67 protein-coding genes (2 of these 67 only partly in view) are annotated in these 56897 nt (G+C 30.8%); 28 read left to right on the top strand and 39 right to left on the bottom strand.

The window, feature by feature from the left end:
* A protein-coding gene (locus JL193_RS10400; protein ID WP_207973450.1) for an NAD(P)/FAD-dependent oxidoreductase crosses the window boundary here: on the top strand, window positions 1-500 show its 3' portion. It extends 106 nt beyond the left edge of the window; the window shows 500 of its 606 coding nt (coding positions 107-606); its start codon lies off the left edge, out of view; its stop codon occupies window positions 498-500.
* Window positions 501-639: 139 nt separating this feature from the next.
* Window positions 640-1371, top strand: a complete 732-nt coding sequence (locus JL193_RS10395) for an energy transducer TonB (RefSeq protein WP_207970739.1) — start codon at window positions 640-642, stop codon at window positions 1369-1371.
* Window positions 1372-1578: 207 nt separating this feature from the next.
* On the opposite strand, the gene glmS is transcribed toward JL193_RS10395, so the two are convergent.
* The 3 genes from glmS to JL193_RS10380 are packed head-to-tail and all read right to left on the bottom strand — an operon-like array spanning window position 1579 to window position 5969.
* Window positions 1579-3435 (bottom strand): glutamine--fructose-6-phosphate transaminase (isomerizing), encoded by a 1857-nt coding sequence (glmS, locus tag JL193_RS10390; protein WP_207970738.1) that lies wholly within the window; start codon window positions 3433-3435, stop codon window positions 1579-1581.
* A gap of 36 nt (window positions 3436-3471) precedes the next feature.
* On the bottom strand, window positions 3472-5151 hold the full coding sequence (locus JL193_RS10385; RefSeq protein WP_243456728.1) for a DUF4270 family protein: 1680 nt from the start codon (window positions 5149-5151) through the stop codon (window positions 3472-3474).
* An 8-nt stretch (window positions 5152-5159) separates the two neighbouring features.
* The gene (locus JL193_RS10380) at window positions 5160-5969 is read right to left on the bottom strand and encodes a glycogen/starch synthase (protein WP_207970737.1); all 810 of its coding nucleotides are present in this window, start codon (window positions 5967-5969) and stop codon (window positions 5160-5162) included.
* 98 nt (window positions 5970-6067) lie between these two features.
* Between JL193_RS10380 and panC the strand changes: the two genes are divergently transcribed.
* The 6 genes from panC to radA all read left to right on the top strand — a co-directional run bounded on the left by panC (window position 6068) and on the right by radA (window position 10955).
* On the top strand, window positions 6068-6916 hold the full coding sequence (gene panC / locus JL193_RS10375; protein ID WP_207970736.1) for a pantoate--beta-alanine ligase: 849 nt from the start codon (window positions 6068-6070) through the stop codon (window positions 6914-6916).
* 27 nt (window positions 6917-6943) lie between these two features.
* Window positions 6944-7294: an aspartate 1-decarboxylase gene (panD, locus tag JL193_RS10370; protein ID WP_207970735.1), complete on the top strand. Its 351-nt coding sequence runs from the start codon at window positions 6944-6946 to the stop codon at window positions 7292-7294.
* A 2-nt stretch (window positions 7295-7296) separates the two neighbouring features.
* Window positions 7297-8241 carry a lysylphosphatidylglycerol synthase transmembrane domain-containing protein gene (locus tag JL193_RS10365; RefSeq protein ID WP_207970734.1) on the top strand — a complete coding sequence of 315 codons (945 nt, stop codon included), beginning with the start codon at window positions 7297-7299 and terminating at the stop codon, window positions 8239-8241.
* A 560-nt stretch (window positions 8242-8801) separates the two neighbouring features.
* Window positions 8802-9074: a hypothetical protein gene (locus JL193_RS10360; protein WP_207970733.1), complete on the top strand. Its 273-nt coding sequence runs from the start codon at window positions 8802-8804 to the stop codon at window positions 9072-9074.
* 3 nt (window positions 9075-9077) lie between these two features.
* Window positions 9078-9371: a type II toxin-antitoxin system RelE/ParE family toxin gene (locus JL193_RS10355; protein WP_302849911.1), complete on the top strand. Its 294-nt coding sequence runs from the start codon at window positions 9078-9080 to the stop codon at window positions 9369-9371.
* A 222-nt stretch (window positions 9372-9593) separates the two neighbouring features.
* Window positions 9594-10955: a DNA repair protein RadA gene (gene radA / locus JL193_RS10350; protein WP_207970731.1), complete on the top strand. Its 1362-nt coding sequence runs from the start codon at window positions 9594-9596 to the stop codon at window positions 10953-10955.
* 258 nt (window positions 10956-11213) lie between these two features.
* On the opposite strand, the gene JL193_RS10345 is transcribed toward radA, so the two are convergent.
* Window positions 11214-11960, bottom strand: a complete 747-nt coding sequence (locus JL193_RS10345; protein ID WP_207970730.1) for a uroporphyrinogen-III synthase — start codon at window positions 11958-11960, stop codon at window positions 11214-11216.
* A 17-nt stretch (window positions 11961-11977) separates the two neighbouring features.
* Window positions 11978-12619: a DUF4271 domain-containing protein gene (locus tag JL193_RS10340; protein WP_207970729.1), complete on the bottom strand. Its 642-nt coding sequence runs from the start codon at window positions 12617-12619 to the stop codon at window positions 11978-11980.
* Between the two features lie 81 nt (window positions 12620-12700).
* Between JL193_RS10340 and JL193_RS10335 the strand changes: the two genes are divergently transcribed.
* Genes JL193_RS10335 through JL193_RS10320 form a run of 4 tightly spaced genes read left to right on the top strand, consistent with a single transcriptional unit; the run spans window position 12701 to window position 15737 of the window.
* Window positions 12701-13423 carry a polyprenol monophosphomannose synthase gene (locus JL193_RS10335; protein ID WP_207970728.1) on the top strand — a complete coding sequence of 241 codons (723 nt, stop codon included), beginning with the start codon at window positions 12701-12703 and terminating at the stop codon, window positions 13421-13423.
* 1 nt (window position 13424) lies between these two features.
* Window positions 13425-13889, top strand: coding sequence for a GNAT family N-acetyltransferase (locus tag JL193_RS10330; RefSeq protein ID WP_207970727.1), 465 nt, complete (start codon window positions 13425-13427; stop codon window positions 13887-13889).
* A gap of 8 nt (window positions 13890-13897) precedes the next feature.
* On the top strand, window positions 13898-15238 hold the full coding sequence (locus tag JL193_RS10325) for a dihydroorotase (RefSeq protein ID WP_207970726.1): 1341 nt from the start codon (window positions 13898-13900) through the stop codon (window positions 15236-15238).
* 1 nt (window position 15239) lies between these two features.
* The gene (locus JL193_RS10320; RefSeq protein WP_207970725.1) at window positions 15240-15737 is read left to right on the top strand and encodes a DUF4296 domain-containing protein; all 498 of its coding nucleotides are present in this window, start codon (window positions 15240-15242) and stop codon (window positions 15735-15737) included.
* Window positions 15738-15739: 2 nt separating this feature from the next.
* Here the strand turns inward: JL193_RS10320 and JL193_RS10315 are convergent, their stop codons facing one another.
* A complete protein-coding gene (locus JL193_RS10315; RefSeq protein WP_207970724.1) occupies window positions 15740-16735 on the bottom strand; it encodes an SDR family oxidoreductase in 996 nt (331 codons plus the stop codon).
* A 102-nt stretch (window positions 16736-16837) separates the two neighbouring features.
* Between JL193_RS10315 and tyrS the strand changes: the two genes are divergently transcribed.
* Window positions 16838-18130: a tyrosine--tRNA ligase gene (gene tyrS / locus JL193_RS10310; protein WP_207970723.1), complete on the top strand. Its 1293-nt coding sequence runs from the start codon at window positions 16838-16840 to the stop codon at window positions 18128-18130.
* 10 nt (window positions 18131-18140) lie between these two features.
* The gene (locus JL193_RS10305) at window positions 18141-18908 is read left to right on the top strand and encodes a sterol desaturase family protein (protein ID WP_243456727.1); all 768 of its coding nucleotides are present in this window, start codon (window positions 18141-18143) and stop codon (window positions 18906-18908) included.
* Window positions 18909-18912: 4 nt separating this feature from the next.
* Here JL193_RS10305 and JL193_RS10300 read toward each other — a convergent pair whose 3' ends face one another.
* The 5 genes from JL193_RS10300 to JL193_RS10280 all read right to left on the bottom strand — a co-directional run bounded on the left by JL193_RS10300 (window position 18913) and on the right by JL193_RS10280 (window position 21998).
* Complete coding sequence (locus tag JL193_RS10300; RefSeq protein ID WP_207970722.1) at window positions 18913-19353, bottom strand: YHS domain-containing (seleno)protein; 441 nt, start codon at window positions 19351-19353, stop codon at window positions 18913-18915.
* A gap of 56 nt (window positions 19354-19409) precedes the next feature.
* Window positions 19410-20102, bottom strand: a complete 693-nt coding sequence (locus tag JL193_RS10295) for a hypothetical protein (RefSeq protein WP_207970721.1) — start codon at window positions 20100-20102, stop codon at window positions 19410-19412.
* A 91-nt stretch (window positions 20103-20193) separates the two neighbouring features.
* Entirely contained in the window at window positions 20194-20505 is a 312-nt protein-coding gene (locus JL193_RS10290; RefSeq protein WP_207970720.1) for a hypothetical protein, read from the bottom strand.
* Window positions 20506-20531: 26 nt separating this feature from the next.
* Window positions 20532-20990 carry a large conductance mechanosensitive channel protein MscL gene (gene mscL, locus JL193_RS10285; RefSeq protein WP_207970719.1) on the bottom strand — a complete coding sequence of 153 codons (459 nt, stop codon included), beginning with the start codon at window positions 20988-20990 and terminating at the stop codon, window positions 20532-20534.
* A gap of 33 nt (window positions 20991-21023) precedes the next feature.
* Complete coding sequence (locus JL193_RS10280; protein ID WP_207970718.1) at window positions 21024-21998, bottom strand: LuxE/PaaK family acyltransferase; 975 nt, start codon at window positions 21996-21998, stop codon at window positions 21024-21026.
* Between the two features lie 77 nt (window positions 21999-22075).
* Here JL193_RS10280 and JL193_RS10275 point away from each other — a divergent pair, with 77 nt between their 5' ends.
* From JL193_RS10275 to JL193_RS10255, 5 genes are all read left to right on the top strand, one after another.
* Window positions 22076-22777 (top strand): hypothetical protein, encoded by a 702-nt coding sequence (locus JL193_RS10275; protein ID WP_207970717.1) that lies wholly within the window; start codon window positions 22076-22078, stop codon window positions 22775-22777.
* 20 nt (window positions 22778-22797) lie between these two features.
* The gene (locus tag JL193_RS10270) at window positions 22798-23199 is read left to right on the top strand and encodes a hypothetical protein (protein WP_207970716.1); all 402 of its coding nucleotides are present in this window, start codon (window positions 22798-22800) and stop codon (window positions 23197-23199) included.
* A gap of 4 nt (window positions 23200-23203) precedes the next feature.
* Window positions 23204-23746 (top strand): RNA polymerase sigma factor, encoded by a 543-nt coding sequence (locus JL193_RS10265; RefSeq protein ID WP_207973445.1) that lies wholly within the window; start codon window positions 23204-23206, stop codon window positions 23744-23746.
* Between the two features lie 3 nt (window positions 23747-23749).
* Window positions 23750-25084, top strand: coding sequence for a hypothetical protein (locus tag JL193_RS10260; RefSeq protein ID WP_207970715.1), 1335 nt, complete (start codon window positions 23750-23752; stop codon window positions 25082-25084).
* Window positions 25085-25167: 83 nt separating this feature from the next.
* A complete protein-coding gene (locus tag JL193_RS10255; protein ID WP_207970714.1) occupies window positions 25168-25512 on the top strand; it encodes a hypothetical protein in 345 nt (114 codons plus the stop codon).
* On the opposite strand, the gene JL193_RS10250 is transcribed toward JL193_RS10255, so the two are convergent.
* Complete coding sequence (locus tag JL193_RS10250) at window positions 25500-26552, bottom strand: isoaspartyl peptidase/L-asparaginase family protein (RefSeq protein WP_207970713.1); 1053 nt, start codon at window positions 26550-26552, stop codon at window positions 25500-25502. The genes JL193_RS10255 and JL193_RS10250 overlap by 13 nt on opposite strands.
* Window positions 26553-26665: 113 nt before the next feature.
* Between JL193_RS10250 and amaB the strand changes: the two genes are divergently transcribed.
* Together amaB and JL193_RS10240 are read left to right on the top strand one after the other, a co-directional pair.
* Window positions 26666-28207 carry an L-piperidine-6-carboxylate dehydrogenase gene (gene amaB / locus JL193_RS10245; RefSeq protein ID WP_207970712.1) on the top strand — a complete coding sequence of 514 codons (1542 nt, stop codon included), beginning with the start codon at window positions 26666-26668 and terminating at the stop codon, window positions 28205-28207.
* Between the two features lie 186 nt (window positions 28208-28393).
* Window positions 28394-29590 (top strand): IS256 family transposase, encoded by a 1197-nt coding sequence (locus JL193_RS10240; RefSeq protein ID WP_207970593.1) that lies wholly within the window; start codon window positions 28394-28396, stop codon window positions 29588-29590.
* A gap of 161 nt (window positions 29591-29751) precedes the next feature.
* On the opposite strand, the gene atpG is transcribed toward JL193_RS10240, so the two are convergent.
* The 20 genes from atpG to trxA all read right to left on the bottom strand — a co-directional run bounded on the left by atpG (window position 29752) and on the right by trxA (window position 45468).
* Entirely contained in the window at window positions 29752-30615 is an 864-nt protein-coding gene (gene atpG, locus JL193_RS10235; protein ID WP_207970711.1) for an ATP synthase F1 subunit gamma, read from the bottom strand.
* Window positions 30616-30715: 100 nt separating this feature from the next.
* Window positions 30716-31054, bottom strand: coding sequence for a four helix bundle protein (locus tag JL193_RS10230; RefSeq protein WP_207970710.1), 339 nt, complete (start codon window positions 31052-31054; stop codon window positions 30716-30718).
* A gap of 25 nt (window positions 31055-31079) precedes the next feature.
* The gene (atpA, locus tag JL193_RS10225; RefSeq protein ID WP_207970709.1) at window positions 31080-32660 is read right to left on the bottom strand and encodes a F0F1 ATP synthase subunit alpha; all 1581 of its coding nucleotides are present in this window, start codon (window positions 32658-32660) and stop codon (window positions 31080-31082) included.
* A gap of 21 nt (window positions 32661-32681) precedes the next feature.
* Window positions 32682-33239: an ATP synthase F1 subunit delta gene (gene atpH / locus JL193_RS10220; RefSeq protein ID WP_207970708.1), complete on the bottom strand. Its 558-nt coding sequence runs from the start codon at window positions 33237-33239 to the stop codon at window positions 32682-32684.
* A 6-nt stretch (window positions 33240-33245) separates the two neighbouring features.
* Window positions 33246-33746, bottom strand: coding sequence for a F0F1 ATP synthase subunit B (locus JL193_RS10215; RefSeq protein WP_207970707.1), 501 nt, complete (start codon window positions 33744-33746; stop codon window positions 33246-33248).
* A gap of 108 nt (window positions 33747-33854) precedes the next feature.
* Window positions 33855-34046, bottom strand: coding sequence for an ATP synthase F0 subunit C (gene atpE / locus JL193_RS10210; RefSeq protein WP_089258428.1), 192 nt, complete (start codon window positions 34044-34046; stop codon window positions 33855-33857).
* Between the two features lie 37 nt (window positions 34047-34083).
* Window positions 34084-35220, bottom strand: a complete 1137-nt coding sequence (atpB, locus tag JL193_RS10205) for a F0F1 ATP synthase subunit A (RefSeq protein ID WP_207970706.1) — start codon at window positions 35218-35220, stop codon at window positions 34084-34086.
* 65 nt (window positions 35221-35285) lie between these two features.
* A complete protein-coding gene (locus JL193_RS17225; protein WP_243456726.1) occupies window positions 35286-35690 on the bottom strand; it encodes a DUF6168 family protein in 405 nt (134 codons plus the stop codon).
* The gene (locus JL193_RS10200; RefSeq protein ID WP_207970705.1) at window positions 35683-35901 is read right to left on the bottom strand and encodes an AtpZ/AtpI family protein; all 219 of its coding nucleotides are present in this window, start codon (window positions 35899-35901) and stop codon (window positions 35683-35685) included. The genes JL193_RS17225 and JL193_RS10200 overlap by 8 nt, the downstream gene beginning before the upstream one ends.
* On the bottom strand, window positions 35867-36280 hold the full coding sequence (locus JL193_RS10195) for a bactofilin family protein (protein ID WP_207970704.1): 414 nt from the start codon (window positions 36278-36280) through the stop codon (window positions 35867-35869). The genes JL193_RS10200 and JL193_RS10195 overlap by 35 nt, the downstream gene beginning before the upstream one ends.
* A 2-nt stretch (window positions 36281-36282) precedes the next feature.
* Window positions 36283-38514 (bottom strand): type IX secretion system periplasmic lipoprotein PorW/SprE, encoded by a 2232-nt coding sequence (gene porW / locus JL193_RS10190; protein ID WP_207970703.1) that lies wholly within the window; start codon window positions 38512-38514, stop codon window positions 36283-36285.
* Between the two features lie 295 nt (window positions 38515-38809).
* Complete coding sequence (locus tag JL193_RS10185) at window positions 38810-39505, bottom strand: ABC transporter ATP-binding protein (RefSeq protein WP_207970702.1); 696 nt, start codon at window positions 39503-39505, stop codon at window positions 38810-38812.
* 23 nt (window positions 39506-39528) lie between these two features.
* Entirely contained in the window at window positions 39529-40995 is a 1467-nt protein-coding gene (locus JL193_RS10180; RefSeq protein ID WP_207970701.1) for a DUF5687 family protein, read from the bottom strand.
* 59 nt (window positions 40996-41054) lie between these two features.
* Window positions 41055-41753, bottom strand: coding sequence for a hypothetical protein (locus tag JL193_RS10175; RefSeq protein WP_207970700.1), 699 nt, complete (start codon window positions 41751-41753; stop codon window positions 41055-41057).
* Window positions 41754-41757: 4 nt separating this feature from the next.
* Window positions 41758-42432, bottom strand: a complete 675-nt coding sequence (locus JL193_RS10170) for a hypothetical protein (protein WP_207970699.1) — start codon at window positions 42430-42432, stop codon at window positions 41758-41760.
* 2 nt (window positions 42433-42434) lie between these two features.
* Window positions 42435-43109, bottom strand: a complete 675-nt coding sequence (locus JL193_RS10165) for a hypothetical protein (protein WP_207970698.1) — start codon at window positions 43107-43109, stop codon at window positions 42435-42437.
* Window positions 43110-43111: 2 nt separating this feature from the next.
* Window positions 43112-43759 (bottom strand): hypothetical protein, encoded by a 648-nt coding sequence (locus JL193_RS10160; protein ID WP_207970697.1) that lies wholly within the window; start codon window positions 43757-43759, stop codon window positions 43112-43114.
* Window positions 43760-43763: 4 nt separating this feature from the next.
* Window positions 43764-44414 (bottom strand): hypothetical protein, encoded by a 651-nt coding sequence (locus JL193_RS10155; RefSeq protein ID WP_207970696.1) that lies wholly within the window; start codon window positions 44412-44414, stop codon window positions 43764-43766.
* A gap of 1 nt (window position 44415) precedes the next feature.
* Entirely contained in the window at window positions 44416-44754 is a 339-nt protein-coding gene (locus JL193_RS10150) for a PadR family transcriptional regulator (RefSeq protein WP_207970695.1), read from the bottom strand.
* 351 nt (window positions 44755-45105) lie between these two features.
* Complete coding sequence (gene trxA, locus JL193_RS10145; RefSeq protein ID WP_437440078.1) at window positions 45106-45468, bottom strand: thioredoxin; 363 nt, start codon at window positions 45466-45468, stop codon at window positions 45106-45108.
* 201 nt (window positions 45469-45669) lie between these two features.
* Between trxA and JL193_RS10140 the strand changes: the two genes are divergently transcribed.
* Together JL193_RS10140 and JL193_RS10135 are read left to right on the top strand one after the other, a co-directional pair.
* Window positions 45670-47826 carry a prolyl oligopeptidase family serine peptidase gene (locus tag JL193_RS10140; protein ID WP_207970694.1) on the top strand — a complete coding sequence of 719 codons (2157 nt, stop codon included), beginning with the start codon at window positions 45670-45672 and terminating at the stop codon, window positions 47824-47826.
* 78 nt (window positions 47827-47904) lie between these two features.
* A complete protein-coding gene (locus tag JL193_RS10135) occupies window positions 47905-48456 on the top strand; it encodes a hypothetical protein (protein ID WP_207970693.1) in 552 nt (183 codons plus the stop codon).
* A 217-nt stretch (window positions 48457-48673) separates the two neighbouring features.
* Here JL193_RS10135 and pyk read toward each other — a convergent pair whose 3' ends face one another.
* The 5 genes from pyk to JL193_RS10110 all read right to left on the bottom strand — a co-directional run bounded on the left by pyk (window position 48674) and on the right by JL193_RS10110 (window position 52909).
* Entirely contained in the window at window positions 48674-50101 is a 1428-nt protein-coding gene (gene pyk / locus JL193_RS10130; protein ID WP_207970692.1) for a pyruvate kinase, read from the bottom strand.
* Window positions 50102-50103: 2 nt separating this feature from the next.
* On the bottom strand, window positions 50104-50574 hold the full coding sequence (locus JL193_RS10125; RefSeq protein ID WP_207970691.1) for an IPExxxVDY family protein: 471 nt from the start codon (window positions 50572-50574) through the stop codon (window positions 50104-50106).
* A gap of 91 nt (window positions 50575-50665) precedes the next feature.
* Window positions 50666-51403, bottom strand: a complete 738-nt coding sequence (rnc, locus tag JL193_RS10120; protein WP_207970690.1) for a ribonuclease III — start codon at window positions 51401-51403, stop codon at window positions 50666-50668.
* Between the two features lie 3 nt (window positions 51404-51406).
* Entirely contained in the window at window positions 51407-52660 is a 1254-nt protein-coding gene (gene fabF / locus JL193_RS10115; protein WP_207970689.1) for a beta-ketoacyl-ACP synthase II, read from the bottom strand.
* Between the two features lie 12 nt (window positions 52661-52672).
* Window positions 52673-52909, bottom strand: a complete 237-nt coding sequence (locus JL193_RS10110; protein ID WP_004569249.1) for an acyl carrier protein — start codon at window positions 52907-52909, stop codon at window positions 52673-52675.
* A gap of 170 nt (window positions 52910-53079) precedes the next feature.
* Between JL193_RS10110 and purN the strand changes: the two genes are divergently transcribed.
* Window positions 53080-53652 (top strand): phosphoribosylglycinamide formyltransferase, encoded by a 573-nt coding sequence (gene purN / locus JL193_RS10105; protein ID WP_207970688.1) that lies wholly within the window; start codon window positions 53080-53082, stop codon window positions 53650-53652.
* On the top strand, window positions 53645-54280 hold the full coding sequence (locus tag JL193_RS10100; RefSeq protein ID WP_207970687.1) for a ribonuclease H1 domain-containing protein: 636 nt from the start codon (window positions 53645-53647) through the stop codon (window positions 54278-54280). Before purN ends, JL193_RS10100 begins: the two co-directional genes overlap by 8 nt.
* Window positions 54281-54685: 405 nt before the next feature.
* On the opposite strand, the gene JL193_RS10095 is transcribed toward JL193_RS10100, so the two are convergent.
* Window positions 54686-55156, bottom strand: coding sequence for an HAD domain-containing protein (locus tag JL193_RS10095; protein ID WP_207970686.1), 471 nt, complete (start codon window positions 55154-55156; stop codon window positions 54686-54688).
* A gap of 17 nt (window positions 55157-55173) precedes the next feature.
* Entirely contained in the window at window positions 55174-55557 is a 384-nt protein-coding gene (locus JL193_RS10090) for a hypothetical protein (RefSeq protein WP_207970685.1), read from the bottom strand.
* A 298-nt stretch (window positions 55558-55855) separates the two neighbouring features.
* Between JL193_RS10090 and JL193_RS10085 the strand changes: the two genes are divergently transcribed.
* The 3 genes in view from JL193_RS10085 to JL193_RS10075 are tightly spaced (at most 11 nt apart) and all read left to right on the top strand, a layout consistent with a single transcriptional unit that may run on beyond the window.
* Window positions 55856-56413, top strand: coding sequence for a helix-turn-helix domain-containing protein (locus JL193_RS10085; RefSeq protein WP_207970684.1), 558 nt, complete (start codon window positions 55856-55858; stop codon window positions 56411-56413).
* Between the two features lie 11 nt (window positions 56414-56424).
* Window positions 56425-56871 carry a response regulator gene (locus JL193_RS10080; RefSeq protein ID WP_207970683.1) on the top strand — a complete coding sequence of 149 codons (447 nt, stop codon included), beginning with the start codon at window positions 56425-56427 and terminating at the stop codon, window positions 56869-56871.
* Between the two features lies 1 nt (window position 56872).
* Window positions 56873-56897, top strand: the 5' portion of a protein-coding gene (locus tag JL193_RS10075) for a CHASE3 domain-containing protein (protein ID WP_243456725.1). It continues 1760 nt past the right edge of the window; the window shows 25 of its 1785 coding nt (coding positions 1-25); its start codon is at window positions 56873-56875; its stop codon lies beyond the right edge, outside the window.

The raw sequence follows: 56897 nt of genomic DNA, 5'->3' as shown, positions 1-56897 counted from the left end.
GTATTGTAATGCATCAAAAAGCCTCTCACTTACAAAATGCTTTGTTTAACAATGTTTTAGGGCTAACGCCTAGCAAACTAGGAAGCGATGTTTTAATTGAAGGCAAAGCTCAACTATCTACACTATATTCTCATATTTCTCAAATTGAAAACGAAAAGGTAGGGGCTGTTGAAGAAATTAACGATGGTTTTAAAATTACAACAAATAAAAAAATTTACCATTCTAAAATTGTTGTTGTTGCTTTAAATTACTCGAAACCTTTTACTATAAAGGGTTTGGAGGCATTTTTAATTCCTCATAAAAAATCGAATCCAGAAAAAGATAGAATTCAGCTAAAAAACAATAACCATTTTATAAAAAACGGATTGTATTGTTGTGGCACCATTGCTGGTTGGCGCAGCCAGTTTGCAATTGCTGCTGGAAGTGGCGCTTCTGTTGCTACAGATATTCTAACACTTTGGAACCATAATAACCACACAAAAGTGCACGACAAAATATGATTTAAATCATATTTTAACACCTTTTAACATCGTAAATTTATAGTGACTTATTTACCTTGATAGTACGTTTTTACTATCATTATATAATTGACGACTATTTTACATAGCCTATTATTTTTTTTAACGTAAACTAAATGTTATGCAAATTAAAAAATACCCAAGGGCACAATTAGAAAAATTTAGCAAAATATTTTTCGAATTAGGATTGGTACTTACACTTTTTATTGTTTATAGTTTAATGGAACATAAATCGTTCGACAATAACAATGTTAAAAGTTTAGCTACAATTCATATGACTGACGAAATAAAGGAAGATATTCCTATCGTTCAAATTAAAGTTATAACTGCGCCTCCAAAAAATATTCCTACTGTGATAGAGAAAATAAATATTGTACAAGACGATTTAAAAATTGAAGAGTCTATAATGGAATCTACAGAAACAGACGAAAGCGACGCTGTTACTGTTGAAGTAAGAGATATTGTAGAAGTAGAAGAAGCCGAAGAAATTGTAGAAGATATTCCTTTTATTTTAATTGAAAAAGTGCCTATTTACCCAGGATGCAAAGGAAATAACAAAGAACTTAAAGATTGTTTCACAAAAAAAATAACTGAATATTTTGGGTCTAAATTTAATGTAAATTTAGCTACAGAACTTGGTTTAAGCGAAGGTAAAAAGAAAATATTTGTTGTTTTTAGAGTAGATCAAAATGGTAAAGTTTCTGATGTAAAGGCAAGAGCACCTCACAAAGTATTAGAAACAGAAGTTGTTTCTATTATTAGCTCTTTGCCCAAAATGACTCCAGGCAAACAAAGAGGAAGAGCTGTAGGTGTTAGTTATAGTATTCCAATAACTTTTGAGGTAAGACAGTAAAAAAAGAAGCGGTCTCGAAAGTATTAAAATTTGTTATTTCGACGGTAATGGAGAAATCTTATTTATTGAATTTCAATACTTTAGATTTTTCGATAACTTCGTTAGCTACTTTCAATTAAAATATATTTTGATTTTAGTAATGCTAAAAATGAACAGTTAAATTTACTTTCGAGACCGATTCTTTAAGTGTATCGTAGTTACAAAAAATTACTCTACAGTAACCGATTTTGCTAAGTTTCTTGGCTGATCTACATTTTTACCTAACATTACTGCAATGTGGTAAGAAAGTAGTTGTAGAGGAATTGTGGTTAAAAGAGGTGTAAATGCTTCTTCTGTTTCTGGAATTTCAATTACATGGTCTGCAATTTCCTTTACTTGTGTGTCTCCTTCTGTAACAATTGCAATAATTTTTCCTGCTCTCGATTTAATTTCTTGAATGTTACTCACTACTTTTTCGTAATGCCCTTTGTTTGTGGCAATTACAAAAATTGGCATATTTTCGTCTATTAATGCAATTGGACCGTGTTTCATTTCTGCGGCAGGATAACCTTCTGCATGAATATAAGAGATTTCTTTTAACTTTAACGCTCCTTCTAAAGCTACTGGAAAATTAAAACCTCTACCTAAATATAAACAATTTGGAGCATCTTTATAAACTGCCGCAATTTTTTTAACTTTAGTATCTATTTTTAATAATTCTTCTACTTTATTAGGTATTAACTGCATTTGTTGAAGGTAACTTCTAAGTTCTGGTTTAGAAAGTTGTCCTTTTTTTGAAGCCAATTTTAAAGCTAATAATGTTAAAACTGTAATTTGTGTTGTAAAAGCTTTGGTAGATGCCACTCCAATTTCTGGGCCTGCGTGTGTGTATGCGCCTGCATCTGTTTCTCTTGCAATAGAAGAACCAACAACATTACATACACCAAAAACAAACGCACCTTTCGATTTTGCTAGTTTTATAGCGGCTAAAGTATCTGCAGTTTCTCCAGATTGAGAAATGGCAATTACAATATCTTTAGAGGTTACAATAGGGTTTCTATATCTAAATTCAGAGGCATATTCGACCTCAACAGGAATTCTTGCAAATTCTTCAATTAAATATTCGCCCACCAAACCTGCGTGCCAAGAAGTACCACAGGCTACAATTATAATTCTTTCTGCATTTAAGAATTTGTTCATATGGTCGTCTATACCTGCCATTCTTATAATGCCTTCGTTTGCCAACAGTCTTCCACGATAGGTATCTGTAATTGCTTTTGGTTGCTCGTGAATTTCTTTTAACATAAAATGGTCGTAACCACCTTTTTCTATCTGCTCTAAACTTAATTGCAATTCTTGAATGTTTGCGTCCACTAAAGAATCGTCATTAATTTTACGAACTTTAATTCCTTTATCTAATTTGATAATCGCCATTTCTTCATCTTCTAAATAAATGGCATCTTTGGTATATTCTATAAATGGGGAGGCATCTGAGGCTACAAAAAACTCTGAATTATCTTTACCAACTCCAATAGCAATAGGGCTTCCTAAACGTGCAACAATAATTTCGTTGGGTTTGGTTTTATCGAAAACAGCAATTGCATAAGCTCCAATTACGTTGTTTAAAGCTAATTGAACGGCTTTGCCTAATTTACAGCCTTCTTGTTTTTTTACTTCTTCAATTAAATTTACAAGAACTTCTGTATCTGTATCACTTTTAAAAGTGTAACCTCTTGTAATTAATTCTTTTCGTAAAGTATCGTAATTTTCGATAATTCCGTTATGAACAATTACCAAATCTCCAGTTTGAGAGAAATGAGGGTGCGAATTTACATCATTTGGTACACCATGTGTTGCCCAACGTGTATGGCCCATTCCAATGTTTCCCTTTTTTCTTTCTTGTTCTTTTTCTGTGATAAGTTCTAAGTCAGAAACTTTACCTTTTGTTTTAGATAGATGGATTTTATCTCCATCGTACATCATTATTCCTGCACTATCATACCCTCTATACTCTAGTCTTTTTAAACCGTTAATAACGATTGGATAGGCGTCTCTAAAGCCTATGTAACCTGTGATTCCACACATATTTTTTTATTAAGTAAGTTATTAGCAGGAGGAAAGTTACTCTTTTTTCTTGGTATATGAAATTTTTAATTTTGCTTTTTTATCTGAATTTTCGTCAAATAAAACAACAGATCTCGGATTCCAATTGTATTCGAGTACATTTTCATTTAAAAATCCAGTAATTAAAGGATTGTCTGTAGTATTAAAAACTTTTAAAACCAGTGGAGTAAACTCAGTAGATGAACCATCTAATAAATCTGATACGTAATCTGTTATTTTAAAGGTGTATTTTTCGGGAACATCATCATCTGTTTTAGATAAAACACCACTAAAACTCGCAGTTTCTCTATAAGAATCTGATATGTGTGTAGATCTTACAACATTATTTCCTTTATCTTCACTCTTATACAAATAAAGTCTTTGAGGTAAAATATCTGCATCTGAACTTAATGTATTATTTACCATAAAAGTTATATCTGCATCGTTTATTAAAAAACCTAATTCGTTATTTGCAACATCTTTAATAGATGCCAGTTCTTTTAAATCGAGGTAATTATTATTATCTACATCTTTATCTGCATAGACAAGAAACGGATCGTCTTCTTTTAATGTTAATAAATTAACACCTAAAATTTCAATTTTTGCTTTAATTCCTGCAGTACCTTGTACTATAAAACTATTTGCGGGTGTTGGAACCACATTGTCCACTTCGTAGATACTGTTTTGAATGCCAAGGAAAGAAAAAGAGTAACTTTCTTTAACAACATTATCTACTTTATTATCTTTTATAATTGTTTTTGAATATAAAAAATCTACAGAAGCTTGTGATGTTGGAGACAAATTAAAGGGCACTAACGTTCCGTCTTCTCCTTTTGCTTTTAAAATAATACCTCTAAAATAATTTTGAAATTCTTGAGAAGAAGAAAATTCAGGATCGTTAAATTTATCCCAAAAAGATGTTTTCATTTTATCTAAATCTAAAGGAATTGCTAAAAAGGGAACAGGAACATTTGTATTATTTAATACTTTAAGAGTATCTTTTACAAAATCTGTGCTATTTACATCTATACTTCTATCGATTCTATCAAATTTAAAAATAGTATCTTTATTTGCCATAGGTATATAAGAAAAACCTTTAGCTTCAGATAACAACTCTGTTTCTTTGTAATCGAAATTAGATGCATAAGAATTCCGTTTTGCAGGATTTGCAGGGTTTAAAGTATTTAAAAATGTTGGATTTCGATATACTTCAATAGTTGTTTCCGCTAAAGAGTTTCCTAAAATAGAATCTAATCGATAAGTAACTACTCCACTAGAATTTGCACCTAAAGAAGTTGCTGTATAAGGTAGTTTTAACACCACTTTATCTAAATTATAAATGGTGTCTCCATCTTTAATAACCTCACTTGTTTTTAAACCAGAAGGCAACCTTAATTGAGAAACAAAACCAGCTTTTATTGTTTTTGCATGTTTGTTTTTATAAACTCCTAACCAATAATCTACATTAAGTCTAGCATTGTTCTGCAAAATAGGTAGTCCTATATTGTCTGCAACAATACTTTCTATATTTATGGTGCTTATTTTTAAGTCGAGTTCAATTTGTCCTGTAGAAAATTTGGTATTGCTTATAACTCCTGTTTCAATATCTGTAAAATTATTTTCACAAGAAATTACACCTGCGAATACCAAAAACAACGCACCTACCTGTGCTGTTTTTCTAATACTATTTTTAATCATATAACAATTTAGTTTGCTGAAATTAAATCAGCATAAAAATTTAAATAACTTTCTTTAAAATTTTCCGATTGAAATTCTAATACAGGAATGTCTGTTCCATTAATAAAAGAAGATAAATCTTCGGAAATCGTTTCACTACCATGAATAACTGCGTCAGAGTTTTCAATGGCACTTTTTAATATATTGGTATGGTTAGGCGTTTTAATCGTTGCTGTTTTTGAAGCATCTTTTAAATCGAACTTTATTTTATCTGCCAATTCTTCATTTAAAGTATTCTCGAAAGTATCGTTGTAAATAGAAGTTACTATTTTACTTTCTGTAAATAATGGTTCTTCATTATAATATTCCTTTAAATACAAAGGTAATAAAGAGGCTAACCATCCATGAACGTGAATAATATCTGGAGCCCAATTTAATTTTTTTACAGTTTCTATAACTCCTTTTGCAAAAAAGATGGCTCTTTCGTCGTTATCTGGAAAAAGTTGGTCGTCTTCATCTGTAAAAACGGCTTTTCTTTTAAAATATTCTTCGTTATCGATAAAATAAACTTGCATTCTTTCTTTGGGTATGGAAGCTACTTTAATAATTAGTGGCATGTCCATATCGTTTACAACCAAATTCATTCCAGAAAGACGAATTACTTCGTGCAGTTGATGCCTACGTTCGTTAATAACACCAAACCTTGGCATAAAAATTCTAGTTTGTACTCCTTTAGAATGTGCGTTTTTAGCAGCATTAAAAGCGGTTGACGATAATTCTGTTTCTGGCAAGTAGGGTACTACTTCCGAGGAAACAAATAAAATTCTCTTGTCCTTCATTAAATCAAACTCTTTTTGTAAGATGCGCAAAAGTACAAATTAATATGCAAATATCGTGTTAAAATGCTAATTTTGCAGAGATTATCAAGATTTTTAAAATGAAAAAATTCAACGACAAGAAAGCGTTAAAACACTGTCTTTTAGAATATAAAAACAAAAACAAATCCATTGGTTTTGTACCAACAATGGGGGCTTTACATAAGGGGCATTTGTCTTTAATTAAGAAAGCAAAAGAAAAAAACGATGTTGTTGTAGTAAGCATTTTTGTAAATCCTACCCAATTTGATAATGTAGAAGATCTTAAAAAATACCCAAAAACTTTAAAAAACGACATTAAATTATTAGAATCTGTTTCTTGTGATGTGTTATTTTCGCCTTCTGTTGAAGAGATTTATGCCGATAAAATTGTCTCTAAAAAGTTTATTTTCGATGGTTTAGAACACCAAATGGAAGGAAAATTTAGAGAAGGCCATTTCGATGGTGTAGGAACCATTGTAAACGCGTTGTTTGAAATTATTGAACCCAACAAAGCTTATTTCGGACAAAAAGATTTTCAGCAATTGCAAATCATTAAAAAAATGGTAAAAAAAAAGAACCTTGCCATTAAAATTAAAGGCTGCCCAATTTTTAGAGAAAAAGATGGTTTGGCAATGAGTTCTAGAAATGTTCGATTATCAAAAGAGCAAAGAGAAATTGCCCCTTTTATTTTTAAAACACTAAAAAAAGTTCGAAAGAAATTTGGCACGAAAAGTGTTTCTGAAATTAACGAATGGGTAGAAAATCAATTTAAAAAACAACCCCTATTAGAATTAGAATATTTTACAATTGCCGAAGAAAAAACATTAGAAACCGCACAAATAAAAGAATCTAATAAAAAATACCGTGCTTTTATTGCAGTATTCGCAGGAAAAATAAGATTGATTGATAACATTCGTTTAAAAAATTAATAACTAAAAAATACCTATTTTTGCCCAATGTTAGTACAAGTAGTAAAATCTAAAATCCACCGAGTAAAAGTTACAGGTGCCGATTTAAATTATATAGGAAGCATTACCATAGATGAAGATTTAATGGATGCTGCAGGAATTATCGAAGGCGAACGTGTACAAATTGTAAATAACAATAACGGAAATCGTCTTGAAACTTACGCAATTCCAGGCCCAAGAGGCAGTGGAGAAATTACCCTAAATGGTGCTGCTTCGCGTTTGGTAGCCGTTGGCGACGTTTTAATTTTAATCGTGTATGCTTTTATGGATTTAGAACAAGCAAAAACATTTAAACCTCAACTGGTTTTTCCAAACGAAAAAGACAATACACTTACCTAGTTTTGAACATTAAAAAAACCTTAAAAACAATATTACCTCTCGCTTTGGGAGGTTTTTTAGTTTGGTATTCTTTGTCGGAAATTTCTTTAGAAACTTTAGGGAAATATTTTAAAGAAGCCCATTATGGTTGGATTTTTCTTGGCTTATTCTTCGGAATTTTAAGTCATCTTTCAAGAGCCTACAGGTGGAAGTTTATGTTAGAACCTTTGGGCTTTAAACCCAAATTTACCAACAGTGTTTTAGCCGTTTTAATTGGTTATTTGGTAAATTTAGCATTGCCAAGAGCAGGAGAAATTTCCAGAGCAACTGTAATGGCAAATTACGAGGAAATTCCGTTCGAAAAAGGTTTTGGAACCATTGTTGCAGAAAGAATTGCCGATTTAATAATGATGCTTTCCATCGTTGCAATCACACTTTTTGTTCAATTCGATTTTATTTATGAATTGCTTACCAAAAACTTCGACCCAACAAAAATAATTATGGGTTTCGTTCTATTAATTGCTGTTTTTTTTATTTTTCGATTCTATGTACAAAAGGCAACTTCGGGCATTTTATTAAAAATTAAAACCTTTATTGCTGGTTTAATCGAAGGTGTTACCAGCATTTTTAAAATGAAAAATAAGTGGGCATTTATTTTTCATACCGTTTTTATTTGGGCAATGTATGTTGCCATGTTTTGGGCAACAGTACCTGCAATTGAAGGTTTAAAAGTTCCTGTTGGTGGCATTTTAATTGCTTTTATTGCTGGTGGCTTTTCAATTGCTGCAACAAATGGTGGCGTAGGTTTATACCCAGTTGCTGTCGCTGGCGCTTTGGCATTATTTAAAATAGAAACAGAACCTGCAACCGCTTTCGGCTGGATTATGTGGACCGCACAAACAGCCATGATTGTTGTTTTTGGAGGTTTGGCTTTTCTAATGTTGCCTATTTACAATAAAGTAAAATAGTATTTGGGCGTTCCCTAAAGGTTGCGCTTAGAATTTCAGTTCGATCTAAAAACACTGTTTATCAAATAGTTATGTTTTTTCTTTTTTAAAACAACTGTCATTTCGACCTTGTGGAGAAATCTTAGGCTAAATATAAGATTTCTCAACTACACTGCGTTTCGTTCGAAATGGCAATATACTGGTTTTTAAATAGATATTTATGAATATTATATCGAACTCACGATGATAAATGGTATTACTTCTGTTCTCGATACAATTTTTCTTTCTGCATTAGTAAAATCACTCGAATTTACAGTAAAAAAAGAGGTCGTTTCAATCGCTAACGCAATCATTTGCCAACTTTTAGAAAATTTTCAATAAAAGACATTGTTTAAAAACAAAAATTCACACCCTAATTTGTCTCGCTAGAAGTGTCTTTTTCTCAAAAGTGAGCATTATTACATGGAATCCTTTCAATAAGACAAATTGTATGCAGAAAACTGAGTGGAGAAAAATTGGTCGTAAAAATTAACTTAAAAACAATCTGCATAAAAATTATTATCTTTGATAAAAACAATTTTATGGGCTCAAAAGAAAAAAGAATCGCATTGTCTCAATGGATTTTAGAAACAGACGAAAATGTTCTAAATGAAATAGAAGCTATTTACAATTTACATTCAAAAAAAGAAGAAAATTCTTCTAAAATTGTTGGTTATACAGTTAATGGAAAAGCTTTAACCAAAGAAACTTACGTGAAACATATTAATAAAATTAGGGCAGATATTGATAATGGAGCAAAAACTTTCACAACATCAGAAGTTAGAGAATATGTTTTAAGCAATAGAAACTCTTAAATTTTGAAAGTTGTTTGGTCATCAAAATCTATGGATTCTCTTTTAGGAATTTATAACTACATTTTTGAAAAAAGTCCACAAAATGCCTTAATGGTTTTCAATGAATTAACAAAATTAGGTGATTCTCTATCTAATAATAAAATCGAATACTCAAAAGACTTAATAATAAATGATAAAGCTGTAAGATTTGTTTCTAAATGGGATTATAAAATTATTTATGAAAGGAAAGAAAATCGCGTTTTAATTATTGATGTTTTTAGTAGCAAACAAAATCCAAACAAATTAATTTTAGATTGATTCTTTTTTTTATGAAGTAACACAACCCTGTCAGTTATTTTTGCAAATAGAATAAAGAATTTCTTGAAACCAAAATGCTGTATTTAGATTCCTGTTTTCACGGGAATGACAATTTTAACGGAAATCTCGAGCCAGAGCCTCAAAGAATTCTTTTCGATGAAACCAATTATCACAAATAAATATCGATAAGTTTAGCGTAAATTTGTGTCTTAAAAAATATAAATGGCCAAAATCAAAACAACTTTTTTCTGTCAGAATTGTGGTACACAACATGCAAAATGGGTAGGACAATGTGCTGCCTGTAAAGAATGGAACACCATTGTAGAAGAAATTATTCAAAAAGAAGAAAAACGAGTTTGGAAACAAGCTACAACTGCTAAAAATATTATAAATAAACCTTTAAAAATTGCTGATATTGAGCTAAATCCAGAAGAACGCGTTGTGACCAATAACAACGAATTAGACACTGTTTTGGGTGGTGGTTTGGTAAAAGGTTCTGTAACACTTTTGGGTGGTGAACCAGGAATTGGAAAATCGACTTTGTTACTGCAGGTTGCTTTAAACATTCGCCAAAAAGTCTTGTATGTTTCTGGTGAAGAAAGTCAATCTCAAATAAAAATGAGAGCAGAACGTTTAGATGCCAAAAACTCTAATTGTTTAATTCTTACAGAAACCAATACCCAGCAAATCTTTAAAAATATAGAAGAAACAGTACCCGACGTTTTGGTAATCGATTCTATACAAACTTTACACACCAATACTATTGAAGCTTCGCCTGGAAGCATTTCTCAAATTAGAGAAACCAGTGCAGAATTGATAAAATTTGCCAAGGAAACTGCAACTCCGGTTTTGTTAATTGGTCATATAAACAAAGAAGGAAACATTGCTGGCCCTAAAATTTTAGAACATATGGTAGATGTGGTTTTACAATTTGAAGGCGACAGAAATCACACCTACAGAATTTTACGAAGTCAAAAAAACCGATTTGGTTCTACTGCCGAATTAGGAATTTACGAAATGCTTTCGAATGGTTTAAGAGAAATTTCGAATCCGTCTGAAATTTTAATTTCTAAAAAAGATGCCGATTTAAGTGGAACAGCCATCGCAAGTACTTTAGAAGGCATTAGACCGTTAATGATTGAGATCCAGGCATTGGTTTCTACAGCAGTTTATGGAACTCCACAACGTTCTACAACAGGTTATAATTTAAAGCGGTTGCATATGATTTTGGCGGTTTTAGAAAAAAGAGCCGGTTTTAAATTGGGTGCAAAAGATGTGTTTTTAAATATTACTGGAGGCATAAATGTAGATGATCCTGCAATAGATTTGGCGGTTGTTGCTGCCATTTTATCATCTAACCAAGACATTGCGATTCACCCAAATGTGTGTTTTGCAGCAGAAGTGGGTTTGGCTGGAGAAATAAGACCGGTTTCTAAAATAGACCAACGAATTTTAGAGGCAGAAAAACTAGGTTATAAAACCTTTGTGGCTTCTAAATACAATAAAATTTCTTCTAAAAACCACGGAATACGATTGGTTTTGGTGGGTAAAATCGAGGAGGCTTTTGCGACTTTGTTTGCTTAGTATCGCTTCTATTTGTTACGAATTTACTAATTATTTTTCTTTAATAACCCCAAATTTTTATATACTGAAAAAACTATATGAAACGAAAAATACTTTATACATACGTTCGCGTTAGCGATTGTAGCAATTGTTTGAGCTCTTTTATGAGAAACGAATAAAAAGCGAGTGCGAAAAGCGCGACCCTTGTGGTAACGCCCAAACAAAAAAAACCAAGCATTGCTGCTCGGTTTCTAAAATTTTATAAGATAAAAAAGTAAATTATTTCTTATTTACAGATTTAATATATTTATCTAAAGCCATAGTCATAGAAGGTGTTTCTGGTGTTGGTGCTTGTATATCGCACTTTAAACCAGCATCTGTAACTGCTTTTACTGTAGAATTTCCGAAAGCGGCTATTCTTGTGTTATTTTGTTTAAAATTCGGAAAATTATGTAATAAAGATTCTATTCCAGATGGGCTAAAAAATACTAAAACATCGTAAAAAACATCTTCTAAATCCGATAAATCGCTAATTACGGTTCTGTACAAGTTTAAACGTGTCCATTTTACCTCTAATTTATCTAATTCTTCTGGAATTAAAGGTTTTAATTTATCTGAAGAAGGTAGTAAAAATTTTTCTGTTTTGTGTTTTTTTATAAGTTTTGTTAGTTCTGGAAAGGTTCTATTACCAACATAAATCTTACGTTTTCTATACACAACGTATTTTTGTAAATAATAAGCAACAGCTTCAGACTGACAGAAATATTTCATATCATCTGGCACTTTAAAACGCATTTCTTCGGCGGTTTTAAAAAAGTAATCTACGGCATTTCTACTTGTTAAAATAATCGCAGTAAAATTTTTAAAATCTACTTTTTGAGACCTTACTTCCTTCACAGGAATGCCTTCTACATGAATAAAAGATCTAAAATCTATCTTTACTTTCTGTTTATCAGACAAATCAAAATAAGGAGAAGTTTCTGTCTTTGGTGCGGGTTGCGATACTAAAATCGTTTTCACTTTCATACGCTTTGGTTTTAGTTTTAAAGCATCAATTTAAACAGTATAAATAGCGGTGCTATTTCGAAGGCGCAAATGTACAAAATAAAATAAAACAACTGACTAAAAATCAGCTTTTTGTTATTTGTAATATGAAAAACAAGTCTTATTAGAAATAAAATTGCAGTAGCATAAAATAAAATAGACGAATTTAGCGAGCTATATGTAGTAATTACAAATAAAATAAAGAGTAAAAAACTAATGGAATACAAATAGCTAAATTTAGAAACAAAATAAAACCGAACCGTATTTTTTATTAAAAATAGTCGAGAAAGTAATATTTCTAAAATCCATTTTACCAAAAAGTAGCTAACAACAGTTACAAAAATGTAAAAAAAGGACGAAAAACCATTTTTAAAACCGAAACTGCGTTCACTTAAAAATGCATGTACAATTAAAGACAAGGTAGTTGTAGAAAATAAAAATAATGTGTTGTAAAAAGCATCTAAGAAAGAAGTATCTTCTTCTATTTCCGATTCTATAAACCCTTTATTAAACAATGCAAAAACATAGCCTTTTAAACGTTCTGAATCTATTATTTTTAAAACGGCAATAAGCGCTAAAAGAACTACCAAAATTATGGTTACCCAAGAAGAATCTATTAAATTTTTTTCTAATGCTTGCACTTGTATGTCTTTGGTAAGATTAACACAAAATTAGTAATTAAAAAATGTATATTTGCTTTCTTACTACATGAAATTGAATTTATGTCAGACGCGCTAGTTATAATTCCTACTTACAACGAAAAAGAAAACATCGAAGCGATAATTAAAGCTGTTTTTAATCAAAAAAAAGCGTTTCATATTTTAGTGGTTGACGATAATTCTCCTGATGGAACTGGAACTCTTGTAGAAAACTTAATTACCGAATTTCCAAACCAACTTTTTATTGAAAAAAGAAAAGGTAAAAATGGGCTAGGAACTGCCTATATTCATGGTTTTAAATGGGCATTGCAAAAAAATTACGAATATATTATAGAAATGGATGCAGATTTTTCTCACAACCCAAAAGATTTGGTTCGTTTGTATAAGGCTTGCCACAAAAATGGTGGTGATGTTTCTATAGGCTCTCGATATTCGCAAGGTGTAAATGTGGTAAACTGGCCAATGAAAAGAGTATTATTATCTTACTTTGCATCAAAATATGTGCGTTTTATTACCAGAATTCCTGTTTTTGATACCACTGCAGGCTTTGTTTGTTGGAAACGTAAAGTTTTAGAAACCATTAACTTAGATAAAATTAAATTTATTGGTTACGCTTTTCAAATAGAAATGAAGTTTAAAGCATGGAAACATGGTTTTAATATTAAAGAAGTTTCTGTTGTTTTTACAGACAGAACTTTGGGAAAATCTAAAATGAGTGGAAATATTGTTTCTGAAGCACTTTTTGGAGTAATAAAAATGAGAATAAACGGATTACCAAAAGATTAAAATGAATAATTCTATTTCAATTAGAACTGCAAAATTAGCAGATTTAGAAACCTTGTTAGAATTTGAGCAAGGTGTTGTTGAAGCAGAAAAACCTTTAGACCCTTTTTTAGGTGAAGGTAAATTGTATTATTACAATATTCCAGAATTAATTACTGCAAAAAACATACATTTTGTAGTTGCTGTTTATAATGAAGAATTAGTAGGTTCTGGTTATGTAAAAATAGAAAACTCTAGAAATTATCATAAAAACCCAACACATGGTTATGTGGGTTTTATGTATGTAAAACCAGCATTTAGAGGAAAAAGAATTAGTAATTTTATTTTAGAGTCTTTAAAATCTTGGGCAAAAAGTAAAGGCTTAAAAGAATTATGGTTAGATGTGTATCACAACAATCCACCAGCTATAAAATCTTACGAACGCTTTGGTTTTAATAAGAGTATGATTAACATGAGAATGAATATTTAATAAGAAAAATGAAAAAATCAATTCTAATAAAAAACGCAACAATAATTAACGAAAATAAAACTTTTACAGGTGATGTTCTCATAGAAAACGAAATCATAAAAGAAGTTTCTGCTAAAATTTCTGCACCTGAAAATGTAGAAATAATAGATGCTAAAGGAAGTTATTTAATCCCTGGATTTATAGACGATCAAGTGCATTTTAGAGAACCTGGTTTAACGCACAAAGCAAACATTGCCACAGAAAGTAAAGCCGCAGTTGCTGGCGGCATTACCACGTTTATAGAAATGCCCAACACAGTGCCCCAAGCAACTACACAAGATTTATTGGAAGATAAATTTAAAATTGCTGCCCAAAATTCGTATGCAAACTATTCTTTTATGTTTGGTGGTACCAACGATAATTTAGAAGAATTGCTAAAAACAGATCCTAAAAAAGTAGCCGGAATTAAATTATTCTTAGGTTCTTCTACCGGAAATATGTTGGTAGATAATGAAGAAATTTTAGAGAAAATTTTCTCTTCTACCAAAATGATTATCTCTGTACATTGCGAAGATGAAGCAACTATCAGAAAAAATACAGCCGAATTTATCGGGAAATATGGCGAAGATATTCCAATTAAGTACCATCCAATAATTAGAAGTGAAGAAGCGTGCTATTTATCGTCTTCTAAAGCGATTGAATTGGCGAAGAAAACCGGTGCAAGATTGCATATTTTTCATTTATCTACCGCAAAAGAAACCGAGCTTTTTAGAAACGATATTCCTCTAGAAGAAAAGCAAATTACGGCTGAAGTTTGTATTCATCATTTATGGTTTAACGATAACGATTATGATAAAAAAGGGACGCATATTAAATGGAATCCTGCAGTAAAAACCGAAAAAGACAGACTAGGTTTGTGGCAAGCTTTGTTAGATGATAGAATTGATGTTTTAGCAACAGACCATGCACCACATACTTTAGAAGAAAAATCGAACGTTTACACAAAAGCACCAAGTGGAGGTCCATTAGTGCAACATGCAGTATTGGCAATTTTAGAGAAAGTAAAAGAAGGTGTAATTTCTATTGAAAAAGCAGTGGAGAAAATGAGCCATAATCCTGCTAAATTATTTCAAATTAAAAAAAGAGGCTTTGTAAAAGAAGGGTTTTATGCAGATTTGGTTTTAATAGATCCAAACAAACCTCAAACGGTTTCTAAAGAAAATATTTTATACAAATGTGGTTGGTCTCCTTTCGAAGGAACTACATTTTCATCTACAATTACACACACTTTTGTAAATGGAAATTTAATGTATAATAATGGGGTTTTTAATGATGAAGTTAAAGGAAAACGAATTACTTTTAATAGATAAAATGAAGAAAATAAGCGCACTTTTTATTCTAATCTTCTTGGTTTCTTGTACAAGTAATACCATTTTCGAAAAACCTAAAGACTTAATTCCACAAGATACCATGAGCCTTTTATTGCAAGAAATGATGATTGCAAGTAGTGCCAAATTCATAAAAAATACGAATAACGAAAAAAACATCAATTACATGTCTCTTGTGTACGATAAATTTAAAATTGATAGTTCGCGTTTTATGGAAAGCAATTTTTACTACATGTCTAAAATAGATTTGTATCAAAAAATGTTAGAAAATGCAAAAAAAAATTTAGAAACAAAAACGGCTTTTTTTAAGAAACAAAAAGCGGCTTTAGATTCTATTCGAAAAGATTCTTTAGGTACTGCAATAAAAAAACAAATGGCAATAGATAGTTTAAAAGTTTCTAAAGATTCGTTACTAAAAATTGAATCGCAAATTTTAGAACATATCCAAGAAATCGACGAGCAAAGAAGAAATATCCAATAACATTAATTATAATTTTTGCTCACATTAATTATAACATTTTCTATTTTTTCGAATTGAAAATTAAATGTTTTTTTAAATTTTTCTGAAGAATATTTAGAAACTGAATGTGCACTTCTCGCAGAATATTTACTTAACAAAGGAGCCACTCCTGTAATTTTAGAAACAAAGGCAGAAAATCGCCAAAAAATAACTGTTTGCCAAGGTTTTACTTTTTTAGAAGGTCGTTTTTTACCAAAAGCATCTGCAATTAAAAAAAAGATTTCTTTAAACGATTTATTTTCTGAAACCAATATAAAACGTTCGTTTTTTACATTAGAATTCATGTATAAAATCATCGCTTTTACCACATCTTGTACTCCTACAAAACCAGTAACGCCTTCTGTATAATATTTAAAGCCATTGTAAATTTGGGTAAATAGCTTGCCAGAACCTGTATCCCAAAATCCGCTTCCTAAAATTACTCCAGGGTTTACAATTGCAACCTTTACATTTTCTTGACTTGCACGCCAAACTTCCATTTCTGCACCAAATTTGGTAATCGAATACCCACTATTGTCTGCTTCTTTATTCCATTCGTTTTCTTCGGTGATTAAACCTCCATTTACAGCATCTCCTACAGAAGCAATCGAACCCACAAAACAAAGCTTATCGACTTTTGCATCAATAGAAAGATTTACAATAATTGCTGTTCCATGAATATTTACCTTTCGCATTTCTCTATAATCTTTGGGGTTAAAAGAAATAAAAGCTGCACAATGATACACTTTTTTAACCCCCACAAAAGCAGGAATCATGGTAGGAACCTCTGTAATATCCGCTTTAAACCACTCTATTTTAGCAATTAAAGTTGCATCATTAGAATAATAAGAAAACACCTTTTTTACAGCATCGATCTTCTCTTTAGAACGATAAATGGCACGAATTTTTTCATCACTTTTTACCAAATGATACAACAAATGTGCACCTACCAAACCTGTTCCTCCTGTTACTAAAATCATACTGCTAATTTATGGTTTTTTGATTGATAAGTTTATCTTTGTAGTCACAAAAAGACCTGACAGGTTTTTAAAACCTATCAGGTCTAAAAATACACATTTACGATGACAAATTTTGTAGAAGAATTACGCTGGAGAGGTTTATTGCACGATATTATGCCAGATACAGAAGCTTATTTATTGGAAAATAAAACTGTGGGTTATATTGGTTTTGACCCCACTGCAGATTCGCTTCATATTGGTAGTTTGGTTCAGATTTTTATTTTGAAACATTTCCAAAATGCTGGGCACAACCCAATTGCTTTAATTGGTGGTGCAACTGGTATGGTTGGGGATCCTTCTGGAAAATCTGCTGAAAGAAATTTGTTAGACGAAGCCACTTTGGCGAAAAATATTGCTGGAGTTCGTGAAAATTTAGAGCGTTTTTTAGATTTTGATGCTTCCGCAGAAAATAAAGCAGAATTGGTAAACAATTACGATTGGATGAAAGATATTTCTTTGATTGATTTTGTAAGAGATACTGGCAAACACATTACTGTAAATTACATGATGGCAAAAGATTCTGTAAAAAAACGTTTAAGTTCGGAGTCTTCTGAAGGAATGAGTTTTACAGAATTTACGTACCAATTATTTCAAGGTTACGATTTTTATCATCTTTACAAAGAAAAAAATTGCATGCTGCAAATGGGTGGCTCTGACCAATGGGGAAATATTACCACTGGAACTGAATTAATTCGAAGAAAAGCAAAAGGAAAAGCATATGCCATTACAGTGCCTTTGGTTACAAAAGCAGATGGTACAAAGTTTGGAAAAACCGAAGGTGGCAACGTTTGGTTGAATGCAAATAGAACTTCGCCTTATAAATTTTACCAATATTGGTTAAATTCTTCGGATGAAGATGCAGAAAACTTTATTAAGAAATTTACGTTTTTAGACAAAGAAACTATTGAAAGTTTAATTGCAGAACATACAGAGAATCCGCATTTGCGTTTGCTTCAAAAGAAATTAGGAGAAGAGGTAACTACCATGACACATGGAAAAGAAGCCTATGAAAACGCCTTAAAAGCGTCGAATATTTTATTCGGAAAATCGACAGCGTACGACTTAAAATCGTTAGATGAACAAACTTTTTTAGATGTTTTTGATGGTGTTCCTCAAGCAACTGTTTCGACTACAGATATTGAAGAAGGTTTAGATATGATTGGTGCTTTGGCTGCCAAAACCAACTTTTTAAATTCGAATGGCGAAGCTAGAAGAGCTTTAAAAGAGAACGCAATTTCTGTAAATAAAGAAAAGGTAAAAGAAGATTTTACGATTACGAAAGAAGATTTAATTGCGAATAAATATGTATTGTTACAACGTGGTAAAAAGACCTATTATTTATTAGTTGTAGCCTAATTATAAGTTTATGAAAGACAAAATTACAGAAATCGATTTTAGTAATATTTTTGTAATTATGTCTTTAATATTCGTATTTACGGCAATTATTTTTGTAAGATATTTGGCATTTTCTGGGGTTTATCATTGGTTTTTTTTAAATAAGTTTAGAGAACAACTAAAACATAGAATTTTAAACAAAAAACCCCTAAAAAAGAAACAGGTTCGTAAAGAAATTTACTGGTCTTTAATTAGTGGTTTTATTTTTGGCGCAATTGCAGTTTTCATTTACTATTTATGGTCCATTAATTACACCGCCATTTATTTAGATTTTAAAACCTATCCTTTGTGGTATATTCCAATTAGTATTTTCGCTTTTTTATTTATTCAGGATACGTATTATTATTGGATTCACAGGTGGATGCACCTTCCTAAAATTTATAAGTTTTTTCATAAAATTCATCATAAAAGTGTGCATACGACTGTTTTTACGGCGTTTTCTTTTCATCCTTATGAGACTGTTTTGCAAGCGATTTTTTTACCTGTAATTGTAATTTTCTTACCCATGCATTTGTATGCGCTATTTACTGTTTTGTTAATTATGACGCTTTCTGCGACCATCAATCATGCAGGGATTGAGGTATATCCTTCAGGAAAATTAGGAAATTGGTTTAAAAAATGGATTATTGGTGCTACGCATCACGATTCGCATCACACCAAATTTAACTATAATTTTGGTTTGTATTTTACCTTTTGGGACAGATTAATGAAAACGGAATTGGAAGAGAAAAAAAGTTAAGAAACTATTCTTTTATAATTTTCAACCAATTTTCATCTGCTTTTTCTTTCAACTTTTCTGCTCCTTCTTTTTTCCAAAGCTTTAAAGTATTTGTTCCCCAAGAATTGTAGAATAAATATAATTTTCCGTCTCTAATTTCGAATGTTTTTGGATTAATAGAAACTTTTTTACCTTTTAAACCAATTGCATACGCGCAATAGCCTCCATACTGAGGTACATATTTTTTTGGAGATTTTTTAAATTTCTCTAAATTTTCTTGAGATATAAATTTAAATTTTACACCATCGTATTCTGTCGTAAAATCTTTTTTGCCTTCTTTTGGAGCATTATCGAAATAAGAAACAACATCATAACCTTCAGCAATATAGCCTTTGTCTAAATTATAATTTTGGGCAAAAAAAGTAGTTGTTGTAGAAAGTAATAGAATAAGAATTGTATTTTTCATCTTTTTATTTTTACTATTGTGGTCGATAAAAAAGCCGAAAATTTACAAAAAAACTACTAATGATGTATTTTTTTTGTGAGTAAACGATTTTCTGGTTCATACGAAGCAAATGGGTTTGCATTTGTTTCTTCTATAATTCTTTTATCTTCGAAAGTAAGTGCTCTTTTGTCGCCTGTAAACCTGGCTTCTATTTTAGTGATAAAAGAACTTCCAGAAAATTTCTCGTCTATAAAATAATTTTGTGTTTTTGTGTCTTTTATTTTAACGTTTAATACACCATTTATATCTTTTGTTTTTTCGATATAATTTACGATTGCATTTACAGTTTTCTCTTTTCCATCTTCTTTTATGTCGGCTTTTCTTTCAACAGAATACTTTCTGTCTGGTCTTGGAGATATATTTACAGAAACCCATTTAAGCTCTACAACCCAATTAGATTTTGTAAAATTATTTACAAAGCGGCTACCCACTTTATTAACGGAAAGGTCTTCTATTAAACTTTGGATGATATAATTGCTTGTTGTACTTGAATTGTTACTTGTAAACTCTAAATAGTTTCCAGAATTACCATTTGTAACAGGAGAAAAATAAATGTCTTTAGTTCCTTTTAAAATTGCTAAATCCATCAATTCTTTGGTGTTTTTATAATTTGAATTTATTTGTAAAACCCTCATCAAATAATTGTAGCCTACTTCTAAAGAATAAATATTTTCTTTTTTTTCTATAGTTTCTTTTCCTTTTTTGTACAAATTTTCTTCTGCTAAAGTAGCAATGCTATCTATTTTAAATTGATATTCTTTGGTTTTAATAAAAGACGTTTTGTTAGACGATTTTACGAAATCACTTAAAAACTGTAACGACTGTAAAGTGTTTAAAATTCCTTCCCAATTTTTTTTCTACATATTCGTTTGGTTGATACAAATCGTTTAAACGAGCGTTGTATTTTTTAATCGATGCCTCGTATTTTAACACAAATTTTCTTTTTAATCTTTTTCTTTTCGGTTTTCTGTTAAATTTTTCAAAAGACTTAATTAACTCATTTTCGTTTTGTTGAATCTCTGTAGCCGTTAATAATTGTTCTTGTGCACTAGCAATTGTACAAAAACCAAGGAAAAAGAGTAGTATTATTATTATTTTTTTGATTGAATGCATTTTTCTTTAATTATTTTATTTGTGTGTTACATTTTTTGACTTAAAACTTTTTGTAAATATTCGTTTTGCTTCTCTAAAAGCTCATTGGTTTTGTTCATTAACTCGATATTTTTAGGAGTAACTGTTGTTTTGTCTTTTGGGTCGTCTGCTTTTTTCTTTAAAGAATTCATTAATTTTACTACAATAAAAACGGTAAAGGCAATTACTAAAAAATCGACTCCAGCTTCCAACAATTTTCCATAACCAATTGCTATTTCCTCTATATTTGTTTTTCCGTTCGCGACAATAGCTTCTCGTAAAACTATTTTTCTGTTTTCCCAATTTGCACCATCTGTCATAAAAGATAAAGGTGGCATTAAAACCTCTTTTACCAACACATTTACCACTTTGTTAAATGCTGTACCAATAATTACGCCAATCGCAATGTCGATCATGTTTCCTTTTACAGCAAACTCTTTAAATTCTTTAAATAACTTAAGTTTCATCTTTTTTTATTTTTCTTTTCTCTATTATAAACCCTACAAAACCATTAAATTACAACCACGAATGTCCGAGTTATCGAAACGTCCAATAATTTCGAATGTTCCGTTTTCGTAAACTTTTCCTAAATCTTGCGTCGCAATAAAAGAGCAAGAATTGTAATTTGCCAAATCGATTACGTTAATTCCGCCATTTTTTCCAACAGAATTTATAGTCAATGCATCTTCTGTTTCTCTGGTTAGAATTTTCATCCAAGGTGGTGTTTCGAAAATGCCATTTCCTTTAGAATATGCTTGACTTAGTAATTCTGTCATTCCATATTCTGAATGAATTTTTGCAACTCCAAAACCATTTTTTAAGAGTTGATGCAGCTCTTCTCGAATTAATTCTTTTCTTCTTCCTTTCATACCACCAGTTTCCATAATTATGGTATTTTTTAAATTAAATTGTTGTTGTTCGATTAAATCTAACAATGCAAAAGAAACACCAATAAGTAGTGTTTTTTGTCCTTTTTTGTCTAATTCTTTTAGTTTTTCGGCTAATTCTTCAATATTATTTAAATAAAAACCACTTTCTACGTTTTTAGATTTTCGAATTAAATCGTCTATCATAAAAATTAAAGAAGAACCTTTTCTTTCTAAATAATTAGGCAATAGCGCCAAAACTGCATAATCTTCTATATTTCCATAAAAATGATGAAACCCTTTTAAATAACTGTTTTTATACAAATTAATGTCTGTTACAAAATGTTTGCTGGTAATGCTTCCTGTGGTTCCAGAACTTGTAAAAATTGCTTCTACTTTCTCTAAAGAAGCGATTACTTTTCGACTTTTAAAAAATTGAATGGGTAAAAACGGAATTTCTTCAACCTTAGAAACACTAGAAGGATGCACGTATAACAAATCACAAAAAGACCTATATACCTTGTTGTTATTAAATTGATGTTTAAAAACCTCTAAGGTTATTTTGTTAAAATCTTCGAGATTCTGTATGTTAAAAATATCTTTTTCCATAATTTTTACAAAAATAAGACTATTACACGCAACCTCTTAAAGATTTTTACATCTTGTAAGAAAGAACCCAAATAATTATGAAACCAAATTTTCGATTTTTAACAGTTTTCATTTTTGCAATCACACTTTTTTCTTGTGAAAACAACCAAGAAATTACCATCGATTCTAATAATTTATTATTAGGAAGTTGGATTGAACCCGATTTCGATGGAGAAAACACTACTTTTAAAAGAGGAAATGCTTTGCCAAAAGAAAGTTATGGAATTTCTTTTCAAAAAAACAACGAGTTTATAGAACGAACTTCTGGATGGTGTGGCACACCACCTTTAACATTTTTCAATAATAAAGGAACCTGGAGATTAAATAAAAATCTTATTGAGGTTAATATACAATCTTATCCGTCGAATTTTGGCTGGAAAATTATAGAACTTACCGAAACAAAATTGGTTGTAAAACGAGAAGTAACCGAACAAGAAAAAGATTATCGACAATTAATGGATTTGTTTAACGAAATCGAAACACTTTCTAGAAACGAATCTTGTGCAAATTCCAACGACTGGAAATATGTTGCTTATGGAGCTAAAGCATGTGGTGGACCACAGGGTTTTATGCCTTATTCCACAAAAATAAATACCGTTGATTTTCTGCAAAAAGTAGCAAATTATACCAATGCAGAAAAAGAATACAACACTAAGTGGAACATTGTTTCTGATTGTTCTCTACCCAATGAACCAAAATCAATCGAATGTAAAAATGGAACTCCCATTCTTAAATATTAATTATTAAACCCTATTTTATTATGAAAAAATTAGCCCTATTATTAATTGGTATTGTTGTGTTTAGCTCTTGTTTAAACGACGACAAACCAAATTACACCTACGAATTTGTTGCCATAGACGAAGCAAAAACGCCAGAAAGTTTTACATTTGGTAAAAGAGACACCATTACTTTAAAGTACACTTTTAAAAATTCTTGTTACAATTTCGACAATGTGTATTACGAATACCAAGACACTACAAGAATTGTAGCCATAAGAGCTTTGGTAAATTTAGATGATGCTTGTACAGAAGCTATTGTTGAGAAAGAACATAAATTTATAGTTACTGCAACACAAAGAGAAGATTATCTTTTTAAATTTTTTAAAGGAAAAGATAATGATGGAGAAAATATTTTCGAAGAAGTAGTAGTTCCCGTAAATTAGAGGCATTAAACTAAAAGAACTCATACAAGGTTGCTGCCAGCAAAAGTTGGCAGCACAATCTGAAGTTTATCAATTATATGCTGATAAGCTTTTTCCTCTTTGTTTAAAATATTCTAGAAATTACCAAGATGCAGAAGACACTTTACAAGATAGTTTTTTAACCATTTTCGATAAAATTAAACAATACAATGGCAAAGGTTCTTTTGAAGGTTGGTTAAAAAGAATTACCATAAATACAGCACTACTAAAATATAGAAAAAAATCTCCTTTACAAATTGTAAAAGAGCTTCCAGAAACACAGGAAGAAACAGAAATAGACCTAGAAAACAACTGTTTTAATGTAGATGTATTGCTGGGTTTTATTCAAAAATTACCAGATCGATATCGTTTGGTTTTTAATTTGTATGTATTAGATAATTATTCGCACAAAGAAATTGCAAAACTTTTAGCCATTTCTGAAGGCACTTCTAAATCGAATTTATCTAGAGCTCGAAAAATTTTAAAAGAACAGTTAAAAATTCATCAACAACAAGAACAAAAAGCATAACTGATGGAAAATAAAAATATAGATAGATTGTTCCAAGAACGACTTAAAAGTTTGGAAGCAACTCCCAACAAAAAAGTCTGGAATAATATAGAATCTAAACTCACTAAAAAGAAACGTAGCGTTTTACCTTTTTGGTGGTTTTCTGGCGCAATTGCAGCGTTGTTTATTCTTGGGTTGTTCTTGTTTCCTTTTTCTAATCGTAATTCCACAGAAGATAAAAACATAATTATTACAAATACTACTACCGAGAAAATTAAAGAAAACACCAAAAATACAGATTCAGTTATTTTAAATAAAAAAATAAAAAACAACGTTTTAATTGCCAATGAAAAACCAACTAAAAATAGCAACATAGTCAAGAAAAAACAAACCAAAAAATCGAACTCTAATAAAGTATTAATTACCAATAACAATGCAAAGTCAAAAGGTAAAAAGAAGTTAGTTAGCCCCCAAAGTGCTATGGAAAAGATTTTTTTAGCCGATAATTCTGCCGAGGAAAATCTTGTAAAAAAACAACCCAAAAAGAAGGTTTCAAACACGAAAGACTCAACTTTTGTCGATAAGAAAAATAAAAAATTAAAACCTAAGAAAGATTTTTTAGCAACTATTAAAAAAAATGAAAAAGAAACTATAAAAACTGCAAAAAAATGGAGTGTTTCTCCTGTTTTTGCAGTTTTAAATTCTAATTCTTTTACAAATTCTTCTTCTTTAGATGCAAATTTATCTTCTTCTACGAAAGGAGAAAATTCGTATGCTTACGGACTAAAAGTAGCTTATGAAATAAATAACAAATGGACTTTACAAACTGGAGTTCAATTGCAGGAAATGCAATATGCCAATAACCAAATTGCCGTAATTTCTTCGCGAAGTAAAATGTCTAATATTTTATTCGATAATGGAAATTCTGTTGCGCTTGAAAATACATCTAACACTCGTTTTAATGCAAGTGCTACCAGCATTTCTAGCCTAGTTACTTTTAACGGAAACCTAACGCAAAATTTTGGTTATGTAGAAATTCCTTTAGAAATTAAATACAATCTATTAGAAAGTAAAAAGTTCGAAACCCAAATTGTAGCAGGTTTTAGTTCTTTATTTTTAAGAAAAAACGAAATTGTTTTAGAGAATAATAATTTTATTAATACTGGGCAAGCGACCAATTTAAACAACTTTAATTTTAGTGGAAATTTTGGTTTCGATTTTAATTACAATTTTACTAAAAACTGGTCGTTTTATGTAAATCCTATGTTTAAAGCACAATTAAACACATTTAGTAAAAATGCAAACGGGTTTTCGCCATTTAATATCGGAATTTATACAGGCCTAAATTATCAATTTTAGTTAAATAAATTGTAAGTTTTTTAGTTTGGTCTTATTTTTGTAGTGTTAAACTTGTATATGAAAAATTAAATACACCCCTAAGTATGGAGGTAAAAGCAACCACATATCGTACACTAAGTGGTACAAAACAAATTATAGAAATCCCTAAAAAGCAAAGTGCACAATGGGTTATTTATGAAGATAATAAACCTAAATACTTTGTAGATTGTTTTAAATTAGAGATCGAATCTAATGCAATAATGAACAATTTAGTCTTGTGTAACAAAGAATCTATTGAAGAAGTTTTACAAAAAATTAATAAAAGAAATAACATTAATTTATCGATTCCTAAAATTTCTAGAATTGGTTTTAAAAAGAAATTAAAATCTGTATCTACAAATTTAGATTTACAACCAATTCCAGAAAAATGGCTAGATTATTCTTTGTAAATCTTTACAACCAATTCGTCTTTATCGTTCATAGAAGCTCTGTACATTCCTGCAGTATTAAATTCGAAAGACATATTTCCGTTTTTATCTAAAGCCACAACACCACCTGTTCCACCCAATTGGGTTAGTTTGTTTTGAATTACATCTTTCGTGGCTTCTTTTAAGCTTTTCTGTAAATATTCCATTTGTGCAGAAATATCGTAAGCCACTTGACTTCTTATAAAATATTCGCCCCAACCTGTTGAAGAAACTCCACAAGTTTGGTTATTTGCATACGTTCCAGAACCAATAATGGGGGCATCTCCAATTCTTCCCCAGCGTTTGTTAGTCATTCCACCAGTAGAAGTTCCTGCAGCAATATTCCCTTCTTTATCTAAAGCCACACAACCTACAGTCCCGAACTTTGCATTTTTTATATCTGCATCGTAAAAAGCCGCTTTTTTATCATCGTGATCTAACTGTGTTTTTGCTCTATTTTTAATTCTTTGTAAAGATTGAAAACGATTTTCTGTATAAAAATAACTTGGATCTACAATTTCCAACCCTTTTTCTTTGGCAAAAGTAGAAGCTCCTTTTCCAGATAACATTACGTGGTCAGAATCTGTCATTACTTTTATTGCCAATTCAATAGGACTTTTTACATTGGTAACACCAGCAACTGCCCCTGCATTTAAGGTTTTTCCATCCATAAAAGAAGCATCTAATTCGTTGGTTTCTTCGTGAGTAAAAACGGCTCCTTTTCCTGCATTAAACAATGGCGATTCTTCCATTATTTGTATGGTTTTTAGTACTGCTTCTGTACTTGTTCCTCCATTTTTTAAAATGGTATGCCCAACTTTTATCGCTTCTTCTAATTTTGCTTTGTATTCGACTTCTTTTTCATCAGACATGTTTTTCTTTAAAATCGTTCCTGCTCCACCATGAATAATAATGGCAAAGTCGTTTACTTTTTTTGAATTTTCTTGTTTCGTTGATGTTTTTTCTGAAGAACAACCAAATGAAATTATTAAAAATGACGCGATAAAAAGTAATTTTTTCATATCTTTTTTGTTTAAAATTAAACAAATTATAATGTTTTTGTTTAATTTATTTATTTGTGAAATAATTCGTAAATTCGAGCCTCTAAGTTAAACAACAAAAATAGAACTGCAAAATGACAGATTTCGGAATTGCAAAAGCCTTACAAGAGTTAGGGGTAAAAGATATAAATAACGGAACTTCTACAGGTTCAAACAATTTTTCTAATGGAGAAATTATAGAAAGTTATTCTCCTGTGGATGGTAAATTGATTGGAAAAGTAAAAACCACCACAAAAGAAGATTACGAAAAGGTGATGGATGCTGCTACTAAAGCATTTAAAATTTGGCGAGATAAACCAGCGCCACAAAGAGGGGAAATTGTACGTCTATTTGGTAATAAATTAAGAGAAAAGAAAGAAGCACTTGGTAAATTGGTTTCTTACGAAATGGGAAAATCGTACCAAGAAGGTTTGGGCGAAGTACAAGAAATGATAGATATCTGTGATTTTGCAGTCGGTTTATCACGTCAATTAAATGGGCAAACCATTCCTTCTGAAAGACCAGGACACGTAATGAGAGAACAATGGCACCCAATAGGTGTTGTGGGCATTATTTCTGCATTTAATTTTCCAGTGGCAGTTTGGGCCTGGAACACAGCTTTGGCATGGATTTGTGGTAATGTTTGTGTATGGAAAGGTTCCGAAAAAGTACCTTTGTGTGCTGTTGCTTGTCAGAATATTATTGCCGAAATTTTAAAAGACAATAATTTGCCAGAAGGTATTTCTTGTATTATTAATGGCGATTATAAAGTAGGAGAAATGATGACTGCTGACACAAGAATTCCGTTAGTTTCTGCCACAGGTTCTACCAGAATGGGTAGAATTGTGGGTGCAAAAGTTGCCCAACGTTTTGGAAAATCGTTATTAGAATTGGGTGGAAACAACGCCATTATTATTACACCAACTGCCGATTTAAAAGTAGTTGTTCCTGGTGCTGTTTTTGGTGCTGTTGGAACGTGTGGACAACGTTGTACATCCACAAGAAGATTAATTATTCACGAATCTGTCTATGATAAAGTAAGAGATGCCATTGTGGGTGCTTACCAACAAATTAAAATAGGGAACCCTTTAGATGAAAATAATCATGTTGGGCCATTAATTGATAGAGATGCTGTAAATACCTATTTAAAAGCGATTGAAAAAGCAAAAGCGGAAGGTGGAAACGTATTGGTTGAAGGAGGAGTTCTAGAAGGCGAAGGATATGAATCTGGTTGTTACGTAAAGCCTGCTATTATTGAAGCTGAAAATCATTATAAAATTGTACAACACGAAACTTTTGCTCCCATTTTATATTTGATGAAATATGCTGGAGATGTAGAAAATGCGATTGAAAAACAAAATGGCGTTGCACAAGGTTTATCATCCGCAATTATGACCAATGAACTAAAAGAAGCCGAAAAATTCTTGTCTTATGCAGGATCTGATTGTGGAATTGCCAATGTAAATATTGGAACTTCTGGTGCAGAAATTGGTGGTGCTTTTGGTGGCGAAAAAGAAACTGGTGGTGGACGCGAATCTGGCTCTGATGCCTGGAAAGTGTATATGAGAAGACAAACAAATACCATAAATTATTCTGATGAATTGCCTTTGGCACAAGGAATTAAGTTTGATTTGTAAAAAAATAGACTCTGTATCAAAGAATTATTTGCTTGTAAAACAAAAAAAGGGTACTAAACCAAAAAGTGTGTAAGTAAAGTTATTCTGAAATTTTTCTAGAGCAATCATTAAATTGCTCCATGAGGAAAAATTTCGGAAATAACTTTACGATTAAATAATCACTAAATTTATAAACACACTTTTATTATGAAACCAGAAGATTTATTAAACGAAGAATTTTTAAAACAATTTAAAACAGGTTCAGAACTAACCAGTTTTATAGAACAACTGCACAAACGTGGTGTAGAAAAGATTTTAGAAGGCGAATTAGATGCACATTTAGATTACGATAAGCATCAAAAAAGCAACAATCCTAATTCACGAAATGGCTATGGAACCAAAACAATAAAGACGCATTTAGGAGAAACTAAAATAAAAGTTCCAAGAGATCGCGATGCTACTTTCAATCCAATGCTTATTAAAAAGCGAGAAAGTACTGCAGATGGAGTTGAAAACCTGATTATTTCTTTATATGCCAAAGGAATGAGTACTACAGATATTGAAGAACAAATACGGGAATTGTATAATTTTAACATCTCTAGTTCAGCCATTTCTAGAATCACAGATAAAATTACAGCTGACATTATTGCTTGGAAAAATAGACCTTTAGAAGCTACTTATCTGATTGTATGGATGGATGGCATCGTTTTTAAGGTTCGTGAAAACTCCAAAGTCATCAATAAAACAATTTACATTGCTGTTGGTCTTAGAGTAGATGGTAAAAAAGAAGTTTTAGGACTTTGGTTAGGAAAAAACGAATCTTCCTCTTTTTGGATGAGCGTTTTAACCGACATAAAAGCCAGAGGAACACAAGACATTTTAATTACAGCAACTGATAATTTAAACGGATTTACAGACACCATTAAAACTATTTTTTCCAATTCAGTAACACAAATATGTGTGGTTCATCAAATCAGAAACTCTTGTAAATATGTAGTCTGGAAAGATAAAAAAGCCTTTACAAGAGATATGAAGCAAATCTATACAGCTCCTACAAAAGAAGCAGCAAAAGCAGCCTTAGAAGACTTTAAAGAAAAATGGGAATCCAAATATTCTTATGCCATTAAATCATGGGAAAACAATTGGGATGAACTCACTGTTTTCTTCGATTTCCCATTAGAAATCAGAACCATTATTTATACCACAAATTTGATAGAAAACTTAAATGGGAAAATTAGAAAATACACTAAAAACAAACTCTCATATCCAACAGATGATGCTGTAATTAAATCCGTATTTTTAGCTTTGAGAGAATCAACAAAAAAATGGACATTGCCTATTAGAAATTGGGGTATCATTCTTAACCAATTTTTGGCTATATTTGAAAACAGGATTAAACTATGAAAAATTTAATCCTGTAATTTTTAACTTACACACTTTGTGGGAAAGTGTCAAAAAAAGAGACTGGAAAACCAGTCTCTTTTTTAATATAAAATATTATTGAATTTTTGCTTAATTATTTAAAGCCTCAGCTCTTTTGAGTATTTAACTTAGCTACGCTACGTTTAATTATTCAAAGCTTCTGCTCCACCAACAATCTCCAAAATTTCATTTGTAATTGCTGCTTGACGTGCTTTGTTATACGTTAACAATAATTCGTCTCTTAAATCTTTTGCGTTGTCTGTTGCCTTGTGCATTGCAGTCATACGTGCACCATGTTCTGAAGCAAAACTATCTCTAATTGCTTTGTATAATTGAGTTTTTAAAGATTTAGGAATTAAAGCTTCCACAATTTCTTCTTTAGATGGCTCAAAAATATAATCAGAATTTACGGTATTTGCATTTCCTCCTTCAATTGGTTTGATAGGTAAAAATTGCTCTACTTGTGGTAATTGAGTGGCTGCATTTTTAAATTGATTGTAAACAAGTTCTATTTTATCGTAAGTTCCATTTGCATATAAATCCATTAACTTCTGTGCAATTTCAGCAACATTATCGAAAGTTAAATCGTCGAAAATATCGTTTCGAGTATCTACAATTTTGCACTTTCTTGATAAAATGTCTCCTTTTTTACCAATTGTAAATAAATCTACAGTAGCATTCGCATATTTTGTGTCGATTGTTTTTGCAACTTCTTTTATAATCGAAGAGTTAAAACCACCACACAAACCTCTGTTAGATGTTATTACAACTATTAAAACTTTAGAAACTTCTCTTTGTGTTGAATACACACCTCCAACATCACTATCTAGAGTTGCACTTAAATTTTGCAACAATTCCGTTAGTTTAGATGAATAAGGCCTCATTGCAGTAATTGCATCTTGCGCCTTTTTCAACTTGGCAGCAGATACCATTTTCATGGCAGATGTAATCTGCATTGTGGAACCAATGGAGGTAATTCTATTACGTATTTCTTTTAAGTTTGCCATAAAACTAGTTATGAGTTATGAGTGCAGAATTATAGGTTTACTAATACTTAAATTTTAAACTGACAATTCAACATTCATATGAATTCGTGTTTTCTATAAGTTATGAGTTTTTAATAATTGCTACTAAAATTCTTATCAACTCCTCACACTTATTTTTTAATTCAGAAGGAACATTTCTACCTGTTGCTTCTAATATTTCAATCCAATATTTGGTTTCATCTGCTTCTTTTAAAGCAATACCAAATTTATTTTTAAAATCTTTTTTACTAACTCCTCTTTGCGCTTCCCTTGTATTGGCACCAATACTAGTTCCACTTCTTAATAATTGAGAAGCTAGTTCAAAATCTTTATTATCTTTAAGAACGTCGCAAAAGTTAACAATTTCGCATGCAAAAAGAAAGCTTTTAATTCTAATTGGGCTTTCGTTTAGCTTACTCATAAGTTAGAACTCTGTACTTATAACTTTATGAAGCAAAATGTTTAGATACTGTTGCTGCTGCAGACGTTAAAGTAGCAATTACTTCGTCTGTTAACTTACCAGATTTTAAGGTATCTAAAGTATCTCTATGTTTTGCGTTTAAATAATCGATATACTCTCTTTCGAATTTTTTTACTTTTTCTACAGGTACATCTTTTAACAAGTTTTTAGAACCTGCATAAATAATTGCAATTTGGTCTTCTACTGGATAAGGATCGTTTTGCGCTTGTTTTAAAATTTCAACATTACGTTTTCCTTTAGAAATTACACTCATTGTAGCTGCATCTAAATCGGAACCAAATTTTGCAAAGGCTTCTAATTCGCGGTATGCTGCTTGATCTAATTTTAATGTACCAGATACTTTTTTCATAGATTTAATCTGTGCGTTACCTCCAACACGAGATACAGAAATACCTACGTTAATTGCTGGTCTTACACCGGAGTTAAATAAATCTCCATCTAAGAAGATTTGGCCATCTGTAATCGAAATTACGTTTGTTGGAATGTATGCAGATACGTCTCCTGCTTGTGTTTCGATAATTGGTAATGCCGTTAAAGAACCTCCACCTTTTACGATTCCTTTGATAGAATCTGGTAAGTCGTTCATTTCACTTGCAATTTTATCGTCATTAATAACTTTTGCAGCTCTTTCTAATAATCTTGAGTGTAAGTAAAATACATCTCCTGGATATGCCTCACGTCCTGGAGGTCTTCTTAATAATAAAGAAATTTCACGGTAGGCAACTGCTTGTTTAGATAAATCATCAAAAATAATTAAAGCAGGTCTTCCAGAATCTCTAAAATATTCTCCAATTGCAGCTCCAGCAAATGGTGCATACACTTGCATTGCTGCAGGGTCTGATGCGTTTGCAGCAACAATGGTTGTATAAGCTAAAGCACCTCTTTCTTCTAACATATTTGCAATCGCAGCCACAGTAGATGCTTTTTGACCAATAGCAACATAGATACAATATACTGGTTTACCAGCATCGTAAAATTCTTTTTGATTTAGAATGGTATCAATAGCTACTGTAGATTTACCTGTTTGACGGTCTCCAATAATTAACTCACGCTGACCTCTACCTACAGGAATCATTGCATCAATAGATTTAATACCTGTTTGTAATGGCTCTGTTACAGGTTCTCTATAAATAACCCCTGGAGCTCTACGTTCTAAAGGCATTTCGTAAGTAGTTCCTTCAATAGGACCTTTACCATCTATAGGACTTCCTAAAGTATCTACAACTCTTCCTACAATTCCTTCACCTGCTCTTAAAGAAGCGATACGTTCTGTACGTTTTACAGTAGAACCTTCTCTAATTGAAGTAGAGGCTCCTAATAATACAACTCCTGCATTGTCTTCTTCTAAGTTTAATACAATACCTTCTAATCCGTTTTCGAATTCTACCAATTCACCATATTGAACATTAGAAAGACCATACACACGTGCAATACCATCTCCTACTTGTAAAACAGTTCCTACTTCGTTTAAAGTTGCTTTTGCTTCGAAACTTGTTAACTGTTGCTTTAAAATTGCTGATACTTCAGCTGGTTTAATACTTGCCATCTTTTATGATTTGATGTATAATTAAATTTTTGGAATGTAATGACTATTGTCGAATTCCTTTTTCAATTCGTTTAAATAATTAGAGATACTCGCATCGTACTGTACATCTCCAACACGTAAAATAAATCCTCCTAAAATATCTGGATTTATTACGTTTTCTAAATTTGCTTTTTCGCCTGTTAAAGCTACAATTTTATCTAAAACTTGCTTTTCTACTTCTTTTGTTAAAGCAACAGCTGTAGTAACTTTTGCTACTTGTGTGCTTTTTAAATGATCGAAAACAATTGCATATTTTTTAGCAATAGGCTCTAACATTCCAATTCTTTTGTTGTCTTGTAACAAATGGAATAAGCCTAAAGTAATGTTGTTTACCTTACCTTCGAACAATGCTTTTAAAACCTTCATTTTGTCTGAAGATTTAACGATAGGACTTCTTAACATTACCTCTAATTCTTTGTTCTCGGCAATTGTATTTGCAACAAACAACATATCGTTATTTACTGCAGACTCCGACTTAGAATCTGTTGCAAGATTTAAGATTGCTTTGGCGTAACGTAATGCTGCTCTTGCGTCTTTCATTTATGCTTAATTTAAAGTAACGTCTTTTAAGATTTCTTCAACTAATTTAAGTTGGTCTTCTTTATTAGATAACTCTTTCTTAATAACAGATTCTGCAATACCAATAGATAAATCTGCAACGTTCTTTTTTATTTCTGCTAATGCTGCTTGTTTTTCTTGAACGATAGAAGCTTGTGCTTTTTGGACTAATGCTGCAGTTACTTCTTTGGCATCTTCTTTTGCCTCTGCAATGATATTTTCTCTAATTTCTCTTGCTTCTTTCATCATGGCATCTCTTTCTGCTCTTGCTTCTTTTACCAATCTTTCGTTATCTGCTTGTAAATTTTGCATTTCTTTACGCGCATTTTCTGCTGCTTCTAATGCATTTTCGATTCCTTCTTCTCTTTCTGTTAAAGAGTTCATAATTGGTTTCCAAGCAAACTTTACCATTATAGCAATTAAAACTATTAATAATATTGTCTGAACAATAAATAAACCTGGTGAAAAATCGTTTAGTAATGCTTCCATTCTATAAACTTAATTAATTTTATATTTTCTTTTAATTTGTTTAATTTTAAAAATAGGTTCTGTAACCAACCGTTACAGAACGCTATTTTTGTTTTGTTTGGATTTCTATTAACCTTTTCCTAAGATTAATGCACCAAATGCTAACCCTTCTAAAAGTGCTGCAACGATAATCATCGCTGTTTGAATTTTTCCTGTCGCTTCTGGCTGACGAGCAATACCTTCCATTGCTTTTCCACCAATTTGACCTAATCCAATTCCTGCTCCGATTACTACTAATCCTGCTCCAATTAAATTGTACATAATAAATGTGATTTATATTAAATTAAACAAATTTGTATTAATGAGCTTCTGAATGATCTTCAACAGCCATACCAATAAATAATGCCGAAAGCATTGTAAAGATATATGCTTGTAAAAAAGCCACTAAAACCTCAATTAATATTATTAAAAATGATAACACTGCAGATAAAAACGTTGCTCCTGCAACACCCATTGTCTCTTTTAGTGTAAACATAATTGCTATCAAACTCATAACCACAATGTGGCCTGCTGTAATGTTCGCAAACAAACGAACTAATAATGAAAATGGTTTAATTAATAAAGCTCCAGCCAATTCTATAATTGCCAAAACTGGGCGAATTAAAACAGGAACTCCTGGCATCCACAACATGTGCATCCAATAGTCTTTATTTCCACTAAAGGTATAAATTACCAATGTAAAAATTGCCAAACAAGCTGTAACCGCTATTTGACCTGTAACATTAAACCCAAAAGGAGTTAAACCTAAAACATTTAGTAACCAAATAAAGAAAAACACCGTTAATAAGTATCCTGTAAATTTTCTGTAATGTTTGTCTCCTATATTTGGTCTTGCAATTTCATCTCGAACATATAAAACCAAAGGTTCTAACACGCGACCAAAACCAGTAGGAATTTTTCTTGTTTGATATTGTTTTGCCAATCTAGAAAACCAAAAAATCATTAAAAGACCTATTAATAGAATACCAAAAACACTTTTTGTAATTGAAAAATCTAACACTTTATGTGCATTTGTTGGATGATGATCTTCATCAAAACTTATTGAAGAAGCGCCTTTATCTAACTCATAAATCTTAGAATGCACTTTTGCGAATTTTAAGCCTTTCTTTTCGACAATTACGTGACCATCGTCGTTATGATGAAATTCTGAAGACATAAAAGCAACCAAACCTTCGCTTGTCCATAAAATTACGGGCAATGGAAAACCAACATGTTTTCTCTTACCTGCATCGTTCGTGTATGAGAACAGAGAAAAATCGTGAGAATCTTTAACGTGGTGTTTAATATAATCGTTAACCTCTGCTTTCGTATTTACGCGACCACCATCTTTGTCGTGATCTTGTTTTTTATCAGATTCTGATGCAAAACTAACCGCTGTAAAAAGGGTTATTGCTGCTATTGTAAGAAACTTGATTGTTTTTTGTGCAACCTTCATTATAAAAATACGCTTTCTAAATTCGGCGCAAAGGTACGTAATAATTCAAAACTACAAACCTTTTTTTATTGAATAATTTTTGAATCTTTGGGGTTGAGTATTTTTACAACAAAAATAGCTTCTGTTAATAAAAAAATAAAAAGAGGAATAAACAGCGAAATTTTTTCAGCAAAATAAAACGAATCTACTGTAAATAAAGGGTTGTAGAAAAAAATGGCGAAAAGAATTAACTTGATTACTAGAGTACCTAAATAGATAAAACCAAGCTGTGGAAAAAGTTTATTAACAGTAGAAACAAACCTTAAATTTACACATATTAGTGCCGAAAAAAAGGCGTGAAACAGGTACACTTTTTCTAAAGAAAACCGCAATTCTACTTCTTGAGATGCTATAATTTTTAGGTGTGTGTAATTACCAATTAAAAAAAGAGCCACAAACACTAAAATATATCGAAAGATATCTTTATTCATTAATTTTATTGGCTTGTTTTATTAAAGAATACATGGCTAAAAAAATGGCCAAGAGTGTAATGGTTTCTGTTAAGAAAGACAGTTCGAATTTTTTATCTAACCATTTTCCTAATAAAAAACCTAAATAAATGGTTAAACCCATTTGTAAGCCTGCACCAGAAAGTGCAATGGCTTTGTTAAGCGGTTTTTTCTGTGGTTTTTTTGCTTCCATTATTCGTGTTCATTTCTTTTAATGCGCCTTTCATTGCACAAGTTGCGTTGAAGGTTGCCCCTGGTTCGATGGATAGTTTTCCAATTGTTACATCTCCAGAAATGTTTGCAGTACCTTTAATGGTTAGGGTTTTAGAGACTTGTAAAGTTCCAGAGAATTTTCCTTCTATATCTGCATTTGATGCCTCTACATTTCCTTTTACAAAACCATCTACACCAATAATAACACGACCTTGGGTTTTTAAAGTTCCTTCTAAAGTACCATCGATTCTAAAATCTCCATCAGATTTAATGTCTCCAACAATGGTTGTATTTTTTGCAATAACATTTCTTTCCATCACTTTTGGTTTTTCTATTTTTTTTTCTTTACTGTTAAACATATTTATTTGTTTAATTGTTCTAAGATTTCTTTTGCTTTTTTTCCTTCTTCTGAATTTCCATAGTTAATGGCAACAAACTCTAGTGCTTCTTTATAAATTGCTTTTGGTAAATATTTACCAATTGCGTAGGCTTTTAAAAGCTCGAACTTTGGTTTTAATTTCGAGTTTGCAATGGTTGGTAACATATCATTAACTCCAATTAAAACATTTTTATACTCGCCTTTTTTATATAAATAGTAAAGTTTTTTATATGATTTTTCGACTTCGTTAACTTTTGCATTTTCTTCGAACTTTTTTTCTGGGTTTTTTATCAACTGTGCAAAAACCGTGTTTGGGTAGTTGGTAAGAATGGTGTTTTTATGTTTTAATGCTTGGTTTGTTTCGCCAGCATTAGTATAAATTTGATATAAATGCCAGTTTATTGGTAAAACTAACTCTTCTCTTGGCTGTAAACTCGCTACTCTTTCTAAACGTTGTATGGCTAAATTTCTATTTTTAAATTGTTCTTTATAAATAATACCTAGTTCGTATAAAGCCTGATTTCTATCTGTTTTTAAACTGTCTATTACTTGTTTGTTTGTAGGTATTTTTTTTAAATAGCTTGCCAAATCATATCGGGTATCTTTTTGTACAGTGGTTAAAGAATCTGTTGTTGCAATAGCGTTGCTCGTTTTTTCTGAATAGCGCCAATTGTCTTCTAATTTTCTATTACCCCAAACTCGTTGAAATTCTGTTTTACCAAAAGCCAATGTTTGCGGATTGTAAAAATACCATTTTCCTTTTTTAGCAGACTGTAAAGAGTTTCCTCCAAAAGAACCACCAAAGGCTAATTGGTTTAACTTTAATTGTGCGGCTTCTTCGTCTTTTACTTTTAAACTGTCTATATAATTTTGAAAATACGTTTCTTGCTCGGTTTTAGAAAGTGATGCAATTCGTATAATGCTATCGTTTTTTTGTACAATATCTTCGAATTTAATTAAAGAGGCTAAGTTTTTGTGTTTTCTTTTTACACGTCTAATTCGCAAGTCTAAACTGTCTTTAGCAACGTTTAAAACACTATCGTAATAAGCACTTGCTAATTGATATTCTGAATTTTTAAAATACAAATTCCCTAAGTTTTCGTAGGTAAATGTTTTTTGTTTATCGCCTCCATTTAAAGCTCTTAGCGATTTGTTATAATATGCTTTCGCTAGTTTTAAACTGTCGTTTTTTTCGTATAAAGTTGCTACTTGATAATATAATTTATCTAAATACGGCCTGTTATCTCTGTTTTTAATAAGTTCTTGCATTCTGTTTAACAAGCTATTAGATACAGAGTCGTTATTGGCATTTCTTGCCAGTTCTATATTTGCATGAATTTTATATTTGTAAGGTGATTTTTTAAATTCTGTTAATCGATTAAAAACCATCGTTGCAGAATCTTTTTTGTTTTCTTGGGCATAAATTTGCCCTAAAATAAATAGGTTTCTTGCTGCTTGCTCTCTATTTTCTTGTGTTCTTGTAGCCAACTGCAAGTATTTTTTTACTTTTTGAATGCTGTCTGCTTTTACATACGCCATCGCCAAAGTCGTGTAGGCTTGTTCTTTAATTTCGTCTGGAAAATCTGGTTCTAAAGTGTCTTTTACCACCATTAACAGCTTCATAGATTCTATCGCAAATTCTTCGTTGTCTAAACGAATGTTCGATTTTGCTCTCCAAATTTTTGTTTCGGCAATTAAATTTGCATCAGGATAATTTGCAATTACATAATTAAAGGCTTCTATCGCAGGAATAAAACGTTGTGAATAATAACGTGATTTTCCTAACAACAAATAAGCATCGTCTATTTGACGGTTTCTTTCTAAACCGTCGATATTCATTCCGTGTTTTTGTATGGCTTTTACAGCTTTTTCTTCGGCTTTTTCGAAAGGAGTTCCTGCACTTTTGGTTGTTTCTTCTTCATTTGAATCGCCAAAACCTGCACCCATTCCAGAATTTTTAAAAGTGGGAGCTACAATTTTTCGATCGTCGAATTCTATAGGTTCTATTGGCAATTGTTGAAACCAATCATCTTTATAACCTTCGTTTATACCTTTAATTCCTTGTTTAAATGCTTCTTCTCCATTAAAAAGAATGTTATACTTTGTTGTTAGCGCGTGAAAATTTCTACTAAGAATAGTATCTTTTTTGGTGCTACAAGCATAGATTGCTCCGAAAGCAATGGCAATAAAAAGTATTTTTTTTATGTGTGTCATATATTAAAAAAACTCTTATCTAAAACTAAATTCTATCGAAAATAGTATAAGTAAGTGTGTAAAAATAGTAATAAATTAAGAATCGGTTGAAATGTGATGTTTTTTTGTTTTTTATATTGAAAAGTTCTCGATACAATTTCGATGAAAAATCGAAATCACTCGAACTGACAGTGTGCAAAAACCTGTGCGCGTGTTTTACAACATAAAAACATAGAAAACATAGCCAATCTTTGCAGAAAAAATTGGCGTTCTTACATGTTTTCTAGAAAAGTTCTTTGGATCTCTGTATTACAACCTATAAAGCAAAATAACTCTCTAATTCTTTTAAAGTTGCTTCTGAAGTTTCGATGCCTTTTACCACCTTTCCTTTGTCTAAAACCACAATTCGCTCGCAAACTTCTGTTACATGTGTTAAATCGTGACTAGAAATTAAAACCGTAATTTCTCTGTTTTCGGTTAGTTCTTTTATGATTTTTTTTAGTCTAATTTGTGTGGTGGGATCTAAGTTGGCAAACGGTTCGTCTAAAATTACCACTTGTGGTTCTCCCATTAAAGCAGCAACAATTCCTGCTTTTTTTTGATTTCCCTTACTTAAATCTCTTAAATATTTTTTCTTTCCTACGATTTCTCCATTGAAAAATTCATCAAATTTTGATAAGAATTTTGCAACATCGGCTTTGTTCATTCCGCGTAAATCGCCAATAAAACTAAAATATTCTTCGGGTGTTAAATAGCTAATTAAAAAAGATTCATCAATAAAAGAACCTGTAAAATTTTTCCATTCTTCACTTTCGTTTACCACAATATTATGGTTCGAAATTGTACCAGTTGTGGGCCTAATTAAGTCTAATAATATATTAAATAGTGTGGTTTTTCCTGCGCCATTATTACCCACCAAACCAAAACTTTGTCCTGTTGGAATATCTATTTTTGCTACATTTAAAACTTCTGCTTTTCCGTATTTTTTTGAAATTGTATCTATTGTAATCATGGTGTTTTCTTTTAAGTTTGGTGTTATGCTTCTTTTCCGAATGCGTTAATCATTACATATTTGTCTTTTATGTATTTTTTCTCGATAAAATTCATCGCGTAATTTTTACATAGCAAACTTATAACGCCTATAGATGCTACAGCTATGTACCCAGAATTACCACCAACAAATTTGTTGAACAACCAAAATAACAACATCGGAATTCCCATAATTGGAATAATTATTAAAAACTGAGTGACACTTGTACCTTGTGTGTTTCCGAAACCGCTTTTGTTTAAATCGATTCTTTTTCTGTTGAAAGAACCTGCATATAGTAAAAACAATGAGTTAAAACCAATATTAAATATGGCTCCTGCAGTAATCATTAAAAAAATATCGAGTCCAAGATATAAGTACGGAAAGCTTAAAAAATACAAAATGGTTGTCATTACCACCATTAAAATCCACTTAGATTCTAAAAATTTTCTGTATTTAAAGCTCTGGCTCATTAACATTTTGTAGTGTGCACTGTCCCAAGCAGGAATAAACTGACCATAATTTAACGCAAACCCTCCAGTTACAAATAAGGCTGCAAACATTAACATTGCTGGCATTTCTTGGTAGGTTTTTTGTGTGAAGAAAATCAATCCATAAAAAAGAAAAAGAAACGACATTAAAAACACGGTTTTTGTTCTTTTGTTTCTCCAAATAAGGCGCATATCGTTTTTTATAAATGGTGCAACATCTCCTAACTTATCTGTAAAAGATAAATCTACAGATTTTGCTTCTTCTACCTTTGTTTTTACAGCTTCATCTAAATATAATAGGCCAAATAATTGCTTGAAATTTAAACGATATAAAACCGCTAAAACAGCAACAAAAATTAAAGAATATAAAGGGTTTGCATAAATGGCGTCGAAAATTTTACCTCCCAAAGTAGTAATATTGTAAATATCGAATTTTTGTAGGCCAATTAAAGTGAGCAAAACAGCAACAATAACGCCTAGGGCAATGTTGTTTTTATTGATTAAAAAATTTAAAAAATTTGCAGACTGTATAATTAAAAACATTGCAAATAGCCAACCCAAAACCCCCAAAGTATTGTAACCCTCTATTATTAAAACAACTGCAAAAGGCACGTAAAAAAACAAACCTAAAAAGTTGAAAAAAGATACCGAAGATTTCCCCAATACATAATGCACCAATTTGCTTTTTTTAATGGGCAAAATTAGCATTGGTTTTATATTCATTACAGGCAATTTTTGCATTAAATATCGAAATATTAGGTCTCCAAAAATGGCATATAATAAATAGGAATTTACCAATTGTAATGGATCTTGTTCTGGAAACTCTTTCTTAAGAATGTAGTAACCACCAACTCCAATGGCTAAGAAAGTAACAATAAAATAAAGGGCAAAAAAGACCATTATTATTTTAATTGCGATTCCTTTTTGCCAGTGAGCAGAACGAAAATATTGTTTCCATTCGAGATTTAAAAAATGTGAAAGCATAGGTTTTTAATTAGTTAGTTCTGTAATTAGTTGTCAAAAGAAATAATTTGTTACAAATTTTATGATAATTTATATTCTGGATACGTTTCTATTAGTAATTCTTCTGATTTTTCTGGGATTAAATAGGCAGTGACATAAAACAGAATTAGAATTATGGTTGCCGAAAACGAAATTAGCAATAACCAGTGATTTTCTAAAGAACTAAAACTGACTCTTGTAAGATTTACAAGGTTGAAAAGATTCACAAAAGTAATTCCTGTAAATCCATGTCTTGTTTCGCCAATCATAGATTCTAATAGAAAAACTTTCTCTTTTTTTACTTCTTTTTTCTTTTGTTTTTTTCTTGCAATTGACTGTTTTGTCAAGTCGAAAACGATTAAAATAAAGAGTGCACCTAACAAAACAAATTCAGAATATGGAATTTTTAAAACGAAGAAAAGAGACAGGAAAATAGTTACTGTAATTACAATTTTAGGAACTGTAAACCATTCTTTAAAAAATCGCCACATTATTTTTCTATATCGTTTATTCATCTGTTTTTGTTTGGCTTCAACAACATCCATAAACCCAAAAATACCGAATTTCTTAAAAGATTTGTCACGTGCTTCTTCAAATGATAAATGTGGTTGAGCCACCCAAATTTCTTCAATATCATTGGCCAAATGATCTACCAATTCTGTTTGTACATCGTAATGTTCTACATAGTGCTTTCTTGTGAATTTGTAGAGCTGGTCTATTTGAGCGTTTGTGAGTTTCATAAACTTAATCAATCAATTTATTATAAATCTTTTGAGCAGATTTGAATTCTTTATACAAAAAATTAATACCAATTATTAAAAAAGGAACAAGAAGTGCAATAATTGCAGTTATATATGTAGAACTTAATTTTTCATAATCAAAAAATACTTTTGGAAGAAACATAAAACAATTAAAAAGCGATAAAGGAAATGTTGCAAATATCATTGACCTATTTAATCTCAAAGAATTAAAGACTTTATATTTTGAAGTGAAAAATATAAAAGCAATTCCAAATAAAATTAAACCAAAACCCATTGTGTATTTTATAACGGTTGTGTTTTCTCTAAAAATAAATAAGTAAAGAAAGAAAAGAAGTATAATTCTCAAAGTTTTAAAAGCTGAAAAGCTTTTTTTGTATTCAGAAATTATTCCTTTATTACTGTACTTTGCATAGATTTTACATTTTCTAAGAAATACAACTTCAAAACCTCCACTATTAAAATTCTCTTTCCAACCTAAGTTTTCAAAAGTTTCTTGTACCAATTCTTTAAAATCGTATTCAGATGTTTCTGATGTTAGTTTATTTTCTAAATCAGAAACCACATGGTCTAACATTTCTATGCGAATGTCCCAATATTTTATACCTTCATTTTCTAAACGATGGTCTATAAATTGTATTTGTTCTTTTGTTAATTCCATGGTTATATTTTAATTGTAGGGTATTGCTTTTTCATTTCATCTTTATTTTGATAAAACACAGATTCCCCTGACCAATAAAATAAAAGTAAAACTACAAAAATGCCTATTTGAGTATAATTGGAAGTATTATTTAAAAAATCGTCATTATTCCTATTTCTTGTGAATAAATTAAAAATCAAAACCATTAAATAAAAAACATTAAAAAAATGCATAGTTAAACTCAATACTAAAAATGTATGTTTATTAGTATCTCTCATATTTACATTATATAATAATCTAAAAGCTAAAGCTAATAAAATAGCACTCAAAATTGAAAAAAACATTTCTTTATCTACAAGTAGATTCATTGTGAAAACTAAAGCAACAAAAATAGCAGTTGAAATTATAATTTTAGGAAGTGTAAAAAATGTTTTCAAGTGTCTTAAAGTCAACACATAAAACTTCTTTTTAACAGATTTTTTTTTCTGTTCTATAAAATCCCTAAAGCCATTAGCACCGAAGTTTTTATGAATTTCAATAATTTCTTTTTCAATATCTACATTGGGGTTTGCAGTTAATTTTTCTTCTAATTTAGAAGCAAAATGATCTACAATTTCCGAGCGAACATCAAAAAATTTTACTCCAGAAACATACACATAATTGTCTATTTGTAAAACTTGTTCATTTGTTAATTCCATAGTTAAACACTTTTATATTTTTTGATTGCTTTTTGATGTTTCTTGAAAAATACATAATAACTGTAGGCAGAAAATATAAATGCAAAACACATTCCTATATTAATTCCATCTAATTCTTTTGGACTATTCAAAAACCAAATCGAAACAATTAAACCCATAAAAGTATTTAAGCTTAAAGCATTTAATATAAAACTATACGTCGTTTTTACTTTGTTCGATTTTTTTAAAAACATATATAAAAACGTCACAAAAACAAAAACTACAAAAGCCTGTATTAGTATATAAAAATTACTTTCTGTTGGATTTTGTATGGTAAAGTCTAATTTTGTTAAAACTATAAAAGGTAAAAAATAAGAAACCAATAATAATAAATAATAGTTACCATATATTTTCTTCGCTTTTTTGATGATTATTTTTGGGGCTAAAAAACCAACTCCAAAATACCAACTTGACGTTTCTTTTAAATGAGTGTTCCATTTATCGGTAACTTTATAAAAAGCGGTTTCAAAATCGATATTCTTTTTCTCAATTGTAGTTTCTACATCAGTAATTATATGATCTAAAACTTCAAAACGAACATCAGCATATTTAATGTTTTTTACGTTTAAATAATGTTCTACTCTTTGTATTTGCTCTTTTGTTAATTCCATAGCATTAGTTTAACAAGTGTTTGTATTTTTCTAAGATTTGTTTCCTTTTTTCAATAATTAAAAGAATGCCTGAAATATGTAAACCAAAACCAATAATTACATATAGAAAGAATAAAAATTTATGTTCTTTTAAAAAATCTGCAAGTGGAGTAAATAAATATAAAAACATATTTGGCAAAGACATAATATTAAATAAATATTTAAAAGAAACTAATCTTCTTATTTGTTTATTTTTATGATACGTTTTTATAAAACTATAAATCGTTGGAATAATAATTAGTGTAATAAAAACAAAACCCAGTTTTTTAGTGGCTATATTCATCTCCAAAAATAAAATATAGAAAATAAAAATAGTTCCATAAGTTATAGGTAACATCTTTAATGAATAGAAAAAACTAAAAAACTTAAACCATAACTGTCTTTGGTAAGACCAATGAACATCACTTTCTTTTGAAGAATTATAATTATAAATAAACACAGATTTATCTGCTAAATATTGAGATAAATTCCCATTTTCTGTAGTCATTTCAAAATCAGAAACTAAATGATCTAACAATTCTAATCTATCTTCTATGCTTGTATATCTCTTTTTTCTTTTGATATAATCCTCCAAAAACTGCAATTGCTTTTCCGTTATTTCGTAGTTCTTTTTCATCTTACTCCAAACTAAATTTAGGATTTACCAAACGTTGCATCGTTTTTAAAAATTCTTGCATTTCTTCTAACTTATTGGCAGTTTCTTTGGTGCCACTTTCGGTTAATTTGTAGTATTTACGAAGCCTATTGCCCACTTTTGCCACCTCTACATCTAACAAACCATCTGCTTCTAATTTGTGCAAAGCTGGGTACAAAGCACCTTCTGTAATTTGCAATTCGCCTTTTGTAAGCTCCTTTACATGTTGGGTAATTTCGTAACCGTACATTTTATCGTTACTTTCTAATAACTTTAAAATAATGGTTTGTAAAGATCCTTTGTATAATTTTTGATTTCCCATTTATGGACGTTTAATCGTGTATTTGTTTTCACTGTATCTGCGAGTGATTTCGACTTTTTCAATCGAAATTGTTCCCGAAGTTTCGGGAGAGAAGCTTTATATGTTCTCGATACAAAATTTCTGAAAAAGAAATTTCACTCGAACTGACAGTTTTTTTTAACTCACACCAAATATACATAATTTTTTGATGCATAGAATTCTTAGGTATAAAAATTTTCATAAAAAAATCCTAAGAAAATTAATTCTTAGGATTTTTAATTTTATTAATACTTACGACTCAATAGATAAAAACCAATTACAGACAATCTTGTAGTCAATAAGTCTTACGTCAAAAGTCAATTTTCAAAGGACTTATTTTGTCACTTTCAACACCTCCGCAATAACTCTTTCTAAATCTGCTTTTGGTAACGCGCCATTTGCCATTTGTGGTTCGCCATCTGCAGGGCAAAATAACATAGAAGGAATACTTCTAATACCGAAAGCCGCAGATAACTCTTGCTCTGCTTCTGTATCTATTTTATAAATATCTATTTTGCCTTCGTATTCGTTTGAAAGTTGCTCTAAAACGGGCGCTAACATTTTACAAGGGCCACACCAATCTGCGTAAAAATCGATCAATGCTGGTTTTTTTCCTTCGAATTTCCATTCTTTGTTTTCTTCGAAATTAAAAACCTTTTCTAAGAAGGTTTCTTTTGTTAAGTTTTCTGTCATCATTTAATATTTTGTCTTCAATAATTATTGAAGAATTCATTTCTACTATCGTGCAAAAGTAGTCGTTTTTAAGCTTTTTACCTTACAATTAGGCTTTTTAGCAGTTTTTTAAACCATTAAATATCTGTTAAAATAGTATAAATAAGTTGTTTACCTAAAAATCTTTACTGTAACTTTGGTCTTTAAAACTAAATTACTAATAAGATGAAAAAAATACTAATTCCAATTCTTTTTGCAAGTGCAATTGTGGTTTCTTGCAAAACTGAAACTAAAACTACAGATATAAAATTGAGTTATCCAAAAACAACGAAAAAACCAGTAATAGACACCATTTTCGGAACCGAAGTTGTCGATAATTACAGATGGTTAGAAGACGATAGAAGCAAAGAAACCGAAGCTTGGGTAAAGGAAGAAAACAAAGTAACTTTCGATTATTTAAGTAAAATTCCATATCGCGAAGAATTAAAAAATCGCTTATCTGAATTATGGAACTACGAAAAAGTAAGTACCCCTTTTAAGGAAGGAGATTACACTTATTTTTATAAAAATGATGGTTTACAGAACCAATATGTTGTGTATCGAAAAAAAGGAGATTCTGATGCTGAAATTTTTTTAGATCCAAACACTTTTTCTAAAGACGGCACCACTTCTTTGGGCGCTTTAAGTTTTTCTAAAGACGGAAAAACTGTTGCCTATGCTATTTCTGAAGGTGGTTCTGACTGGAGAAAAATAATTATTATGGATACAGAATCCAAAGAAATTAAAGAAGATACGTTGGTTGATGTAAAATTCTCAGGAATTTCTTGGTACAAAAACGAAGGTTTTTATTACTCTTCTTATGATAAACCTAAGGGAAGTGAATTGTCTGCAAAAACCGATCAACACAAATTATATTATCACAAATTAGGGACTTCACAAAAAAACGATCCTGTTATTTTTGGAGAAATACCTTCCGAAAAACACAGGTATGTTGGTGGTTCTGTTACAGAAGACGATAATTATTTAGTAATTTCTGCATCCGTTTCTACCTCTGGAAATAAATTGTTTTTAAAGGATTTATCGAAACCAAATAGTAAACTTATTACCATAATAGATAATGTAAAAAGTGATACGTATGTTGCAGAAAACAGAGGAAGCAAATTGTATTTAGTTACCAATTTAGATGCTCCAAACAAAAAAGTGGTTACTGTAGATGCGAAAAACCCAACTCCTAAAAATTGGGTAGATTTTATTCCTGAAACAGAAAATGTATTGAGTTTAAATTCTGGTGCTGGTTATTTCTTCGCAAATTATATGGTAGATGCAGTTTCTAAAATTTTACAATACGATTTCGATGGAAAACTAATTAGAGAGATAAAGTTACCAGGTGTTGGTTCCGCTTATGGTTTTGGTGGAAAAACTGATGCAAAAGAATTGTACTTTTCATTTACCAATTATAGCACTCCAGGTTCTTCCTATAAATTTAATCCAAAAGACGGAACGTACGAATCTTATTGGAAACCATCCATTGCTTTTAATTCAGATAATTATACAAGTAAGCAAGTTTTTTACACCTCAAAAGACGGTACAAAAATTCCAATGATTATTACGCATAAAAAAGGCATCGAATTAAACGGAAAAAACCCAACCATTTTATATGGTTATGGAGGCTTTAACGTAAGTTTAACGCCGTCTTTTAGTATTGCAAACGCTGTTTGGATGGAACAAGGTGGTGTTTATGCAGTTCCTAATTTACGTGGAGGTGGAGAATATGGTAAAAAATGGCACAATGCTGGTACCAAAATGCAAAAGCAAAATGTTTTTGACGATTTTATTGCTGCTGCAGAATATTTAATCAACGAAAAATATACTTCAAGTGAGTTTTTAGCAATTCGTGGAGGTTCTAATGGTGGTTTGCTAGTGGGTGCAACCATGACACAAAGACCCGATTTAATGAAAGTCGCTTTGCCAGCAGTAGGTGTTTTAGACATGTTGCGTTATCACACTTTTACAGCAGGCGCAGGTTGGGCTTACGATTATGGTACTGCAGAAGATAGCAAAGAAATGTTCGATTATTTAAAAGGATATTCACCCGTTCATAACGTAAAAAAAGGCACAAAATACCCAGCTACTTTAATAACTACTGGAGATCATGACGATCGTGTTGTGCCAGCACATAGCTTTAAATTCGCTGCAGAATTACAAGAAAAACAAGCTGGTAAAAACCCTGTTTTAATAAGAATTGAAACCAATGCTGGGCATGGTGCAGGAACGCCAGTTGCAAAAACGATTGAGCAATATGCAGATATTTTTGGGTTTACTTTATACAACATGGGTTTTAAACAATTGCCAAATCCGCCAAAAAGTAAAATTAAATCGTAACCTTAAAACCGATGCGAAAGTATGGGTTTTTTTTGTAATGATTGTTATAAATTACGTCTAAGTACTAAAGCATTTAAGATGAAAATTATAAAATTTATAGCTATTTTGTTTATTGGGTTTTGTTCTTGCCAAAATAGTGACGCTAATGTAGAGCAGGTTGTTTGTTTAGATGTTTTAGATTTAGAAACAACCAACCTCGATAAAACCATTAATTTTTCTATCGATACAAACGTTTCGTTAGATATTAATAAAGATGGAGTTGAAGATTTTTTATTTACAACAGAACGTGCAGGAAACCGTTTTGCAAGAATTTTAAAAGCAACGAACAATCAAAATAAAATTGTAGATGCCGTTTTTCTAGAAAAAGGCACCACCATTAACAACGATTTAAAATTTGCATCTAAAATAGATTTTAATAATATTGATAAGAGTTTTGGAAACGACTACAAAACACTTCAAAATAAATATATTGGCTTAAAAATTTCTGTTGACGGAACAGAACATTTTGCATGGATTCTGTTTTCTTCAACAGATTCGAACCCAGGTTCTCCCGTTTTTTATTCAGATTTTATAATAACGTTACAAAATATTGCATATAATAAAAGTTGTAGTGCAATTACTACCAATTAAAAAATGGGTCAAATAAATATTTTTTGAAAAACAGAAAAGAAGCTGTCTCGAAGGTAAATTTAACTGTTATTTTTAGTGAAGTTGAAAAGTCTAAAATACTGAAATTCAATAAATAAGATTTTTCCATTACCGTCGAAATAACAAATTTTAATACTTTCGAGACAGCCTCTTTTTAATTATGTAAAGTTATTGCTTAAGCCTTACTTTTATAAATTTCTTAGTCTATTTCAGAAACTCTTAAGGTATTTACCATTCCTTTTTCTTCTACTGGCATAGAGGTAAGGTTAATCATTAAATCGCCTTCTTTAACATAGTTTTTTTCTTTCGATATTCTATTAATATCTACAACTGTATCGTCTGTACTTAAATTTTTATCATAATAAAATGCTTTTACACCCCAAAGTAAGTTTAGTTTTCCTAAAATTCTTCTTTCAGATGAAAATGCTAATATTTTAGATTGTGGCCTCCAAGCAGAAATTTGAAATGCTGTATAACCACTATTTGTTAAGGTAGAAATGGCTGCTGCTTCAATATCATTTGCCATTAAAGCTGCATGATGGCAAACCGATTTTGTAATAAATCTGTTCGTTCTAATATGTGGTGCTTCGTGTGGCACTTTAATTAATTCTGAATTTTCTACACTTACAATAATTTCTCTCATTTTTTGAATGACTCTTAAAGGGTGTTTCCCTACAGAGGTTTCTCCAGAAAGCATTACTGCATCTGCACCATCCATAATTGAGTTTGCAACATCGTTTACCTCTGCTCTTGTTGGTACAGAATTATCGATCATTGTTTCCATCATTTGTGTCGCAATAATTACTGGAATTCTTGCTTTTTTGGCTCTTTCGACCAACATTTTTTGAATTAAAGGTACTTCTTGCATTGGAATTTCGACTCCTAAATCTCCACGCGCAACCATTAATCCATCGCAATAAGGAATTAAAGAATCTATATTTTTTACAGCTTCTGGTTTTTCTATTTTCGCGATTACAGGAACTCTATAATCGGAATGTTCGTCGATTAAATCTCGCAACATTCTTAAATCTTCTGGTGTTCTTACAAAAGAAAGTGCCATCCAATCTACATGTAAGCTCAGTGCAAAAACAGCATCTTCCATATCTTTTTCTGTTAATGCTGGTAAAGAAATGGCTGTGTTTGGTAAGTTTACTCCTTTTTTAGACTTTAAAGCACCCCCAACAATTGTTTTTACAACGACTTCTTTTTCTTTATCTGTTGATACAACTTCGAATAACAATTTACCATCATCTACCAAAATTTGTTCTCCAACTTTTACGTCTTTTGGAAAATGTTGATAAGTCATAAACGCTTTTTGTTTATTTCCAATGCATCTTTCTGTAGTGAATGTAAAAAGATCGCCATTATTTAAAATAACGTCTTCTTCCATTACTCCAACCCGTAATTTGGGCCCTTGTAAATCTGCTAAAATGGCAACGTTAAATCCGTTTTCTTCGTTAATTTCACGAATTCTCTTTACGTTTTCTTTTACGTTGTCGTAATCTGCATGCGAGAAATTAATTCTAAAGACATTTACACCAGCAACAGCTAAGTCTTTAAGCATTTCTTTAGTATCTGTAGCTGGACCTAGAGTGGCTACTATTTTTGTTTTTTTGTATGGTTTCATTCTTAAAATATTAAAAAGTCTTTTGACTTTAGTGTGTTTTTATCTATTGAATAAGATGTTATAATCTGCTCAATACTTTTTATTTTATTTACCGTTTTTGAAACGTATTCGTACCCAACTTCACCAGAAATTTTAATAAAAAAGTCGACCTTTTTCTTTTCTGGTATTAAATATGTTTTTGTTTCTGTAGTTAATAATAATTCGTTTGGTTCGGTTTGGTTTTCTCTTTTAAAGCTATTTGCTATTAAAAACCACTCAAAGTCATATTTTTTGCTTGAGAAATTATAAAGAGAAAACGATCCTTTTTTTTGGTCGCTCTCAAATTCTAAATCTTTTGGCGATTTAGACAAACGTATATTTAAATTTTTATTTAACAAATATGCCAGTTTGTAATCTTCTAATGCTGTATGAATACCAATTAATGAGTATTCTTCTTCACAAAAATCGTCTAAACCTAAAGCATGAATTTGCATAAATTGTAAATTTACTTTGCGTTTAATAAGCGCGCTAAATTACTAATTGTTTATGAGTTTTCGGGCTTATTTTAACGAAAACGTTATCGCTTTAATCTAACGAAATTTGATCTTGAAAAGCATAATACACCCTTTTAGATGCTTGTTCTTCTGCTTTTTTCTTAGAAGTGGCTCTTCCTTTTGCAATTTGTTCTCCGTCGATACTTATTTTTACGCTAAAATGTTTTACAACTTCGTTGCCAGAGTCTTCGTAGGTATCGAAAATATATTTTTTCTTTTGCTTTTGGCACCATTCTATAATTAACCCTTTGTAACTTGTAATTTTACCTTCTAGTTTTTCAATATCAACATAAGGTACAATTACATTTTCGTAAATAAATTTCTGACAAAAATTATAGCCCTTGTCTAAATAAATTGCTCCAATTAAAGCTTCAAAAATATTTCCATGGATATTGTCGCCAACATTGGCTTGGTCGATATTGCTGTTTACACACTTAATTAAGTTTAGGTCTTTTCCGAGTTCGTTTAAATGTTCTCTACTTACAATTTTAGAGCGCATTTGCGTTAAGTAACCTTCTGTGCCTTCTGGTACTTTTTTGTATAAATAAGATGCGATTACGGCTCCTAAAATAGAGTCTCCAAGAAATTCTAATCGTTCGTAGTTAATAGGGTTTCCATAGCTATCTAACTTTTGGACAGACCTATGTGTGAAAGCTTTTTTATATCTTTCTATTCTCTTTGGAGAAAAATTTAGTAGTTTTTTTAGTTCGTGAAATAATTCTGCGTCTTCTTCTTTATGAGATTGGACTATTTTACGAAATAAATTCATAGATTAGTCATCTAATTTCTTGAAAGCAACGCATGCATTGTGTCCTCCAAATCCAAAAGTATTACTTATTGCCACTTTTATTTCTCTTTTTTGAGCCTTGTTAAGTGTTAAATTTAATTCTGGATTTATATTTTCATCTACATTTTTATGGTTGATGGTTGGTGGAACAACTCCATGTTTCATTGCTAAAATAGAGGCAATAGACTCAATGGCTCCTGCAGCACCTAATAAGTGACCGGTCATGGACTTTGTTGAGTTTATGTTGATTGTCTTAGCATGATCTCCAAAGACTTCGGAAATTGCTTTTAATTCGGCAACATCTCCTAAAGGAGTAGAAGTACCATGTGTATTGATATGATCTACATCTTCTGGTTTAATTCCTGCATTTTCTAAACAGTTTTTCATTACTGCAATTACACCTATTCCATCCGGATGTGGAGCTGTCATATGATGTGCATCAGAAGACATGCCTCCTCCAATAATTTCTGCATAAATTTTTGCGCCTCTTGCTTTTGCATGTTCGTAGCTTTCTAAAACCATGGCACCTGCTCCTTCTCCTAAAACAAAGCCATCTCTTTCTGCATCAAAAGGTCTTGATGCTGTTTCTGGACTTTCGTTTCTTGTAGATAAAGCGTGCATTGCGTTAAAACCACCAACACCAGCAATTGCAACAGCGGCTTCAGAGCCTCCAGTTACAATTACATCGCAAGTTCCTAAGCGAATGTAGTTTAAAGCATCTATCATCGCGTTTGCAGAGGATGCACATGCAGAAACTGTAGTATAATTGGGTCCCATAAATCCATTTTTAATGGAAATGTTTCCTGGAGCGATATCTGCAATCATTTTTGGGATAAAGAAAGGGTTAAATCTTGGTGTGCCATCTCCAGCTCCATAATTTAATGCCTCGTTTTGGAAAGTTTCTAAACCTCCAATTCCTGCTCCCCAAATTACGCCCACGCGTAATTTGTCTATTTCGTCTAGATTTAAGTTCGCATCTGCAATGGCTTCGTCTGAAGCTACCATGGCATATTGCGTAAATCTATCCATTTTACGCGCTTCTTTTCTATCGATAAAATCGGTCGCGTTAAACCCTTTTAATTCACATGCAAAACGAGTTTTGAACTTGGCAGCATCAAAGTAAGTGATAGGTGCTGCTCCGCTAACTCCGTTAACTAAGGCGTTCCAATATTCTTCAATATTATTACCAATTGGCGTTAATGCGCCAAGTCCAGTGACTACAACTCGTTTTAACTGCATATAAATTAAGTATTATTTTTTTGCTTCTTCAATATAGCTAACTGCTTGACCAACTGTACCGATGTTTTCAGCTTGATCGTCTGGAATTTGAATATCGAATTCTTTTTCGAATTCCATAATTAACTCAACAGTATCTAAAGAGTCTGCTCCTAAATCGTTTGTGAAGCTAGCTTCTGTTGTTACCTCGTTATCGTCAACGCCTAATTTGTCTACGATAATCGCTTTTACTCTTGATGCAATGTCTGACATAATTTTTTAATTTTAAATTTTAAATCGGGGCAAAAATACAAATCTTATTAATTATATCTAATTTTTGTCCGAAAAATGATTACTAAATGTAAAGAAAATATTTTAATCTTCACAAAAATAATCGGTTTGTTTATAATTATTTCTTTTTTTTGTACCTTAGAGATATAGTTATGAAGCGTATTGTTATTTTTGCATCTGGTTCTGGTTCGAACGCAGAGAACATTATTAAGTTTTTTAATCACACTAAAACCGCTAAGGTTACCAAAGTGTTGTGTAACAATGAACATGCCAAAGTTTTTGAAAGGTGTAAAAACCTAAATATTAGTTGTTTACACTTTAATAGAGCGCAGTTTTCGCAATCGGATTTTGTTTTAAATATTTTAAAAAAAGAGGCCGATTTTGTAATTTTGGCTGGGTTTTTATGGAAAATTCCGACTAGAATTATCAATCATTTTCCCCAAAAAATTATTAATATTCATCCTGCCTTATTGCCAAAATATGGTGGAAAAGGAATGTATGGAATGCATGTTCATAAAGTTGTAAAAGAGAACCAAGAATTGGAAACTGGTATTACAATACATTATGTAAATGCGAATTACGACGAGGGTGCCATTATTTTTCAGGCAAAAACGGCGTTAAATGATACAGATACTCCTGAAACTATTGCAGAAAAAATTCATGTTTTAGAACAAACCTATTTTCCAAAAGTAATTGAAGAAGTAATTTTAAGTATTAATGAGTAAACAAAAGTTTTATGTTGTTTGGAATGGGCGCAAAAAGGGAATTTATACATCTTGGAAGGTTTGTAAAAAACAAATTGACGGATTTGAAGGTGCGCAATACAAATCTTTTGCTAGTTTAGATGATGCTGAAATTGCTTTTTCTAAAAAATATGAAGATTATAAAGGTAAAAACACTACAAAACCCACTTTACCGGCTAATGAAAAAGCCAAATATGGTTCGCCTAATTTAGAAAGCATTTCTGTAGATGCTGCTTGTGCTGGAAATCCAGGGAAAATGGAATACAGAGGCGTACTTACCCATAATAAAAAAGAAATTTTTAGAAAAGGACCTTTTAAAAAAGGAACCAATAATATTGGTGAGTTTTTGGCTTTGGTGCATGGAATTGCTCTTTTAAAGAGTAAAAACAAAGAGGATATTCCTATTTATTCGGATTCTAAAATTGCTATGAGTTGGGTAAAACAAAAACGTTGCAAAACCAATATAATTTTTGATGCTTCTAATAAAGACTTGTTAGAATTGATAAAAAGAGCCGAAAATTGGCTAAAAGAAAATACGTTTAAAAACCCTATTTTAAAATGGGAGACCAAAGCTTGGGGAGAAATTCCTGCGGATTTTGGGAGGAAGTAATTTTAGTTTTTAGTCGCCGTTTTTAATGTCAGTTTCAAAGTAAAAAGTATGTTTTTGCACGTCTAAATTTATCTATAAAACCGCTTCTGATTTTTTTGTTTTTAAAATATCTGGGAAACTCAATTGACATTCTTTAGTCAAATATTCTTTTCTGATTACTATTAGTAAAAATTATACAGAATTCGTTTTGGTGTTTGCGCTATAAAGGTTAACAAAGAATTACAGACAAAGAAAATCCGAGAGATTTTTTGTAAGTAGGCGAAAACTAGCCATTAATTTTATTCGGTATTACAAACAGTCTTATTTATAATAATAATTTCCTTTCGTGTTTATTTCATTTCCTTGTACGATAATATCTAAAAAACTATAGTCGCTTTTATTTTTATACGTTATTGTGCAATGCTTTTATTCTACCAACCTAAAATTCGATTTACCTATTTTTTCTATTGCTTCATCAGCTAAATATTCGGTTAAGCCGACTGAACCACTTGTTTGTATCAAATTATTCTTTAAATATTGAGGTAAACCATTCAGAGATTTATCATCGTCTATTATTAAGAATTGATTTTCACGTTTATTATTAAACCATTTAATCAACTCTTCTTTTCTATTTAAATGTTTAGTATTCCTAGGAAGTCTTGAAATTTTATTAATATTAATGTTTCTTCTTCTAAAAATATTTTTCCACTCATTTAATGTATATTTATGCTTGTGAGATGTAGTCAATACAATATCTGCACTTGAATTAGAAATAATTCTATTAAGTGACCTTGTTGCCTTTGTGCTAAACTCAGGAAAGCCATCCTCTAAAATTTCAGGCCTTCTCCAAGAGTTAGCGGGAACCATTACTCCATCTATGTCTAAGTATAATAACATAATGCAAATTTATAAATTTATTTTGTAAGTTCAATTATCTTTTCTATCGGTATTTTGTTGAATTCTGCATCTAACTCATTAAGTCTTTGGATTTTTTCAAGTGTATCCCATTCTTCCTCGACAAAATCAACACTTTCCCACTTATATTCTATTGTGGCACTAGTCTTTGAAGATTTGGCTTCATCTAGTTTTATTTTTGCTAATATTGAACTTACAAACCTATGATGACCATCAATAATACAATTGCCACACACCTTAATGTCATCAAATTTTATTCCATTTATCATTTTTTTATAAATTCTTCTAATGATTGGAAGAGAAAGTTTGTTGTGAGTGGTAATTAAAATATAGTCTGTCTTTTCGATTACTTCTAATATTGTTTCCTTGTTAATTTTTTTCATAGTAGAATTTTTAAAGTTTTGCATAACGTGTTTGTTTATGGAAATTTGCGATTTTGTTTGCAAGGAATTTCCGAAGGAAACACAGCAGTAAGCAAAAATACAACTAACTTTGGTAAGGCTAAAAGTAGCCATTTTTTATAAACGACTTAATAGAATTTAATAAGGTTGTAAATTCCTATAAAAAACCTGTATTTTCTAACATAAATTTTTAGAAAAGAACTTTGCACTTTCTTTTTGTAAATACAAGTAACATATATTATGTAATAATCTATTATATTAGCGAGGTAATTCTTTAGGCATGAAAATATTTATAAAGTTCGATTTTACAGCCATTTGTAACAAAGTTCTTAAAGACACGTTAGAAACGTTTAATATCAAATACAAAACGTTAAGTTTTGGAGAAATTGAGTTTTTAGAGAAGGTTTCTAAAGAACAATTAACAGCTTTAAATGAGACTTTAAAAGAGTATGGTAGCGAGATTGTAGAAAACCAAAAAAGTATCTTAGTTCAAAAAATTAAAGACACAATTATAGACATGGTTTTTAATGAAGATAGCCATATTAATGTAAAAAGTTCTGTGTATTTATCAGAAAAATTAGAGCACAGTTACGGGTATTTGTCTAATTTATTTTCGGAAGTTACCTTTACATCAATAGAGAATTTTATTATTCTTCAAAAAATAGAATACACCAAACAATTAATTATAAAAAACGAGCTAACACTTACAGATATTGCTTACAAGTTAAACTATTCTAGTGTGGCCCATTTAAGTACACAATTTAAAAACACCACAGGTATTACTCCTTCTGCATTTCAGAGAATTATTACCAAAAGAAGAGAATTAACGAACAAGTAAACAACTAATTTATGCAAGAAGATCGTGTATATATCGTTTTGGCAGATGATGATGAAGATGACAGGTTATTTTTCGAAGAAGCTTTCGAAGAATTAAAAATGAATACCAAAGTAAAAACTTGTAACGATGGTGTAGAATTAATGGATTATTTAAACAACGAAACCAATTCTTTGCCAAATATTCTTTTTTTAGATTTAAACATGCCTAAAAAATCTGGAATAGAATGTTTGCTCGAAATTAAAAATAACGAACGTTTTAAAGACATTGCTATTGCCATTTATTCTACCTCTGCATCCGAAGAAGATATAGAAAATACCTTTGTAATGGGTGCCAATATTTATATTAAAAAACCAGACGATTTTAAAAAATTAAAAAAAATACTATCTAACGTAGTTACTATTAATTGGCAGTATCATACCAATGGTTTAAATAAAGATAACTTTTTATTACGTTTATAAAGTGAAGCTAAAAATTATAAATTCAG

The sequence above is a fragment of the Polaribacter batillariae genome (genome assembly GCF_017498485.1).
GTDB lineage: Bacteria > Bacteroidota > Bacteroidia > Flavobacteriales > Flavobacteriaceae > Polaribacter > Polaribacter batillariae.
Note: the sequence above shows the minus strand (reverse complement) of the source record. Positions and strands in the feature narration are given on the sequence as shown.

Coding starts and splice junctions, on each gene's coding strand:
- JL193_RS10240 (WP_207970593.1), top strand. CDS start 28,394: ATGAAACCAGAAGATTTATTAAACGAAGAATTTTTAAAACAATTTAAA.
- JL193_RS10090 (WP_207970685.1), bottom strand. CDS start 55,557: ATGAAAAAAATTAACAAGGAAACAATATTAGAAGTAATCGAAAAGACA.
- JL193_RS10280 (WP_207970718.1), bottom strand. CDS start 21,998: ATGGAAAAAGATATTTTTAACATACAGAATCTCGAAGATTTTAACAAA.
- JL193_RS10345 (WP_207970730.1), bottom strand. CDS start 11,960: ATGAAAGTGAAAACGATTTTAGTATCGCAACCCGCACCAAAGACAGAA.
- JL193_RS10395 (WP_207970739.1), top strand. CDS start 640: ATGCAAATTAAAAAATACCCAAGGGCACAATTAGAAAAATTTAGCAAA.
- atpA (WP_207970709.1), bottom strand. CDS start 32,660: ATGGCAAGTATTAAACCAGCTGAAGTATCAGCAATTTTAAAGCAACAG.
- pyk (WP_207970692.1), bottom strand. CDS start 50,101: ATGAAACCATACAAAAAAACAAAAATAGTAGCCACTCTAGGTCCAGCT.
- JL193_RS10275 (WP_207970717.1), top strand. CDS start 22,076: ATGAAACCAAATTTTCGATTTTTAACAGTTTTCATTTTTGCAATCACA.
- JL193_RS10155 (WP_207970696.1), bottom strand. CDS start 44,414: ATGAAAAAGAACTACGAAATAACGGAAAAGCAATTGCAGTTTTTGGAG.
- JL193_RS10320 (WP_207970725.1), top strand. CDS start 15,240: ATGAAGAAAATAAGCGCACTTTTTATTCTAATCTTCTTGGTTTCTTGT.
- JL193_RS10080 (WP_207970683.1), top strand. CDS start 56,425: ATGCAAGAAGATCGTGTATATATCGTTTTGGCAGATGATGATGAAGAT.
- atpB (WP_207970706.1), bottom strand. CDS start 35,220: ATGAAGGTTGCACAAAAAACAATCAAGTTTCTTACAATAGCAGCAATA.
- fabF (WP_207970689.1), bottom strand. CDS start 52,660: ATGCAGTTAAAACGAGTTGTAGTCACTGGACTTGGCGCATTAACGCCA.
- JL193_RS10255 (WP_207970714.1), top strand. CDS start 25,168: ATGGAGGTAAAAGCAACCACATATCGTACACTAAGTGGTACAAAACAA.
- JL193_RS10335 (WP_207970728.1), top strand. CDS start 12,701: ATGTCAGACGCGCTAGTTATAATTCCTACTTACAACGAAAAAGAAAAC.
- JL193_RS10085 (WP_207970684.1), top strand. CDS start 55,856: ATGAAAATATTTATAAAGTTCGATTTTACAGCCATTTGTAACAAAGTT.
- JL193_RS10330 (WP_207970727.1), top strand. CDS start 13,425: ATGAATAATTCTATTTCAATTAGAACTGCAAAATTAGCAGATTTAGAA.
- JL193_RS10230 (WP_207970710.1), bottom strand. CDS start 31,054: ATGAGTAAGCTAAACGAAAGCCCAATTAGAATTAAAAGCTTTCTTTTT.
- JL193_RS10260 (WP_207970715.1), top strand. CDS start 23,750: ATGGAAAATAAAAATATAGATAGATTGTTCCAAGAACGACTTAAAAGT.
- JL193_RS10150 (WP_207970695.1), bottom strand. CDS start 44,754: ATGGGAAATCAAAAATTATACAAAGGATCTTTACAAACCATTATTTTA.
- JL193_RS10095 (WP_207970686.1), bottom strand. CDS start 55,156: ATGTTATTATACTTAGACATAGATGGAGTAATGGTTCCCGCTAACTCT.
- JL193_RS10385 (WP_243456728.1), bottom strand. CDS start 5,151: ATGATTAAAAATAGTATTAGAAAAACAGCACAGGTAGGTGCGTTGTTT.
- amaB (WP_207970712.1), top strand. CDS start 26,666: ATGACAGATTTCGGAATTGCAAAAGCCTTACAAGAGTTAGGGGTAAAA.
- rnc (WP_207970690.1), bottom strand. CDS start 51,403: ATGAATTTATTTCGTAAAATAGTCCAATCTCATAAAGAAGAAGACGCA.
- glmS (WP_207970738.1), bottom strand. CDS start 3,435: ATGTGTGGAATCACAGGTTACATAGGCTTTAGAGACGCCTATCCAATC.
- JL193_RS10185 (WP_207970702.1), bottom strand. CDS start 39,505: ATGATTACAATAGATACAATTTCAAAAAAATACGGAAAAGCAGAAGTT.
- JL193_RS10125 (WP_207970691.1), bottom strand. CDS start 50,574: ATGCAAATTCATGCTTTAGGTTTAGACGATTTTTGTGAAGAAGAATAC.
- JL193_RS10325 (WP_207970726.1), top strand. CDS start 13,898: ATGAAAAAATCAATTCTAATAAAAAACGCAACAATAATTAACGAAAAT.
- JL193_RS10380 (WP_207970737.1), bottom strand. CDS start 5,969: ATGAAGGACAAGAGAATTTTATTTGTTTCCTCGGAAGTAGTACCCTAC.
- JL193_RS10135 (WP_207970693.1), top strand. CDS start 47,905: ATGAAAATTATAAAATTTATAGCTATTTTGTTTATTGGGTTTTGTTCT.
- JL193_RS10270 (WP_207970716.1), top strand. CDS start 22,798: ATGAAAAAATTAGCCCTATTATTAATTGGTATTGTTGTGTTTAGCTCT.
- JL193_RS10315 (WP_207970724.1), bottom strand. CDS start 16,735: ATGATTTTAGTAACAGGAGGAACAGGTTTGGTAGGTGCACATTTGTTG.
- trxA (WP_437440078.1), bottom strand. CDS start 45,468: ATGATGACAGAAAACTTAACAAAAGAAACCTTCTTAGAAAAGGTTTTT.
- atpG (WP_207970711.1), bottom strand. CDS start 30,615: ATGGCAAACTTAAAAGAAATACGTAATAGAATTACCTCCATTGGTTCC.
- JL193_RS10195 (WP_207970704.1), bottom strand. CDS start 36,280: ATGTTTAACAGTAAAGAAAAAAAAATAGAAAAACCAAAAGTGATGGAA.
- JL193_RS10100 (WP_207970687.1), top strand. CDS start 53,645: ATGAGTAAACAAAAGTTTTATGTTGTTTGGAATGGGCGCAAAAAGGGA.
- JL193_RS10305 (WP_243456727.1), top strand. CDS start 18,141: ATGAAAGACAAAATTACAGAAATCGATTTTAGTAATATTTTTGTAATT.
- panC (WP_207970736.1), top strand. CDS start 6,068: ATGAAAAAATTCAACGACAAGAAAGCGTTAAAACACTGTCTTTTAGAA.
- JL193_RS10360 (WP_207970733.1), top strand. CDS start 8,802: ATGGGCTCAAAAGAAAAAAGAATCGCATTGTCTCAATGGATTTTAGAA.
- JL193_RS17225 (WP_243456726.1), bottom strand. CDS start 35,690: ATGAATAAAGATATCTTTCGATATATTTTAGTGTTTGTGGCTCTTTTT.
- JL193_RS10160 (WP_207970697.1), bottom strand. CDS start 43,759: ATGGAATTAACAAAAGAGCAAATACAAAGAGTAGAACATTATTTAAAC.
- JL193_RS10110 (WP_004569249.1), bottom strand. CDS start 52,909: ATGTCAGACATTGCATCAAGAGTAAAAGCGATTATCGTAGACAAATTA.
- purN (WP_207970688.1), top strand. CDS start 53,080: ATGAAGCGTATTGTTATTTTTGCATCTGGTTCTGGTTCGAACGCAGAG.
- mscL (WP_207970719.1), bottom strand. CDS start 20,990: ATGAAACTTAAGTTATTTAAAGAATTTAAAGAGTTTGCTGTAAAAGGA.
- atpH (WP_207970708.1), bottom strand. CDS start 33,239: ATGAAAGACGCAAGAGCAGCATTACGTTACGCCAAAGCAATCTTAAAT.
- JL193_RS10215 (WP_207970707.1), bottom strand. CDS start 33,746: ATGGAAGCATTACTAAACGATTTTTCACCAGGTTTATTTATTGTTCAG.
- tyrS (WP_207970723.1), top strand. CDS start 16,838: ATGACAAATTTTGTAGAAGAATTACGCTGGAGAGGTTTATTGCACGAT.
- JL193_RS10165 (WP_207970698.1), bottom strand. CDS start 43,109: ATGGAATTAACAAATGAACAAGTTTTACAAATAGACAATTATGTGTAT.
- JL193_RS10290 (WP_207970720.1), bottom strand. CDS start 20,505: ATGCATTCAATCAAAAAAATAATAATAATACTACTCTTTTTCCTTGGT.
- panD (WP_207970735.1), top strand. CDS start 6,944: ATGTTAGTACAAGTAGTAAAATCTAAAATCCACCGAGTAAAAGTTACA.
- JL193_RS10140 (WP_207970694.1), top strand. CDS start 45,670: ATGAAAAAAATACTAATTCCAATTCTTTTTGCAAGTGCAATTGTGGTT.
- JL193_RS10200 (WP_207970705.1), bottom strand. CDS start 35,901: ATGGAAGCAAAAAAACCACAGAAAAAACCGCTTAACAAAGCCATTGCA.
- JL193_RS10175 (WP_207970700.1), bottom strand. CDS start 41,753: ATGAAACTCACAAACGCTCAAATAGACCAGCTCTACAAATTCACAAGA.
- JL193_RS10300 (WP_207970722.1), bottom strand. CDS start 19,353: ATGAAAAATACAATTCTTATTCTATTACTTTCTACAACAACTACTTTT.
- JL193_RS10170 (WP_207970699.1), bottom strand. CDS start 42,432: ATGGAATTAACAAAAGAACAAATACAATTTATAGACCATCGTTTAGAA.
- porW (WP_207970703.1), bottom strand. CDS start 38,514: ATGACACACATAAAAAAAATACTTTTTATTGCCATTGCTTTCGGAGCA.
- JL193_RS10180 (WP_207970701.1), bottom strand. CDS start 40,995: ATGCTTTCACATTTTTTAAATCTCGAATGGAAACAATATTTTCGTTCT.
- radA (WP_207970731.1), top strand. CDS start 9,594: ATGGCCAAAATCAAAACAACTTTTTTCTGTCAGAATTGTGGTACACAA.
- JL193_RS10250 (WP_207970713.1), bottom strand. CDS start 26,552: ATGAAAAAATTACTTTTTATCGCGTCATTTTTAATAATTTCATTTGGT.
- atpE (WP_089258428.1), bottom strand. CDS start 34,046: ATGTACAATTTAATTGGAGCAGGATTAGTAGTAATCGGAGCAGGAATT.